Below are 54,841 nucleotides of genomic sequence, written 5' to 3' on the forward strand. Positions count from 1 at the left end.
ATCCAGGAAAGTTCTTGGGGCCGGACTATCAACATCAGCGACCCCGATGGCAACCGCGTAGGTGTCAGAGATGAAGTTGGCTTCGTCCACCAGATCAATGCTTAACAAGTCAATTAAGTTCGTTCCCGGCCTGACGGCCGTCCACCGGACGCCCTAGACGGGCGCCGCTTATTATTGGCGTTAGGCACTACGAGGATGAGCAACGCCTATGGTAGTTGCTTTAAAGGCTTTGGTAATTTGGGTTGGCATCCTAGCTTTAGCTACTGCCAATGGAGTACTGCGTGAATCGGTACTTGTACCCGCGTTCGGGACTCCGACAGCGCTCGTGCTTAGCGGCTTGTTGCTCTCAGTCTTAATCATTGGTGTGGCGTACTTGTCCCTGCCATGGCTTCATATTAGTAGGCCCTTTGCGTTCTGTATCGTTGGGGTGGGCTGGCTGGTTCTCACGCTCGTTTTTGAGTTTTCGTTCGGGCTTTGGCAAGGCAAGTCGTGGTTTGAATTGCTTGGGGCTTACACATTCAAGGGTGGGAACATCTGGCCTGTTGTTCTTGCAGCAACAGCCCTTGCACCATACATCGCTGCCAAGCTGAAAGGATGGGTGTAATGCGCCTAACCAGTGCATCAAATTCGTTCCGGCCCGAAGGGCCTCCACCGGACGCCCTAGTCGGGCGCCGTTTATGCAGGCGTTAGCAGGAGTTCCAATGGATCAGGATGAGCTGGAAAGCCAGTTAGAAAAACAGATCCAGTACTTGGTTCGTTCTGCGGAGGCATTTGATGCAGGGCACCAAGATGAGGCACCTCGGATCGCCACTACAATACGAATTTTGTTGCACGAGAGCCGTCGTTCCAGAAGTCTCTTAGGGCTACTTCGAGTTCGTGGAAAGATACAAATACTTTCAACGTCAACTTTTGATTTTAAGACTGACAAAACCTATGGAACATGCACGCTGACAGGTTTCGAGACCGACTCACAGGGAATGAGGGTTGTACCACAGTATGATCGAGTTGCCCGGTCACGTCCGATGCCTGCACACCAGTGGTGGAATGAGGTTATCTTTCGAATGCCTCAAATGGATAAATACACGCGTCGAGATTTCGTGCTGTTTTGCGCCAACAAAGATGGCGGAGCGCACGTCGACAGTCACCCAGAAAAGTTTAAAAGGATCAAGGATGGCAACATCAATTTCACAGGGAAGAAAGATGGCGAGGAATTCAAGTTTACGAATATCTTAGAATGCGCTGTGCGACAGATGGCTTATGAAATTCTCAATAGTCCGGACGTTCAAGCCTTGGTGCACAGCTAACCAGTCGCTGTTGTCGGACGCACCTGCGCTGGCGCTCCGGTACGCCGCAAAGCTTCGCGTTACACATTGCAGGAGGCATCGTGATAGTCATCTATGGAATCAAAGAACACCTTAATCCGATCAAGGCTCAGCTCTCTGAGGTCATTCACGGATGTATGCAGTCCGTACTGGGGATGCCAGAAGACAAACGGGCTCATCGTTTTATCCCTATGGAAGCCGAGGATTTTTATTACCCTGGTGGCAGAACACCCGCATACACGGCCATCGAGATCAATATGATGCAGGGTCGAACTCCCGAGACCCAAAAGGCCCTGATCAAGGAGCAACCGCCACACTGTTGGGGCTTTCGCGGCATGACTGGAGATGAGGCGCGTGATCTCAAGTATTCAGTCAATGTGTAACAAGGCAATCAAATTCGTTCCGGCCCGATGGGCCTCCACCGGACGGCTTTTTCTCCGCTTAGCTGCGTAAAAGCCGCGGTTATTGCGGGCGTTGTGCGGCAATGAAAAGATAATGAAGAAGACAATCCTGTATCGACTATTTGGAGTTGGCTCTGTTCCTAAAAAACTGCGTCCAGTGCTTGAGCGGGAGGGTATTGTTGCTCTCGATGAAGGTATTGGAGGATGGTTCGTAACGAAGCACGTTAATGGGCCTGGAAAGCGATATCGTCACCGCACCGAGGGGTTTTCTGGTTGCCTTGTGGTCACGAAGGCGAGGGTGCTCTGCTACACAAACAGGAAGCGTCAGATCAATATCTCTGTTGAAGACCCCAAGATAGCGAAACTGTATGTTGATACCCCAACAGAACAGATGTTGTGTCTTTCCTTCGAGTCTTCTGACTTTCGCGAAGAATGGCAGGGTGTAATTGTGTTCCGATTCGCAACAGACAAAGCTCTGTCATTTCGGGAGGCTTTGGTAGCTATAGGCGCCCAACAAGGCACTGCAGCGGACAAGCCGCGCCGCTGATTTCAGCGTTAAATGCCCGTGATAGCGAGATCCAGAGCCCCAACAACCTGATCCCTGAAATGTGAGAGGGAACCGATCGGGTTCTTGAGCTGTTTTTCAGGCACAGAAGAAATTTGCGGTGTTAGCAACAGCAATTCCTGGTCGGCAAAAGTGATTACCGGAGTGAGGCCTTGCATGGCTTGACCGTTAAAAGCCGCGCGCTTGCCCAGAGCGCGTGTCTTTTTCAGCAAGTCGCTGTTAACCGATAAATTTGCGGCTTTTTTGGGGCAGTTATGTTGTATAGATCGGCCATTGTAGCCTCCAGTTGCAGTAACACACTTAGCAACAGGGTATGCGCATGATTGTGCGCATGCAATTGCATTTAACCAAAGGCTGTTGTCGGACGCGCATACGCTGCAAAGCTCAGCGTTAGGTGCAGGGAGATTTACACATCATGAGTTGTATTTTCTGCGAGATTGTTCAAGGGGAATCCCCCTGCCACAAAGTATGGGAAGACGATAAGCATCTTGCCTTTTTATCCATTTTCCCTAATACGAAGGGCTTTACGGTGGTCATCCCGAAAACTCATATAGGCAGCTACGCTTTTGATCAAACTGATGAAATATTGTGTGAGTTGGTGTCAGCCACCAAGAAAGTTGCGTTGCTACTCGATAAGGCTCTGGATGGCGTTGGCCGAACTGGAATGATCTTTGAGGGGTATGGCGTTGACCACCTTCATAGCAAATTATTCCCGATGCACGGAACGGGCGACAACTCTCGTTTTCAGCTTAGAGAAGCGGGCTTGACCAAATTCTTTGAAAGATATGAGGGTTATCTTTCGTCCCACGATTGCCCCCGTGCAAACGATGAAGAATTGGCTGAGTTGGCACGGCACATAAGATTATGCGAAACGAAGCCGGGTTTATAAAGCCGAAAGTGTAAGGAGCCTTGCCCTGTAGGTTATAAGAGCATGGGCAAAGCGTCTTGCTGGTCAACGTGTTTCCAGGCTTAGGGTCAGAACGCCTGATTGCTGGGAGAAATTAAGCTGTCCAAGCACACTCATGCCCAGTAACACCATGTCACGGTCCATGGCGGGGTTGATGGTGCCGGGTACATTATTGAATGTGAGATCGCCCAGGCGGAGTTCTCGAATAGTAGTACTCCACACATTCACTGTGCCAGCGGCAGTGCGTGCATGGCCGGGCATCCCCCGGTTAAGACCGGCTTTATTCGCGATGCTCTCTGGCACAGACACAGTTGTGGCACCAGTATCCAGTATGAAGGTGACGTTTTGGTTGTTGATGGTGCCGTTTGCCAGATAGTGGCCCTGGCGGTTGGCCTGCAGTTTGATTTCGGTAGCGTTTCCGTGGGAGTGGCTAACCAGTTGCTGGTTTGGGTTGGTTTTACGGGAATCCCAACCTCCTAGTAAGTACGCCGCAGCCGCGAGGAACACAACCCAGAAAATAGCGAAGTAAAACAGGTATCGGTTTTCGGGCTTGATGAAGCCAGGTTTACTCATTCTGTTCCTTGTTATGGGGCGTCTGACAGGCTACCTGGATTCTAACCCATTCCGGGCACCAGAGCAGGACGCCGGTGCCACGCCGACTTCTCTGCTTGGGTTTTAGGGTCTTTTGGTGTAGATGAGTATGTGAGACCACAAACTGATAGGGTTGGAATATGAATGTAAGGCTTGCCGGGACTATTGGCACATTTTTTCTGGTTGTTCTGGGGCTAATGTATAACGTTGGGGAATTTAGCGTTGCCGATTTCTTTGTGTTTCTGGGCTTGGGGGCTATTGCCAGCTTAATTGCTTGGTTTAAGCTATTTAAGCCAAGCTCTCAACGATAAGGCAACTAAGAGAGCATTCAGCCTGGAGGCACACTATCACTGTTTCATTGCACCGCTTGTACTCCTTTCGTCGTTGCCCTTACGCCATGCGCGCCCGGCTCGGAATCCTGTTCGCCGAGATGAAGGTAGAGCTGCGCGAGATAGTGCTGAAAAACAAGCCGGCGCAGATGTTGGCTATCAGTCCTAAGGGTACGGTTCCCGTACTGGAGCTGGTTGAGAGTGGTAGCGCCAATAGCCTTGTGATCGAGGAAAGCCGGGAAATACTCGAATGGGCTCTGCAGAAGAATGATCCGCAAGGTTTGTTAAGCACCGATTTGGATAGTGCTAACGCCCTGATCGACCGCAACGATAACGAATTCAAACATTGGCTGGATCGCTATAAATACGCCGATCGCCATCCGGAACTGAGCCAGCTGGAATACCGGCAGCAGGGCGAGGTGTTTTTACAGGCGTTAGAGAATCTACTGGCCAGCAACACCTATTTGCTGGGGGATAGCATCAGCATCGCAGATGTGGGCATCATGCCCTTTGTACGCCAGTTCGCCCATGTAGACCGGGACGTTTTTTACAGCCTGTCTTATCCGAATCTTCAGCGATGGCTGAGAGAATGGCTGGAGCACCCGGTATTTCTGCAGGCCATGGTCAAGTTTCAGCCCTGGCAGGAAGGAGATGAATTGGTGATATTTCCCAGCGACACCCCCAAAGGAGAAAAAGCCTGAGATGAATGCAGTCCCTGAATCCTATCCCATCGGAACGCCCGGCACGCCTTGGGGCGAACGGGAACGCGCCGAATGGTTGTCCCGGCAGAGCCATCAACGCAGCTATGAAGCTGATGTGTTGAGTGTAATCAAAGGCCTGCGCTCGCGCTTCGATGTGGAAGAGTATGGCCGCCTGAACTATGGCTCTGAGAGCTATCCCCTGATGGCGATCCGAAGCCGCGACTGGCGTGAGGATTTGCCGGTTGTCCTGATTACCGGCGGGGTGCATGGCTATGAGACCAGTGGTGTGCATGGCGCGCTGCAGTTTGTGGATCAGCACGGGGAGGATTATGCGGGCCGTATCAACTTGCTGGTCGCCCCTTGTGTTAGCCCTTGGGCTTATGAGCGCATTCATCGCTGGAACGCAGATGCCATCGACCCGAATCGCTCCTTCCATCAAAACAGCGCAGCAGGGGAATCGGCGGCACTTATGCAACTGGTCGAGCCGATCCGCGATCGTGTGGTATTGCACATGGATCTACACGAGACTACCGATAGCGACGAAAGCGAGTTTCGGCCTGCGTTGGCAGCCCGGGATGGCGAGCCGTTCGAGCCGGGTGAGATTCCTGATGGCTTCTATCTGGTTGATGACAGCGAGAACCCGCAGCCCGAGTTCCAACAGGCGCTGATCAAGGCAGTGGAGCAGGTGACTCATATTGCGCCGGCTGATGACAAAGGCGAGATTTTCGGTTCACCAGTGGTTGCCCGGGGCGTTATTCAGTATCCCCTCGCGCCGCTGGGTTTGTGCGCCAGTATCACCCGTGCACCTTACAAAACCACCACCGAAGTCTATCCCGACAGTGCCAGTGTGACCCCCGAACAATGCAATGCTGCACAGGTTGCGGCGGTGTGTGCGGGGATTGATTACGCGCTGGTCTCCGGCAAGCCAGAGTAGTGAGTGCGCCATGAAGTTCATGATCGCTGCTGTATTTATTGCTGTTGCCGGCGTTCTGATTTGGCATACCAAGCAGAATCTGAATCCTGTGGAGCATGCCTGTGCAAAGGAGATAGGTGATCTGCTGGATGCCAGCCCGGATGCGGAACCGCAGTCTATTGCCAATATTTTCAAGAAGCACGGCATTCCACAATCGCGCACAGACAAAGTTGGCGCGATGGTTATGGCGCAGTTGAAGAAGCATGGTATGAAATCAGAGGACGCGAGGATTGTTATGGCACAGGTGAGGGCTGCTTACTCGCTGATTGAGTAACGAGGTGGAACCTTTTGGGGGAGAAATTAATGCATCACCCTTTTGCAGAATTGATCGGGATGGACGTTGAGTTTACCGAACCCGAAACCAGTGTTTGCTCGATGACGGTCGAGCAAAAGCACTTGAACCCTCATAAGGTAGTGCATGGTGCGGTTTTGTACGCGCTGGCAGATACGGGCATGGGCGCTGCAGTCTATCCGCTGCTTTCAGAAGGGGAGTTGTGTGCCACTGTGGAGATAAAAATTAACTACTATGCGCCGGTTTTTGAAGGCGAGGTGCACTGCAAAACGAAGGTTGTGAATCGGGGAAAGGCGATTGTAAACCTGGAGTCCGAGATATTCAGTGGTGACAGACTGGTGGCCAAGGCCAATGGAAACTACTCCATATTCAGGCCTGGTAAGCCGCGTTGATCTCTGGAGTTTCGCCATGAGTAAACGCGGGCTTCATCATCACCCAGCTTGGTGTTGCCAGAATTGACGGCTGAGCCAGTACTGAAAAACCAAATCGTTCATAAAACCCCACGTTGCTCAGCTTGTCGGTCTCCAGATAATGGGCGTCGCCAGAACCCGTCTTGAGCGCCAGTTCCATTAGTTGAGAGCCAATGCCCTGATGTTGCCATGCGGGTGCTGTCGCCAGTGGACCCAGGTGCCAGTGAGGTGTGGGCGGGTCCAGCCTGGCCCAGGTGCCTAACCAGATCGCTAAGCGCACAGTGCCTGCAGGGTTATTTGAGTTGAGTAGTGCGGGCATCATTTTTAAAAGGTCGGTAAGCGAGGGTTTGCAATGCTTGGGCGGCAGCATGCCCATTACGCCAACCAGTGTTCCTTCCACAAAAGCTCCGTGAAGCTGGCCTTTGCGGTGAACGTACCTGATCAGGCTCGGGAAAAAACGGCCAAGCCGGCGCAGTCGCAATTCTGGCGGTGCTCCAAATACTTTTATGTGAATCGGGTTGTCGTTCATGGCAGCAGCGCAGAGTTTTGCTGCCTCTCTCAGGTCACTCTTGCCCAGAGAGTGGATCGCAAAAGGTTTTCTATCCATTGAATCAGCTCCCTTTATGGCGCTATGACGCGCCTGCTGTCCCTGTACCGAAAGCCTTGCAGTTGCAGTGGTTCGCTTTGCTACATTGTTTAGTGCACCTTTGAGGACTATGATTCAATCAAACCGTGCCTTCAAGTGCAGTGGGGCAACGGGGCAGGGGAATGCCCATGGGCCTGTTAAAGAAGGTGCATAACGATGCTCATAACCTCGGGAAAATGGCGCTTTGCACTTGGGGCTATTTGCCTCGCATTTTTGGGTTCTAGCGACGCTGAATCAGCTAACTCTGCGGACACGGCCCAGTCTTCCGCTCCCGGCAATAGATTGGTGATGCGCGAACATGCCATACGCGATCCAGGTTTGAATAACATCGTGGCAAGCACGGTGTTAGTGCCTGAAGGATGGAAACTTGAAGGTGGCATCACCCGCACGCCGAGCCAGGTATTTAACCTGCCAATAATCAGAGACGTAAATATCACAGCACCAGATGGCAGGGGCGTTCGTTTCTATCCAAGCTTTTCTTTCGAATTCAGTTCCATGTCACCAGGCCAGATTATGCAGCCGACGCCGGGCGGGAGTCTTTATATGCCCCTTCCTGAATCGCCAGGCCGCTGGTTGATGGAGATGGTAGAGCGCAACCCGAACCCAACGGTCAGTGATCTCAGGCTTGTTTCTGAAGAAGTAGTACCCGAATTAACTCAAAAGCTTCGCCAGCAAAACGCGCAGATGTTCCAGTTAGTCGAGCAGGGCAATATGACGTCTGCACCTATGGGTTATGGCTCCAGATTTGATACCCAGGCCACCAAGATTCTGCTTGCCTACAAGCAGAATGGTAAAGCGCTTGAGGAAACGGTTCTCGTTACCTGGCAGTACCTGGTCATTATTAGCCAGGGGCAGATGACTGCCGGTAGCTGGAATATCAACCACATGCGCAGCTTCCGTGGGCCAGCGGGCACAAATTACCTGGGCGATGCCATGCTCTCGGCCATTGTTCAGTCGATTCGTCCAAACCCGGCATGGGAGGCAGAGATGCAGCGGTATTGGCAGAAGCTGTCTCGCATACAACAAAAAGGTGCCAGCGACCGCTTGGCCAACTTGCAGGATCATGGGCGCAAGATGGGCAAGATTAACAGCGATATAAACGACATTATCATGGGTGGATACAAGGAGCGTACCGCCAGCAGTGATCGTGCTCAGAAGCAGTACGTGGACGCCATAAGAGAGGAAACTGCTTACTCAACACCTTCAGGTGAGACCATCAAGCTGCCAAGTTTTTACGACCATGTTTATACCGACGGCCAGGGGACTTACATCCTTAATAACGATGCTTTCTACAACCCCAATAGGGATTCAACGGTAAATGGTGTCAGCTGGGATCGGATTGAAGCTCAGCAGTAACCTTGAGCAGTTTTTCCAAAGCTTGATTGTGGCTTTTATGCTCGCCTTGAATAACCACATCTGCGTAGCGGGTGTACAGCTCATACCGCTCTGCAAACAAGTCTTCCAATGATTGGTCCGGGCGCTTTGAAATGCCTCGCAGGCTGAAGTCGCCGATGCGCTGGCGTACCGTTGCGAGAGAAATATCCAGGAATACGACAAGGCTGTTTTGCTTGAGGTGCCGCATCGCGCGGTCGCTGTAGACTGCGCTGCCGCCAGTTGCAATAACCTGGCCCGTCACATCCAGGCTGCATAGAACCTGTTCTTCAATTCGCCGCAAAGCCTCGTAGCCTTCGCCATCCACAATGGCCTGTAATGTATGGCCAGAGTGCGACTGAATCAACAGGTCCGTATCTACGAACCCCAAGGCAGCCGCTTTAGCCAATAGAACGCCAAGGGTGCTTTTACCTGAACCAGGCATTCCAATCAGGACAACATTATTGAGTGGTGATGGCAAAGTGTAAGTGACCTGCATGTGGGCTAGAGGCTTGAAGACAAGTGCGTACTCAGGGTGACCCCAAGCCTGTTGCATTAACTTCCTAGTACATTCGTTTCATTCTTTTTGGACTTTTTGGCCGCTTTCTTTTCCTTTGCGGTTAAAAGCGGCTTTTTCTTGGTGTCTTTTTTTTTATCTTGCCCTTTACTCATGATTTTTACCTCGATAACCAATGCACTGAATAACAATGCAAGCTGCCATGCAGCCATGCCAGTATGGCCTCAATGATGAGCAACGGAAAGGCATTGTTATTCTTTGTGATCCTAACACGGAGGCTAAAGTGCAGTGGCATAGTGAATTTGCCCATCTGATGTTACGCCCTATAGTGGAGTTTTCTATTAATTCATAGTCTCACCTACACTGTTGGTTGAAACTGTGTCACGCTCTCTGGCCCCTTTTGCAGGCTAGGACGTATGCCCCTATCGAGTAACAAAAAAGCTCCGCACCTTTGGCATCCGCGACTTTGGCCTTCCTGGGCGCTGGTTTTCACATTGTATCTGTTGTCATTTTTGCCCATGGCTGCCAAGCAGAAGCTGGGAAAGCGGCTGGGTCGTTTGTTGAACACCAAGCTTAAATCCCGCGCGCGAGTTGCCGATCGTAATCTGGCCAAATGCTTTCCCGAGCTGGATGAGAAGGCCCGGAGCCAGCTGGTGGAAGATAATTTTGTTGCATGCAGCCGTGGGCTTCTCGAAAGTACCCACGCCTGGTGGCAGGATATGGCGCCCTATTGCGAGGCTGCTGAGGTGCAAGGCCTGGAATATCTGAGGGAAGCCCGGAGCAAGGGTAAGGGAGTGCTGCTGATTGGTGGGCACTACAGTATTTTTGACTTTGCTTTACCGCTGGTGGCCTGCCACTTGAGCAAACCTGGTTATGTTTACCGGCCCAATAATAATCCGGTCATTGATCGCATGATCGAAAATGGTCGTCGCCGTCATTTCGGCATCCGTCCGTTTGCCAAGCGCGAGCTAAGGCCGATGGTATCGTTTTTGAAAAAGGGTGGCGAAATCTGGTTCGCTTGCGATCAGGATTTTGGCGGCAAAACCGAGCTGTTTGTTCCGTTTTTTGGTGTGGAAACCGGATGTATTACCTCTCCAAGCTACATTGCAAAGGTTTCCGGCGCGTCGGTTATTTGCGTAAGCCATCTGCGTATGCCTGGTGGAAGCTACCAGGTGGCGTTTTCACCGGTACAGGTCGATTTTGGAGTCGATAAGCACAAGGATACCGAGATCTGGAACCGCTATATTGAGGACGCGATTCGTGAACAGCCTGATCAGTATTTATGGCTGCACAAGCGCTTTAAAACCCGCCCCGAGGGGGCAAGTAAAGTCTATTGAACAGCGACTTGCCTCCTGGGTCTGTATACGAATAACAAAAAACTGGCCAAGCTGTTAGCATGATAATAGATGCATTATTCTGGTTCAAATTTTGCCATGTCATTAAACACGCTGGAGAAGAATATGTCGCAATCAGGCAGGAATGTTTACACCGAAAGCCAACTTGCTTTGCTGCAGGGCGTTGTCGGGGACTTGAGCAAGCATTGGGGTTGGCTGCTGGCGTTGGGTATTCTTTTTATAGTTTTAGGAACGGTCGCTCTTGGTATGAGTGTCGCAGTCACGGTTGCAACCGTGCTGTTTTTTGGCGTTCTGTTGGCAATAGGTGGAGCGTTCCAGCTGGTTGAGGCCTTCAAATGCCGGGGCTGGAAAAGTATTCTGATGCACGTTCTGATTGCACTGCTGTACATAGTGGCTGGGGTTACAATGATAACCGAGCCGGTCTCCGGTTCTCTGGTGTTAACTGCCTTCCTGGGCGGCATTTTTGTTGCGACCGGTCTTTTGCGGATTGTGATGGGCTTCCAGTTAAAGAATGTTGGCCTGCGCTGGGGTTGGATGGTCTTTGCCGGCGTTGTTTCTCTGGTGCTTGGCGGTATGATCTTCTTTCAGTGGCCCATGTCAGCGCTCTGGGTGATTGGCCTGCTGGTTGCCATTGAAATGATTTTCCACGGCTGGGCTTATGTAATGATCGCTCTGGCACTGAAAACCGTTCGGTAGAGCTGATGCGATGTTAGCGTGGCCCCTGGGGCCGCGCTTTTCAGTGTGTTTCTGTCCTGAATGCAGAGGATGAGAAGATGTCACCGATTCTACTGAAAATAGCTGGCTTGCTCGCAATCGGTATGGCTGTCTTCGGGCTGCTTACGGGCAAGGTGCCCGCCGGGGCCCGAGGATTCAAAACCAATTACTATCACCGGAATGACGCCCCTTTTCTGTTCTACGGGTTCGTTTTCATTTATCTGTTCATCGGAGCGGTTGTACTCGCCAATTCCGGCTGATTATCAGGCACGCCAGGTGTATTTCAGTCGCCGTTCATGACTTCATGCTGGAAGCGGCCGAGCACCGCGATGATGATCAGCGCCATCAAGGTGATCATCCCGGCAAGGGCAAAGATACCCAGGCCGCAGGCCACGCCAATAGCGCCGGCCATCCATATCGAAGCCCCGGTAGTAATGCCCTGAACGTTGCCACGGCTCTGGATAATGCTGCCAGCACCCAGAAACCCGATGCCGCCGATGACCCCTTCCACAATCCGGGTCGGGTCTATGCTCGCTGAAGGATCGCCTTCTGCAGTAGCAAACAGAATGTGCATACCCATGATGATGAACGCCGAAGCCCCCATCGATACAAGCATGTGAGAGCGCAGGCCAGCGGCCTTGCCTCTTAACTCCCTCTCCAGCCCCAGAAGCAGTGCCAGGCCAGCGGCGGCAAGAAGCCGGATAAACATATCCAGTACAGGGATTTCAGTATCGAACATGGGGTGTCTCCCGTTTTTTGTTGTTCAGCAGTTTGTAACTTTGGTTTTACTTGCCCAGCAACTCACCCACGGGGCGCAGGTTTACCACGTGATCACACAGGGATTTTATGATCATTAATATAGGGGTGGCGATGATTAGCCCCACGGGGCCCCAAAGCCAACCCCAGAACAGCAGCCCGATAAAAATCACCACCGGGTTGAGGCTTGAAACCTGGCTGGTTAACCAGGGTGTGAGCAGGTAGCCCTGAATGCTGGTGATGGCCAACGAAATACCCGCTACAACGATGGCGGTATCCAGCTGGCCAAACTGGATAAAGGCGGCAATACCGGTGCCCAAAAACACCAGAAAAGGCCCCAGGTAGGGAACGGCACTGGCAACACCTGCAACCACGCCCCAAAGCATGGCCTGTTCCACCCCCAGGGCTATGAAGGCAAGCCAGGTCAGTAGGCCCACAAACAGCGCGCCAAGCAGCATCACGAAGAGAAACCGCCGAACCTGATGGTGGAAATCGTTCATGATTCGCGCCGCCTTGCGCATTCGTCCAAACGAGGGGCCGGAGATTTTGACGATCTTGCGCTTATAGAGGGGCCCCACCGCCAGAATGAAGTACACCAGTAACAGCACCGAGAACAACTGCGAAATCATAACCAGTGCCGCAGGGGAGTTTCGGAGCACGTAATCTTCAACATCCATGGGTTTATCCACCACCCGCACAGCGGTGATGCCCTGGTGTGCGGGGTGGTCGTCGCTTTGCCCCTTTGCCGCAGACTCTTCAATTTTCTTGGCGGCTGCCTGGGCTTTCTCAATAATGCCTTCCTCATGCTTTGGAGACTGGGCTTCATTACGTTGGAACTCGTTGATGGCCAGAGGGATTTTGTCCAGTATGGCCATGGCTTCACGTTGCAGCGGAATGCTTGCAGCGGCGACAGCGCTCAGCAGTAGAATCAGAATAATGGCGGCACTGAGTGGCCTGGGAATTCTGAGGCGGTCTAGAGTTGAAACGAGCGGGTCCAGCGCGTAGCTAATCAGCACGGCGACGATTAGTGGCAGTAGCACGGCCTGGGCCCAGCTAATAAAATAGAGTGAGGCGATGCTGGTGAGAACAACCAGCGACATGCTGCGAATGTTTACGGCTTCAATCAGTGCCTTTACGGGTTTTTGATTGTCGTCTGCATTGTTTGGGTTGAGCTTACCCTGTTCGTCGCGTGCCATGGTGTCCACTGAGGTTGTTGTCAGTTTTATATCCCATTAAGTGTAGACTGCACCAACGGCGTGCGAGCAAAAACATCAGCGTTGTAATAGTGCGCTTTTGTTTTGCGTCGCGACAACACCCCCTCTTATAATTCTCACTACCGTGATGTGCTCGGCATCTCACCTTGAGCTCTCCCTTGCAAATAAAAAAAGGAAAACAAAATGTTGAAACCTCGTTCTTTGATGGCTGTTGCTGCCGCGACTTTGCTGCTCAGCTCTGTGGTGAACGCGCAATACAAAGATGAATACACAGTGTCTACCGTTTTGCCGTCGGCGTTTCCCTGGGGACAGGCTGCCGACAAGTGGGTTGAGCTGGTAAAAGAGCGCTCGGAAGGGCGCATTAACATGAAGATTTACAGCAACTCCCAGTTGGTATCTGGTGACCAGACCAAAGAGTTCTCAGCCATGCGCTCGGGGCTAATTGATATGGCCGTTGGCTCAACCATTAACTGGTCGCCTCAGGTGCCAGAGCTGAACCTTTTCTCTCTTCCGTTCCTGATGCCGGATAACGCCGCCATTGATGCCATCACTCAGGGTGAGGCGGGCAAGGCTGTATTCAAAGCCATTGAAAAGCGTGGTGTAACGCCACTGGCCTGGGGTGAGAATGGCTTCCGGGAGCTGTCCAACTCCAAGCTTGCCATTAGTGAGCCCTCTGATCTGGAAGGCCTGAAAATTCGGGTTGTAGGCTCGCCTCTGTTCCAGGATACGTTCACAGCCTTGGGTGCCAACCCTACCCAAATGAGCTGGGCCGACGCCAAGCCAGCACTGACGACGGGTGCTGTCGATGGCCAGGAAAACCCTCTCTCCGTGTTCGATGTGGCGCGTATTGATCAGGTAGGGCAGGAGCACCTTACGCTGTGGCACTACATGGCCGACCCGCTGGTATTTGCAGTGAGCAACCGTGTTTGGGCTCAGTTCAGTTCAGAAGACCAGGCTCTGTTGAAGCAAGCTGCGGTGGACGCAGGTAAGTGGGAAATTGAAAAGTCCCGCGCTGAGCTGGCGGATACGCTGCAAGCCATCAAGGATCGTGGCGTGACGGTTACCGAGCTGACCCAGGAACAGCACGATGCGTTTGTGAACGCCACACTGTCTGTTTACAAGAAGTGGACACCACGTATAGGTGAAGACCTGGTAAAACAGGCTCAAGCAGCCGTAGCCAACCGGAATCAGTAACAGCCCGTGGTATCAGCACCCGTTTATGCGTAACGGGTGCTGATACCAGAACCCGGAGTATTCATGCCCTCGCGACCCCCCAAGTTCCGCCCGGAAGCCTGGCTGGCATCCGTTGCCCTGATTACCATTTGCCTGATCAGTCTTGGCAATGTGATTGTCCGTTACACCACAGATGCTTCCTTTGCGTTCACCGAGGAGTTTTCGGTGTTTCTGTTGGTGTTGCTTACCTTTGGTGGAGCTGCGGTTGCGGCTCGCAACAATCAGCACATTCGCATTGAATTGATTGAACACCATTTGCCGCCTGCCGCGTTAAAAGGGCTTTTTGTTCTGCAGTGGCTTGCCGGTGTTGCCGTTATGGGTGTCACTACTTGGTACGGAAGTATTTTTGCGATGCAGGAATACGATTGGGAGTCCTTGTCGCCGGGATTGGGCCTGCCAAACTGGATTTATGTTATCTGGTTGCCGGTGTTATCGGGTGCAATCATTATTCGGATGACCCAAAACCTCATTGATCGTCTTCGCGGAAATAAAGACCCGGAGGTGATTCATGAGTCCTGATATTCTGATGATCGGCAGCTTTCTGCTGGCACTGATTCTGGGTGTCCCGGTTGCTATAGCTTTGGGATTGGGCGGATTGGTGGGCATAGTATCCGGGTTGTCGCCGGATATGCTTGCCACCTTTGGCACCAATACCTATAACAGCGTGTCCAAATACCCGCTGATCGCGATTCCCCTGTTTATTCTTACCGGCCTCATTTTTGAGCGTGCGGGTGTGGCTGCCAGCCTGGTGCGCTTTGCCCAGGCAATAATAGGGCCGCGGCATGGCAGCCTTACGGTTGTGGCAGTGCTGGTGTGCCTGATTATGGGTGGCATGAGCGGTTCGGGGCCTGCAGATGCGGCGGCGGTGGCTATGGTTATGCTGCCCAGCATGCGTAAAGCGGGTTATCCACAGCCGTTTTCGGCTGCGCTTATTGCGGCCTCGTCGTCTACGGCGATACTGATTCCACCGTCCATCGCCCTGATTCTGTACTCCATTGTGGTGCCCGGTGTGGATCTGCGAGCCTTGTTTGCAGCCGGTTTGTTCCCGGGCATTCTGGCGGGCTTGTCTCTGCTGGTGCCAGCCCTTTACCTTGCCCGTAAATACGGTTGGGAAAACCCCGAGGAATCTGAGCGGCCGCCTTTTTGGCCCAGCTTCAAAGCGGCTCTGCCGGCGCTTTTTGCTCCTGTTATTATTCTGGGTGGCTTGCGCTCCGGCTTGTTCACGCCCACCGAAGCCGCTGTGGTAGCGGTAACCTATGGCGTAATTGTAGGCACCCTTGTTTACCGGAACCTTAGCTTCCGTAATCTGTTTGATTTGATGACCGACGCTGCGGTGACCTCCGGCGTGGTTATGCTGATCATTGCGCTGGCGGGTATTTTCGCCTGGGCAGGAACAACTCTCGGTACCTTCCAGCATCTTGCCGATGCGCTTCTATCACTCTCTGAAAACGGCTGGGTATTGCTGGGGCTGGTTATGGTGCTGGTGTTAATTGCCGGTATGTTGCTGGATGCCATATCGATTTATCTGATTCTTATCCCTATCGTACTGCCTTTGATGAATCACTTTGGCTGGAACCCGGTATGGTTTGGCATCCTGTTGGCCATGAACATTGCCATTGGCCAGTTTACGCCGCCGGTAGCGGTTAACCTGATGGTTACAACACGTATTGCTAATATTCGCCTGGAACATACCATTGGGTGGGCGTTGGTGTTTATCGCCGCCATGAGCGTAAGCCTTTTGTTGGTAATGCTTATGCCTGGCATAGCGCTTTGGCTTCCTGAGCAGCTTGGCTATGTAGTCGGGCCTTGGTAAATAAGACTGCAAAAAAGAGATATAGTTAAATGCTATCGAGCAGTTGAATTTAATCAATTTCACTTAATGTGGTGCTTTGGCTAATATTAACACCGTAGATTCATCAACCCGCAAACGAACCAATAGGAGATTCATCCATGGGCGTGATTAACAGCGAAATCAAACCGTTTAACGCAACCGCCTTCAAACAGGGCGAGTTTGTTGAAATTTCTGAAGCAGACGTTAAAGGCAAGTGGGCGATCTTTTTCTTCTACCCAGCCGACTTCACCTTTGTGTGCCCCACTGAGCTGGGCGACGTAGCAGACCACTACGAAGAACTGCAGAAGCGTGGCGTTGAAGTATTCTCTGTGTCTACCGACACGCACTTTACCCACAAAGCATGGCACGACAGCTCTGAGACTATCGGTAAGATCCAGTACTACATGGTTGGCGACCAGACTGGCACTATCACCAACAACTTTGGTGTAATGCGTGAAGGTCAGGGCCTTGCAGACCGCGCTACTTTCCTGATCGATCCGGATGGAATCATCCAGGCGATGGAAATCACTGCTGAAGGTATTGGCCGTGATGCAGACGACCTGATGCGTAAAGTTAAAGCCGCTCAGTACGTTCGCAACAACCCAGGCGAAGTTTGCCCGGCTGCGTGGAAGGAAGGTGAAGAGACTCTGTCTCCTTCACTGGATCTGGTTGGTAAGATCTAAGCAGCCCTTTAACCGGGAAGCGAAAAGTACAGGCCCTTTATGGGCCTGCTACTAACAGAAAACCCCGGGCTTCCGGGGTTTTCTGTATTTGGGTTTGCGAACTCTGTTCAGCTTTCGATTTAATTCTCGATTCAACTTTCGGCGGCACTGACGCCATAAGCAGAACCGCGAGCTTTGAGCCGATAGAATTCCTCAATGACACCCGCCATGGCATCCGGGCAATAGGCGCGAAGGCCGCCGAGAACAAGGCGTTTGGATACTTCACCTACAGGCTTGCCATCAGAGTTCAGCCGATATTCAAGGGTGACATTGCCACGCTTGCCGCTGTCTTCGAGGTCTGCGTTGTGCAGTTCCAGTTCAGGTGATGATGCATCCAGGCTTTCCAGAGCAATGCTCATGCTTTCGTACATCACCATGGGGCGATCCGGGTTGAACATTACACCCTTCGATTCCATCAATGGTTTGAGCGTGTGAGGAAAGTTTTTACCGGAGGCTGCCACGTAGCAGCGGATAAATTCCTCTATAACCTGCTCATCCCGGGTTGTTTCGCCACCCCGAGTGACTTCCATGTAGACCTTGCCGTTCTGGTCGCACACTTCGATGGTTTCATCACCAATTTCGTGAAACTCCAGCGGTATACCGTCACCTAGCAGGGCGCGGAACTGAAAGGTCATGTGCTTGGACAGGCCGAAGCGTGAAACCACCACCGCAAACAGCAGATCTCCGGGAACGCAGAACCGGCGTGCATCGGGATCGTGGATCGGGTTGAAGTCTCCGGCCACCTCTTTGGCAAACTGGCTGGCCTGGGATGCGGAGATGTGTACGCGTCCGTCCTGAATTGTATAAAAGCGGTCTGGAAACATGTGCTCTTGATCCTGCGTGCAATGGGTAACGCCTCAACGTCTTGCACTATGGTACCGGTGTCGGGCGTGTAAGGGTATGCGCTATTTGTCCATTCGCCTTGGCAGAAACGTTTTCAGAAGGCTAATGATGTCCGGTCGATACCTCTCAATAGTATTAGGCTATCAAACAGTTTGAATCAATTGATTTGAGCATTTTGTTGCTAGTCCGTATTGTTTAGATATACCCCAAACAAAGATCATGTCGGGTTTGAGACTCGAGCGATCAGTTTAAAGAGTTCAAAAGGAGAATTCCTATATGTTGGATGCAAATATCAAACAGCAGCTTCAGGCTTACATGGAAAAACTGCAGCAGCCGATTGAGCTGGTCGCAGCCTATGACGATGGCGCTAAATCCCGGGAATTGCGTGAGCTACTGGAAGAAATCGCGACCATGTCTGACAAGATCAGCCTGCGCACAGAAGAATCCAATGATGTGCGTCGCCCGTCTTTTGCCATTAACCGGGTAGGTAGCGACATCGGTGTCAGTTTTGCTGGTATCCCCATGGGGCATGAGTTCAGCTCGCTGGTTCTGGCGCTGTTGCAGGTGGGTGGTCACCCCTCGAAAGCTGCTCAGGATTTGATCGAACAGATTCAGCAGCTGGAAGGCAGCTTTGAGTTTGAAACCTACTTCTCACTGTCGTGCCAGAACTGTCCGGATGTGGTTCAGGCTCTGAACCTGATGAGCGTGCTGAATCCGAACATTCGCCACACCTCTATTGATGGAGCACTGTTCCAGGACGAAGTAGAAAAGCGCGAAATTATGTCTGTGCCCAGCGTATTCCTGAATGGCGAGTCCTGGGGCCAGGGGCGTATGACTCTGGAAGAGATTGTCGCCAAGTTGGACACCAAATCTGACGAGAAAGAAGCCGAGAAAATTAATCAGAAAGACGCCTTTGATGTACTGGTAATTGGTGGTGGCCCGGCCGGTTCTGCTGCTGCGATTTATGCGGCTCGTAAAGGTATTTCAACGGGGATTGCCGCCGAGCGCTTTGGTGGTCAGGTGGCAGACACCATGAGTATCGAGAACCTTATTTCTGTGCCCTATACCGAAGGCCCGAAACTGGTTGCCGCCATGGAGACGCACGTTAAGGACTACGACGTGGATATCATGAACATGCAGGTGGCAGAGAAGTTGATTCCTGCGGCCAAACGCGGCGAGCTCCATGAGGTTCGTCTGGCCAATGGTGCATCGCTTAAGGCTCGCACTGTGGTGCTGTCTACCGGTGCTCGCTGGCGCCAGTTGGGTGTTCCGGGAGAAGACGAATACCGCAACAAGGGCGTGGCCTACTGCCCACACTGTGATGGCCCGTTGTTTAAAGGCAAGCATGTTGCGGTTATAGGTGGCGGTAACTCCGGTGTAGAAGCCGCTATCGACCTGGCCGGTATTGTTGGCCATGTCACACTGATTGAGTTTGGCGATGAAATGCGTGCCGACGAAGTGTTGCAGAAGAAGCTACGCAGCCTGAAGAACGTGGACATCATTACCTCTGGCCAGACCACCGAAGTGGTTGGTGAGAATGGCAGGGTAAGTGGCCTGAACTACACAGACCGCAAAACCGGTGAAAATCACCATGTCGCCCTGGAAGGTGTGTTCGTTCAGATTGGTTTGGTGCCCAACACTGAGTGGCTGAAAGGCGATATCGAGTTGAGCCAGCACGGTGAGCTCATCATCAACGACCGCAACGAAACCTCGATTCCGGGTGTGTTTGCGGCGGGGGATGCCACCACAGTGCCTTACAAGCAGATTGTGATCTCCATGGGTGAAGGATCGAAAGCTGCCTTGAGCGCCTTTGACTTCCTGATTCGCAACTCTGTGGAATAAGAGGGAGCGACGGGGTATGCAATAGCTGGGGCCTATGCCTCGGCCACACCCTGAAGTACTCTGAAACGGCATTCGCTTTGATAAGCGAGTGCCGTTTTGTGTTTCAGCGCCCGGAAATATCCTGTTCCAGGCTGCCCTCAATGGCGTCCGGAGCTTCGCCGTTCGGGAACAAATGCCCGTAAGCGGCTTTGATTCCAGACAGAATGAATTCGTGGGGAACGTCGTCGAACACGCCGTGATCGTTCACGTATTCCATGTGGGCTTCTCCCGCTTCGGTATACTCCTGAAAAATGGAGTCAGTAACGCCATCAAACTCTAACGGCTCCACCTTCATCAGCTCACACAATTGCTTGTTAAAAGCAGGCGTGGCCTTTACCCACTTACCGTTCAGGTGCAGCTCAATAAACCCGTGCATGCGGAAAATATCCGAGCGCAGCCATTCAATCAGCTTGGGGCTTGAGAGGTGGTTGCGCACATCGGCCAGGCCCAGGCGGCTGGGAATGCCAATCGAGCGTGCGGCAGCGCCAAACAGCACCGCTTTAGGAATGCAGTAGCTCTCGCCGGTTTTCAAGGCATGGCTGGCGCTGAAGGTTTCCGGTTCTGGCCGGAAAACATAGGGGTTGTAGCCCACACTGTCCCGAACGGCCAGATACAGGGCTTTAGCCTGCTCTACCTTATTATCGGGCACGCCTTCTAGTTGGGTAGCAATCCAGGCCTTCAGCTCGGGCTGGTTATAGTTGAAATACTCTGTGGGCTGGAGGTAGCGTTCCATTGTTGTTGTCTATCCGGTTGGGAACAGGCCTCCGATCATCTCTGATTAGCTTGCTACACGCAATAACCGGAAGCATCACAGTGACTACCCAAATGAACCATCTGCGAGATTTTCCCTGCGCTGGTGAGACGCCGCTTACAAGCCGCGCTTCAACTCATAGGCACACATATTCACCGCAGAGGCCAGGTTGAGGGATTCGATCTCCCCATTGCCCGGGATGGTATAGGGCGTTGCGGCCAGTTGCGTCAGAGCGTCTTGTGGTACCCCTCGGGCTTCATTGCCGAACAGATAGCAATCGTGCTGGCGGAATGCTTGCGACGTGAGTTCTCCACCGTTCAGGTCGAGGCAGGCGATAGAGCTATAGCGGCTGGTCAAGCTTGCCAGCGGCACGTCGGTTTCCAGCGGTAAGTGGAAGATGGCACCCATACTGGCGCGCACAACTTTCGGGTTGAAAGGGTCAACACTGCCGGGGCTTAACAGGCAACGGAAGCCGCCAAACCATGCCAGTGTGCGCATAATCGTCCCGAGGTTGCCTGGGTCCTGTACTTCGTGCAGGTATACCGCTTTTTCACCGGCTGTTGTTTCAGAGGCACTGGATTTTGGCATGGGGACAACGGCCAGAATGCCCTGAGGGGTGCTAGTGTCTGCAAGCCTCGCCATTTGGCGATCGTTAACGAGGTGGGTTCGAAACTGGCTTTGCCAGTGCTCGTAGGCTTCGGTTACATACAGCTCTGCGGATTGCAGTTGCGGTTGGTTGGCGGCTGCTTTTTGCAGCTCCAGAATCAGATGCTCCCCCTCCACAAGGTAATGCCCCAGCGCCTGGCGGTATTTTTTTTGGTGCAGTTTTTTAATGTCATCCAGTTTCATGGAAGGGTCCGCGTTTGGCTGAGAGGGGATGATGAGCAATTGTACGTGCGCTCTATGCGGTTGTCAGGGTTTTGCCGAGGGAAGGCGCGGCACGTACAATGGCGCTTTCCCAAGCCGTATGTTATCAACCTCCATTAAACCGTTTGTGAAGAGTTTCTATGGCACGTTCCAAAAGCAGTGGCCGCTGGCTTGATGAGCACGTTAACGATCCCTTCGTGAAACAGGCGCAGGTAGATGGCTATCGCTCCAGGGCCAGCTACAAGCTGCTTGAAATCAACAAGAAGGACAGGCTGATTCACCCCAACATGGTGGTGATGGATCTGGGCTCTGCTCCTGGAGGCTGGTCGCAGGTAGCGGCCAAGCTGGTAGGCCATAAGGGCAGGGTGCTGGCTTCTGATATTCTGCCAATGGATAACATTGCGGGTGTTGAGTTTGTGCAGGGCGACTTCACCGAAGACTCAGTCTTTGACGCCATTATGGAGGCGCTCGGTGACAGCCCCGTAGATGTGGTGATTTCCGACATGGCCCCGAACATCAGTGGGGTTACTGTGGCTGATCAGGCGTCGTCCATGTATCTGGTGGAGCTGGCACTGGATATGGCCAGCCAGGTGTTAAAGCCCAAAGGCAGTTTTGTGGCCAAGGTGTTTCAGGGTGAAGGCTACGATGAGTATCTGAAAGCCGTAAGAGAAGTCTTCGACAAGGTGGTGGTGCGTAAACCGGATTCTTCCCGCGCCCGCTCTCGCGAGGTTTATATTGTTGGGAAGGGGTTCAAGGGCTAAGCTTTCCTATTGTGGGCTATATTGATATAGCGTGCCAATATGTTGGAAATACCCCACTAATTGAACGATGAAAGGAGCTTCTTATGGCGAACGAAAGCTACCATGAACCGGTCGGCGAACTGAGCGATCAAACCCGCGAGATGCACCGTGCCGTTAGCTCCCTGATGGAGGAGTTTGAGGCAGTAGACTGGTACAACCAGCGAGTGGATGCCTGCAAGGATCCTGAGCTGAAAGCGATTCTTGAACACAATCGCGATGAGGAAAAGGAACACGCTGCCATGGTGCTGGAGTGGATTCGCCGCAAGGACCCAGTGATGGACAAGCACCTGCGGGAGTTCCTGTTTACGGAAGGTCCGATTGGCCACCACGACTGACCGGATGTAAACACTATGTTGTACCCTTTGTCGACGCTTGCGCTGGCACCGGTTTTAATCGGTCAGGGGCGCTACGTGCGCCGGGTAACGCCACGCTTGCCAGAGCCTGAGGGCGAACGCCGGGGCGCCGTTGGCAAAGGGCCGGAACTCCGGCTGCTGATCCTTGGAGATTCTGCCGCCGCTGGTGTGGGCGTAAGCAACCAGCAAGATGCGCTGGCGGGGCAGTTGGTCAGGGAGCTTGCCCGAGATCACCGTGTAACCTGGAATTTGCTGGCGGAAACAGGCCGCACGGCAGCCGATGTTCTGGAGGCAATCAACTCAGCGCCAGACGAACACTACGATGTAGTGCTTGTTTCCGTTGGCGTTAACGATGTTACCGGCCGCACCAGCACGCAGCAGTGGCTTTCGGCCCTGAATGCGTTGTCAGACCGCTTGATAAAAGGCATGGGCGCCACCCGCATTCTCTTTACCGCCATTCCGCCTATGCATGTTTTTCCCGCCTTGCCTCAGCCTTTGCGCTGGTATCTGGGCATGCGGGCGAGGCAGCTGAATGAGTTGATGAAAAACGTCTGCAAAAGCCGGGCTTCCGGGGAAGGCCACCTTGAATATCTTTGCGTATCCTTCCCCCTTGAGCCGGGCTTTATGGCTGCGGATGGCTTCCATCCCGGCCTGGATGCTTACCGGCTATGGGCCGAGCATTCTGCCAGCGCTATTCGCAAACTGGCCCAAACAACCGCACTCTGAGAACTGTCCTGTTCGGGGCATGACAATTATGAGCCGAACCAATCATGCCGCCGCTACCGAGTCGGCGGCTCTGCAACTGCGACCCATGGGATTTAAAGGCATGAGGAGGCTGCGGTATCGCCATAATTGCGGATACCCGAGAGAGACCTGAGCCCCTAGGATCTTCGGCTTTGTCGCTCAGGAAGTGCACCCTTGCAACCAATTCGTTCCGCTCTTGCCTATGTTGCCCTCATAGCCGCCATCCTGGCGCTGTTTCCCGGCATGGCTGGTCTTGGCGCCGGGGCGGTAAGCCTGGCAGTGATTCTGGGGTGGCGGGATATGCGCCGGGTGCCCAGAGCGGTTTTTCTGGTGGCCGGGTTGGCGCTGGTGTTTGCGTTGGGCCGCGACCCCGGCCTGATCGGTACAGCAGCAGGCAACATGAGCCGTCTGGCGGGGCTGATACTGGCGGTGATGCTCTTGTCCTCTGTGCTCAGTCGCACCCGTGATTTGCAGCAGATTTCTGCCAGCCTGTTTGGAGGTAATCCATCAGCTCGATACCTCAGCCTTGCCTTTGGTACCTCGCTCGTTTCCATACCTCTGAACTTTGGCTCTGTGGCTGTTGTAGGCAGTCTGGTCGGTGAGCGTGTTCGCAGCAGCGGCGACTCACCGGCGACTCGTAATGCAACCCGTGCGGTTTTGAGAGGCTTTGGTGTATCGCCTACGTTTTCTCCACTATCGATTTCAGTGGTGCTGACACTCACGCTCTTGCCGGGGCTTGGCAGCCTTGATTTGTTGTTATTCACTGTGCCGTTCTCCGCCGCGCTTGTTCTATGCGGACTGATTTGGCGCGAATCCGAAACCGATCAGCAAATGGAGACACCGGAGAGCAAAGCCGGCCTGGCGCCCTGGTTACGATTTGGCGCCCTCATTCTGGCTATCTGCGCGGGCGTGTTCGTTTTCAGCCAGTGGTATCAGCTCAGTTATGCTCATGCGGTAACGCTCAGTTGTATGGCTGCAGTTCTTGGCGCAAGACTCCTGGCCTGGAGCCGTAAAACGAACCCGCCCCTGGTGAACATGTCCAACGTCAGCAATGAACTGGCGATTGTGGGCGGATCTGCGTTTATTGGTTCGGTAATCAGCGGTGCGGTGCTGGGCCAGATCAGCGGTGATCCGGCTGTGCCTACATGGCTCTGGCCAGTGATTGCAGCCTGCATTCCCTGGATTTTCTTTGCGGCCGGTCTGGCCGGCATTAATCCTATTGTGGTTGGCACCCTCGCCGGCGGGATTCTCGGAGTTATCTGGCCCGACAATGCGCTGATTGGTCTGGGTGTTGGCATGGTAACGGGATGGGGGATTACTGCCTTCGGCACGCCCTTTGCCGCCAACGCACTTATTATGGAGCGCCTGACCGGCTATGCAGCCATGGATGCTTCCTTCCGCTGGAACCTCCGGCTGTCTCTTGTCGGGCTGATTTCTGCCAGTCTGCTTGCCGCAGCTGTCACGGCTCTGAGAGTGTAAAGCTATAATCCCCTATGGCTAATTTACCAAGCCTCTGTTAAGGTTCGTCGCATCCTGCCTCTAGGGATTCCGCAGTTTCGGGCTTTAAGCCTTCTTGTTGCGAACCATCCATACGACCTGTCAGAGGACGTCACCCCGATTACCGGCGCGTGACCGTAGTCGTCTTTTATTCCATGAATCATCATGGTATCTGCCCGCATTCGCCGAGAACGGTGCTCGTGGAGGCAGAACAATCAAGAGTTAATTTTATATGAGTTTTTCTTCACTCGGTCTTTCCGAGCAGCTGGTCCGTGCAACTACCGACCAGGGCTATGAAACCCCATCCCCCATTCAGCTTCAGGCTATTCCTGCTGTACTTTCTGGCAAGGATATAATGGCGGCCGCCCAAACGGGCACGGGAAAAACAGCCGGTTTTACACTGCCATTGCTGCAGCGGTTGGCTGCGAACCCCCGCACAGGTAAAGGCCCCCGCGCGCTGATTCTGGCGCCTACACGGGAGTTGGCGGCGCAGGTTCACGACAGCGTTAACCTGTACAGCAAATACGTTCCCACCAAAGCCGCTGTGGTTTTTGGTGGCGTTAAAATCAATCCGCAGATGATGAAGCTGCGCAAAGGCCTGGACGTACTGGTAGCAACACCGGGGCGCCTGATGGACCTGTACCAGCAAAATGCGGTGCGCTTTAACGAGGTGGAAATCCTCGTGCTGGACGAAGCCGACCGCATGTTGGACATGGGCTTTATTCGCGATATTAAAAAAATTCTCGCGCTGCTGCCAGCCAAACGCCAGAACCTGCTGTTCTCGGCCACCTTCTCCGGTGAGATCCGGACGTTGGCTAAAGGCCTTCTCGACAATCCGGTACAGATCGATGTTGCAGTCAGAAATACCACAGCCGAAAGTGTAAAGCAGTCGGTGTATGCCGTTGATCAGAACCAGAAAACCGCTCTTCTGAGCAAGCTGGTGCGTGATAACAGCTGGGAGCAGGTGCTGGTGTTTACCCGCACCAAACACGGTGCTAACCGCCTGACCCAGAAGCTGGAAAGAGACGGCATCACAGCCGCAGCCATACACGGCAACAAGTCTCAGGGTGCCCGCACCCGTGCGCTGGCGGATTTTAAGCAAGGCGAGGTTCGGGTTCTGGTTGCTACAGATATTGCTGCACGTGGTCTGGATATCAAACAGCTACCGCAGGTGGTTAACTTTGAGCTGCCTAACGTACCGGAAGACTACGTGCACCGCATCGGCCGAACCGGTCGGGCGGGTGAGAGTGGCCATGCGCTGTCATTGGTGAGTGCCGATGAGCTCAAGATGCTGGTTGGCATCGAAAAGCTGATCAAAAAGCAGCTGCCGCGCAAGGAAATGGAAGGTTTCGAGCCCAAGAACCACGTGGCCATGAAGCCCAAGGCAAAAGCGGACCCAAGCCGCGCTCGAAATCGCAGCGGCGGTAACGGACGCCCGGGTGGCAAGCCTCGCAGCTTCGGCGACAAGCCAGGTGGGCGCAGTGGTGGTCGTAGCCAGAATGGCGGTGGTCAGCGCGGACGTTCTTCGGGACAGCGCCAAAGCCAGAGCTAAAGCGCAAAAAGCATCTACCCGTGCGTGGGTGCTTTATAGCAACTTGTATAACCAAAAACGGAGCCTGTGAGGCTCCGTTTTTGGTTATGGATTACAGAGTCGGGATCAGAATTTGTAAGTGAAGCCAACCATGTAGACCATTGGGTCGATTTCGACGTCGAAATCGTCCAGTGTTTCAACTTTGGCTGTGGTGTCGATATCTGCCCACCAAACAGCAGCGTTCAGACCAAAATTCTCGCTGAGCATGTAATCCAAGCCGATCTCAGCGGCAACGCCTACGCTGTCATCCAACTCGATATCCAGGCCAGAGAGCGCGCCTGTGGTTTTTTCTTCAAAGAACGTAGTGTAGTTAACCCCTACCCCAACATATGGCTGCAGGGCGGAACCGCTGTGCATGGGGAAATACTGCAGTGTCAGCGTAGGAGGCAAATGCTTGGTCTCAGCAATCTTGCCAAGGCTTTCAATATCGCCTGCACCACTAATGTTGTGCTTGAATGGGGTAGCCCCCAAGATGCCTACGCCAAGATTGCTGGTAAACATGTAGGTTGCGCGAATACCGAGTTGCGAATTGGCGTCTACTGCAACGCGGGCGTCACTGCCTAAAACGGCAACGCCATTTGCCGTGATCACATCGCTGGAATCATCCGGCGCCACATGCACAACACCGGCACGCAGAATAAAATCACCAGCTTCGAAAGCCTGGGCTGCGGGCGCAACAGCCATAACAGCGGCGGCCATAACACTGAGTTTGAACGTACGGGACATAAACATCTCCTGATAACCTGAATCGTTGATGCGTTCAGATTAAAGATCATGGAGATAGAGAACTTGATATAGCGCAATTATTGCGAGCGGGTGAACCGCGTTACAACGGCAAATTGACGCAACTCAAGAAATGGGCCGGGAACGTATATTTTCTGGTTGTCAGGCAGAGTCTTTTTTGCTGCCGGGGATGCGTGCGTCAGGTACAAAAACGTCGCGTACGGTGATAGGTTCACCCATGGCATTCTGTACCTGTATTGTCTGGACAGGTTGTCCGGTTGCGCGGTCCCGTAAATCCAGTGGCGCTTCATCGGGCGCGGGATTCCACTTGTCGCCCCACTGGCGCAGAGCAATAACAACAGGGAACAGATCCCGACCTTTTTCGGTAAGCCGGTACTCGAAGCGGGAGCCGTGCTCGCCTGCTTCCACTTTTTTCAGCACCTCATTGTCCACGAGTCGGGCAAGGCGGTCGCACAGAATATTCTTGGCAATACCCAACTCCTGCTGAAAATCCACAAAGCGCCGGGTACCGTACATGGCGTGCAGCACAATAAGCAGGGACCACCAATCGCCTACCTGGTTCAGGGCGCGGGCGACGGAGCAATTGGAATCATCAAAACGTTTTCTGGCCATGACAACAAGTGTACATAATAAGGTTGCATCTTAAAACCAGATTAAATAAAGTTGCTTTAAGAGACCAAATTAGTGAGGTAGCTATCTGGCTGCCATGTCACTGCAACCAAAATCCATAGCGAAACCGACGTTTCCAGGAGTAGTTACTGATGACCGTAAATCTGGGCCCCATGTTTCAACCTTTCGATATCCACAATCTCACGCTGCGCAATCGCGTTGCTATGGCGCCAATGACCCGCAACTTCTCGCCCAAAGGCGTGCCCGGTGAAAACGTGGTGGCCTATTACCAGCGCCGTGCCGAGGCGGGTGTTGGCCTTATTATCACCGAAGGTACAACGGTGAATCATCCCGCTGCAAACGGTTACCCCAATGTTCCCCAGTTTCATGGCGATGAAGCGCTTGCGGGCTGGAAAAATGTGGTGGATGCAGTACATGAGGCGGGTGGTGCTATCTTCCCGCAGCTTTGGCACGTGGGTGCGGTGCGTAAGGAAGGCACAGATCCGGATCCGACAGTGCCAGGTTATAGCCCGTCTGGCTTGTTTGCGCCGGGCAAGCCAAACGGCAAGGCAATGAGTAAAGAAGATATTGACGATGTGATCGCCGCCTTTGCTGATGCCGCACAGGATGCCAAAGCACTGGGGTTTGACGGCGTTGAGATTCACGGCGCTCACGGCTACTTGCTTGACCAGTTTCTGTGGGAAGGCACCAACCAGCGGGATGATGAGTACGGCGGCAGCATGGAAAATCGCCTGCGCTTTGTGGTGGAAATTGTAGAAGCCGTTCGCCACCGTGTAGGCCCGGAATTCCCCATCATGCTGCGTTTCTCTCAGTGGAAACAGCAGGATTACGAAGCGAAGCTGGTGAGCAGCCCGGAAGAGCTGGAGCAGTTCCTGAAACCACTGGTTGAAGCCGGTGTGGATATCTTCCACGCATCAACCCGCCGTTTCTGGGAGCCGGAATTTGAAGGCTCCAGCCTCAACCTGGCAGGTTGGACGCAGAAGCTGTCTGGTAAGCCCACCATGTCGGTTGGCAGCGTTGGCCTGACGGAAGATTTCATCAGTGGCACCATGGCCAGTAAGCAAGAGTCAGTTGAGCAGTCTGGCATTGATGAGCTGGTAGAGCGCATGAATAACCATGAATTCGAACTGATTGCTGTGGGCCGCGCACTGCTGCAGGACCCTGAATGGCTGACCAAAGTGCAGGAAGGGCGGCTTGGCGAAGTGGACGATTTCGCCCGCAAATCCCTTACCAAACTGTACTGAGTTTATTGCAGGTGAATTGGTATCCGGGTGCCCCGGATACCGCATCTATCAAGCTTATTCAGTTTAGTCCCTCAGCCCGTTAACCAGCTTATCGATGCTGTCTTTGGCATCCCCAAACAGCATACGGGCGTTGTCTTTGAAGAACAGCGGGTTTTCCACCCCGGAATAACCCGTTGCCATACCTCGTTTTAAAATCACCACCTGCCGTGCCTTCCAAACCTCCAGCACTGGCATGCCGGCAATGGGGCTGCCCGGGTCTTCTGCGGCAGCCGGGTTTACCGTATCGTTGGCGCCGATCACCAGCACTACATCCGTTGTCGGGAAATCGGCGTTGATTTCGTCCATCTCCAGCACAATGTCATAGGGCACATGAGCTTCTGCCAGCAGTACGTTCATGTGGCCGGGCAGGCGACCAGCGACCGGGTGAATACCAAAGCGTACATTTACCCCACGTTCCCTCAGCATCTTGGTCATATCGCTGACCCCGCTCTGAGCTTGCGCCACCGCCATGCCGTAACCCGGGACGATAATGACTGAATCGGCGTTGCGCATTTCCTCGCACACCTCATCTGCACTGATCTCTACCGCCACCTGATCCTCAGAGCCCGCTGTGGCAGAACTGCTGCTGGTCTGGCCAAAGCCGCCGAGGATCACGCTGATGAACGAACGGTTCATGGCCTTGCACATGATGTAACTGAGTATGGCACCGCTGCTTCCTACCAGTGCGCCGGTCACAATCAGCAGGTCGTTGCCCAGCATGAAGCCAATAGAAGCCGCAGCCCAGCCGGAGTAGCTGTTAAGCATGGACACCACCACCGGCATGTCGGCACCGCCAATGGCCATGATCAGGTGTATACCCAAAACAGAGGCAATGACGGTCATCAGAATCAGGGCGAGTATGCCCAGTGCCATGCTTTCGGTGCCCAGGAACCAGGCTCCCAGCAGCACAGAGACGGCAATCGCCGCCAGATTCATCAAGTGCCGACCGGGCAGAGTCAGGGCTTTGCTGTCGATGCGGCCATCCAGCTTGCCGCAGGCCACCAGCGAGCCGGTGAAGGTAACTGCACCGATAAAGATGCCCACAAACACTTCCACCAGTTTGATGGTGTGCTCGGCACCCGTGCTGTGAATCAGCGGATCTATATAACCGGTAAAGCCTACCAATACTGCCGCCAGGCCGACAAAACTGTGCAGCAATGCCACCAGTTGTGGCATCTGGGTCATTTCTACCTTGTTGGCGATCATAATGCCGATACTGGCACCCACCAGTACCGCAATCACAATGGCGGCGAGCCCGCTGTCGCTGACACTGGCCATGGTGGCCACTAATGCAATGAGAATGCCGGCAACCCCGTAAAGATTGCCGCGGCGGGCGGATTCCTGATGGCTCAGGCCACCCAGGCTGAGAATAAACAATACGCTGGCGACCACGTAGGCCACACTAACGAGTCCTGTACTCATGGTGGTGACCCCTTATTTGCGGAACATGTTTAGCATGCGATGGGTGACCCGGAAGCCGCCCCCTACGTTGATGCTGGCAATCAGCACCGCCACAAACGCCATAATTCCGACAGCGACGTTATTCGCCTGAGCCAGATGCAGTATGGCGCCAATCACGATAATGCCGCTGATGGCGTTGGTAACGCTCATCAGGGGCGTATGCAGGGAAGCGGTCACGTTCCACACCACCTGCCAGCCAATAAAGCAGGCCAGCACAAACACCGTGAAGTGGCGCAGGAAGCTCTCCGGCGCATAAGCACCCACGCCATAGAGTGCCGCAAGGGTGACAATTAACACGGCACCTTTGCCAATCAGGCTGCGGCGTTGGGATTCCTTGTGCGCGGCAGCCTTCTGTTCTGCTGAGGGCTCTTCTGTGCCCGGTGCAGGTTTGGGGCTGGTGGGTGTTTGTGGTTGCGGTGGCGGCCAGGTGACGTCCTGGTCGAGCACAACCGTGAGACCACGAATCACGTCGTCATCCATGTTCACCTTTGGCTGGCCGTCTTTTTCCGGGGTCAGTTCAGTCATCAGGTGAAACAGGTTGGTGGCGTAGAGGTCACTGGCAACCTTGGCCATACGGCTGGGCAGATCTGTGTAGCCGATCAGCGTAACGTCGTGTTGTTCGACTATTTTGCCGGGCTCGGTGAGTTCGCAGTTGCCGCCCCGCTCTGACGCCAGATCCACAATCACACTGCCGGGTTTCATGGATTTTACCATGTCTTCTGTGATCAGTTTCGGTGCCGGCTTACCGGGAATCAGAGCGGTGGTGATGATGATATCCACCTCTTTGGCCTGCTCTGCGAACAGCGCCATTTCCGCCTTGATGAATTCGTCGCTCATCTGCTTGGCGTAACCACCGGTACCGCTGCCTTCTTCCTCGCCGAAATCCAGCTGCAGAAATTCCGCGCCCATACTTTCAATCTGCTCTTTCACTTCCAGCCGGGTATCAAACGCCCGGACAATAGCCCCCAGGCTGTTGGCAGCACCCACAGCCGCTAGCCCGGCCACCCCCGCACCAATAACCATTACCTTGGCCGGTGGCACCTTGCCCGCTGCGGTTATCTGGCCTGTGAAAAAGCGTCCGAAGTGATTGGCCGCTTCCACCACCGCACGATACCCGGCGATGTTGGCCATGGCGCTCAGGGCATCCATTTTCTGGGCGCGGCTGATTCGGGGCAAACTGTCGATGGCAAAGGTGGTGATTTTCCGGCCAGCTAACTGGTTCAGCAGGTCGGAGTTCTGGGCCGGCCAGATATAGCTGACAAGAAAGGCACCTTCCTTCATCAGATCGGCTTCATGCTTGCCCAGCGCAGGATTCAGCATAGGGGCGCGAACCTTCAGAATGAAATCCGCCTCGCCCCATAATGACGTTGTGTCTTCGGCAATGGTGGCGCCAACAGCCTCATAGGCTTCATCGCGATAATGCGCTGACTCGCCGGCGCCGGATTCGACCACAACCTCGTATCCCAGGCCGATCAGTTTGTGTACGGAAGGTGGTGTCGCTGCAACCCTTCGCTCGTCTGTAAATATTTCTTTGGGTATGCCGATCCTCATGATGCAAAAGCCCTTTGTTTGAACCGATGAAATGAAGTAAAACTATCTACAGCCTAGTGCAACCTCAGGACTTTGCTTGTCATACGTTCTGTTGCGTACGGCAAAAAACCGGATAAAACGCTATGCTTGGCGTCTTTGCATAGACCGGAATACTTCGATGTTTGAGACGTTTTTCAGCACTTATATCAGCAGCACCATCCGCTTCGTGTTCCTGTTGGCGCCGTTTTTTGCGGTGTCCATGTTCATTGCCCTGACCCGTGGGCTACCCGCTGCTGAAAAGGCCTCAATCATCCGCCGGGCGTGTATTGCCGCATCTGTTATGGGTGTCTTGTTGTTCTTTGGCGGCCCGGTACTGTTCAGTGCTATTGGCATTACCCTGAACTCCTTCCGTATTGGCGCAGGCACCTTGCTGTTCCTCACCGCTATCAGCCTGGTCACCAGCGGCACCCGCAACCACGCCACCGGCCTGCCGGAAGAAGACCGTGACGATGTGGCAGTGGTGCCCTTGGCGGTGCCCATCATGATTGGCCCGGCTACCATCGGTGCTATTCTGGTCTACGGTGCTGAACTCAAGAATGCCCCGGAAGTTGCCGGAGGGCTGTTAGGTCTGCTTTCCGGCCTGTTGATTCTGGGTATTTTGCTGCATTTGTCTGGCTACTTGGAAAAAGCCCTGGGTAAGACCGGCCTTAACATCCTCTCCAAAATCAGCGGTCTGGTACTCTCGGCTATGGCGGCTGAAATTATTCTGACAGGCATCACCGGCTTTATTGCCAGTTCGGGATTAATGGGAGCTTAAGAAAGTACAATGTCTGCAGACACCACAGAGCACAATCGCAACCGGCAGGATTTCTCTGGTATCGACTCCATCTGGTTGTTTGGTTACGGCTCGCTGATTTACAAAGTGGATTTTCCATACTTGGAAAAGCGCCCCGCATCCATTCAGGGCTGGGCGCGCCGGTTCTGGCAGGGTTCTCACGATCATCGCGGTACGCCAGAAGCACCGGGCAGGGTGGTGACCTTGATCGAGAAGCCGGGAGCTACCTGCAAAGGTATGGCGTTCCGGGTATCACCGAAGGTATTTGAGCATTTGGATGTGCGGGAGAAGAATGGCTACCTGCGATTCACCACAACGTTGACGTTCGGTGATGGCAGCCATGGCGAGGGGTTGGTTTACATTGCAACTGAGGACAATGCAGCCTTTCTTGGCGATGCGCCGGACGCGGATATAGCTCGTCAGATTGCTTCTGCGGTTGGGCCTAGCGGTCCCAACTCCGAATATCTGCTTCGGCTCGCTGAATCGTTGCGTGCGCTGGGTGACGAGTGTACTCATACTTTCGCAATTGAGTCCCATCTCAAGAAAGACTCCTGAGCAAGAGCTTTGGCTTCGGGGAGGCAACCAGGGGCGGGGCACCTTCCAAAACACGCTGTGAATACGTCCGTGTACGCTTGGCTCCGCCATCCCTGGCTCCGCACAGTTTTGGAAGGTGCCCCGCCCCCGGTTGCATCAGGCTTCGGCGGTGGCCGTCTGTTGCTCATCTCGGGTAGCAGGATTAAAGCCCCTGGGAGGTGATTTACGGCGCTGGTTCAGGCCGATCATCACCAGCGGCACAACAACCATCAAGCTGCCCACCAGGAACCACCAGTCCGGTACTTCGTTAAACCAGATCCAGCCAATACCTACCGCCCAGATCAGCCCAGTGTATTCAGCACTGGTCACCTGATTGGCATCCACCTGCCGGTAGGCCAATAAAACGGTGATGTTATAACCCAGAATAAAAAATGCCGACGCCGTGGCAGTAAACAGAATCTCCGGATGCCAGGACGCACCCTGCTGCCACTCCCATAAAGCGAGCAGGCCAGCAGCGGGTATCACCAACAAGTAGTTGAGAAACAACTTGTGCACCGTGGTCTGGCCCTTGGGCAGCTTGCGCACCATCACCGCATTGATCGCCAATGTAATCGCCGAACCCAGTGCCCCGGCAACCGCCCAGTTGAACTCAACCGGGCGCAGGATAACGATGATGCCCGCGAATCCACTGAATACTGCAAGTACACTTAAAGGCGACAGCGACTCCCGGAAGATAACCACCGAAAACACCATCACCAGAATCGGAGCTGCATAAAACACGGCGTTGGCGGTGGCCAGTGGCAGGTTGCTCAGGGCTACGATCATGCACAGCAGGCCCACCAGATGAACGTGCGCTCTTATGGCGTGCACCTTGATACCGGCAAACAGGTTGGTGCGGTCGACCTTGCGGGCCAGGGGTAGCAAAAACACGAGGGTGATCAGGCAGCGTAGAAATGCAAACTGCAGAATGGGTGCGCCGGGCTCCATCAGTTTGATAAACACGTCAGAGATGAGCGCCATGGCGTTGCCAAGCACAAGCAAAAGAATTGCGCTGTTTACAGTTTTACCTGACATCGTTTTCTTACCTGAGACACGGGGGGGATGAATAAAGCGCACACATAGAAAGTGGCAGTTACAGTCTACTTGGGTTTTAATATCCGATAAAATGATGTTTCTTACTGGTCTATTAGATAAATAGATAATGAAGCTGCCACCTCTCAGAGCCCTACCCGTATTCGAAGCGGTTGCCCGCCTCAACAGTTTTTCATTGGCTGCCGAGGAGTTGGCAGTAAGCCAGAGTGCGGTGAGCCATCAGATCAAACAACTCGAAACCTATCTTGGAGAGCAGCTGTTTTTACGCGGCGGGCGCACACTCGCGTTAACCGATGAGGGACGGCAGTATCTTGATGCCGTCAGCACGGCTTTGCTGCAAATAGAGCGGGCCAGTGAAAAGCTGTTAGGGCATGAAGAATCGCGGTTGCGGCTTGCGTTGTTCAGTTCCTTTGCTGTTCGCTGGTTGGTACCGAGGCTGCCCGACCTGCAGCGGCAGCACCCCCAAGTAGAGCTGGCGCTGGAAATGACCAGCGAAAATCCGGTGCTGTCTGATCGTGTGGCGGACTGCTTTATTACCATTAATCAGGACTCACCAGCATACAGCTACGAACTGTTATACGTGGAACAACTGTTTCCCGTATGCAGTCAGGATTATTGGCAGCGGATTTGTAGAGAGCTGGGGCGAGAGGCCGCCGCAACAGGACGTGATGAGTCGGCCATGACCACCGCTGAGGTGGCGCAGTATCCTTTGCTATCTACCCACAGTATTTATGATAAGGCCGCTGGAGATTGGGAGGCCTGGTATCAGACGGTGGGCGAAACACTACCAACAAGCGCTCGCGTTCAGCACTTCAGTCACATGCTGCTGGCCTTGGAAGCGGCGCGTCACCACCAAGGCATTGCCCTGACCAACGATTACATGCTGAGTACCCGAAAGGATTCTGAGGAATTTGTGCGCTTGCCATGCCACCCTCTGATCACCGGCGACCGGTTTTATTTTGCCTGGAAAACCAGCCGAAGAAGGGAGCGGAGCATACAGCTTCTGAGGGGCTGGCTGGTGGATGAAGCCATCAGAGGGGGACTCAGATCACAATGATGGGAAATTGACCCTTTGTATCTGCTTTTGCGTCGCTAGTGCTATCGGAGAATAATCTTGCAGCGGGTATCCTTGTTTCAACAGTAACAAAACTGCGCGTAGTCACCAACGCAGTGAACAAGGAACCACCATGTCGTTAAATCGTCGCCAGTTTCTCCAATACGCCGGCGCCCTTGGAGCTTTGGGTGCGCTTGGTAGCCAGGCCGCACTTGCACAAGTTCTCAACCCTCAACGTATGCAACCCTGGCGCAACTGGTCGGGCGTGCAAACCTGCTTGCCTGCAGAGCAGGTAGCTCCCAAAACACTGGACGAGCTGGTTGATGTGATTGCCCGAAGCACCGGCACCATTCGCCCGGTGGGGGCAGGGCACTCGTTCAGCCCGCTGGTGCCCACGGATGACACCCTGCTTTCCCTGGGCTATTTCGGCGGCATGCTCAGCCACGATCCGGAAACCCATCAGGCAGAGTTTGGTGGCGGTACCTCCATGGCGCTTATGGGGATGGCGTTGAACGAGGTGGGCCAGGGTTTCATCAATATGGCGGATATTGATCACCAGACCCTGGGCGGCGCTGTTGCCACATCCACCCACGGTACAGGCATCAAATACGGGTCTTACTCCAGTTACATCAAAGGCGTGCAGTTAGTGACTGCCAGCGGGGAGGTGCTGGATTGCGATGCCACCCGACATCCGGACGTATTCAATGCAGCCCGGGTATCCATGGGTGCACTGGGGGTTATCACTGGCCTGACCATGCAGAACCGGCCAAGCTATCGCCTGCGGGAAACCATGTGGGTTGCCAAAACAGAAGACTTGCTGGCGGATATTGATAAGCATGTTTCCGAGAACCAGCACTGGGAAATGTTGGTAATTACCCATTCAGACTACGCCCTGGCGATTGCCTTGAACGAAACTGAAGAGGCGGCTACACCACCGGTAAACAAGGCTGAAAGCGGTGGCAATGAGTTCGTGACTCTGTTGGAGAAGCTGGATAAATATGGCAGTGACTTCCCCTCTGCCCGCCGGTTTCTGCTGAACAACCTGCGGCACTTTGCCACCTTTGATGAGCGTATTGACGAGTCTTACGAAATCTATTCAAACATACGTTCGGTGCGTTTTAACGAAATGGAATACTCAGTGCCCGCGGAGCATGGCCCTGCCTGCCTGCGTGAGATTCTGCAGTTGATAGAGCGCAATGATTTACCCACTTGGTTCCCGCTGGAATACCGCTATGTGCAGGCTGACGATATACCTTTGAGTATGTTCCAGGGGCGCGACAGTTGTGCGATTTCCGTGCACCAGCACTACAGCATGGATTACCACAATCTGTTTGCGGCCATAGAGCCGATTTTCTGGAAATACGATGGCAGGCCTCACTGGGGTAAGCTGCATACGCTGAATGCCCGCCATCTTGAAAAGCTATATCCTCAGTGGCGTGAGTTTACGGGGGTACGCGAGAGCCTCGACCCCCGGGGCAAGTTCCTGAATGCCCACCTGCGCTCAATACTGGGCGCTTAAAGGAGACAGCATTGTGAATCGTCGTGGTTTTCTGTTCACAGGCCTGCTGGGAAGTGCGGCCATACTGACTGGCGCCGCCTTGCTGCGTCCTGCTGACAAGGGCAAACCTTATACGGCTTACTTTGAAGCTTTGAACGCGGAGCTGAAACGCGCCGGGCCCATGCGGCCTGTATTGGTGGTGGATCTGGACCGCCTGGATCACAATATTGATGTGGTTAAAGCTTCCCTGCAACGCAGCGGCAAGTCGTTGCGCCTGGTTGAAAAGTCGCTGCCCGCGCGCGGATTGCTGGAATACATTGCCAACCGTACCGGCACAGAAAAGCTGATGTCGTTTCACCAACCCTTCCTGAATCAGACCGCTGAGTACTTTCCACAAGCCGATATATTGCTGGGCAAACCGCTGCCAGCCCGATCCGTTGAGGTGTTCTATCAGCAGCATCAAGGGCAAGCTGATCCCACAGCGAGAATCCAGTGGCTGATTGATGCACCTGAGCGATTGCAGGAGTACCTGCAGATAGCACGAGCGCGTAACAGCAAGTTCCGTATCAACATTGAGCTGGACGTTGGCTTGCATCGCGGTGGTGTGACCGATAACGATACGTTGAATGCGTTGCTTGGCTTGATTGCCAATAACCCGGAGCATCTCGAGTTCTCCGGGTTTATGGGTTACGACCCGTTTGTGGGTATGGAGTTGCCCTCGGTTCTTGGCTCTCCGGAAACGCTGCTAGGCAAGGTGATGACCCGCTATCAGGGCTTTGCTGATTTCACGAAAAATCACTACCCGGCATTATGGCGGGATAGCCTGGCGCTGAATACAGCTGGCAGCCCCAGCTATCGATTGCATGAAACCGAAACCCTGAGTACGGAGCTGGCGGTGGGCTCTGCCATGGTAATGCCCACTCACTTTGATTTGCCTTCATTGAGTGATCATATTCCCGCAGCTTTTATTGCCAGCCCGGTACTGAAATCCACAGGACCGGTGAATATCCCGGCGCTTGATGGGAAATCCAGAATCTTCTCATGGTGGGATGTGAACCAACGTGCCAGCTACTTTATGTATGGCGGTAATTGGCTGGCGGACTTTGTTGCACCAGAAGGGCTCCAGAGCAATAGCCTGTATGGCAGGAGTTCCAACCAGGAGTTAGTGACAGCCTCGCCGGGAGTGGGGCTTGAAGTGAACGACCAGGTATTTTTGCGCCCGCAACAAAGTGAGGCCGTATTGCTGCAGTTTGGCGACATACTGGCGGTGCGCGATGGAAAGATTGTGGATCACTGGCCTGTATATCACGAAGGTTCCCGGGCATAGCCGCTAAGCCATAAGGACAGTGGCCAGCGTTTTCAAATGCTGGCCACTGCCCTTGAGATTACTTGACTCCAGGGCGCTCGACTACTTTTCGCTTGCCCTTGGCGCACCGAGACAGCGCCTTGAGACCTTCCTCATCAAATGCATCTACCCGTATAACGTCGTACAGGGCGGTCAGTGCTTCTTCAAGTTTTTCACACTCCTCAGCCTTCACGGAACCTTCTGAGCAGGCCCAGTCCACCAGTTTCTTGCGTTCGTGGCCCATCAGTAGCGTAATTTCGTCCAGATCATCTTTATCACGATTACGAATGGCTTCGTGAAGGCGACCGCGTACATCGGCGGTTTCGTTTGCCAGCTTGTAGGCATTCAGAACCCGGCCAAGGGGATCCTTCGGATCCATTGTGGTGTAAGTGCCGCGGCTGATGCGCTGGCGCAGCGGTGTGTCCTTGACAATGCTGGCAGCCACTTTGGCACCTAGCTTGTCATCCGGCCCGTTCAGGCCGGTCGCACCCAGCGGGAACACCAGCAGGCGCATCGGCCAACGTAGAGCGGGTACAGGGAATTTGGTGATGGCTTCACGCATGGAGTGCTGTAAGTCCTGCAGGCAGGTTTGCAGGCACCATTCCACCAGTGGGCGCTGGTCGGCAGGGTAGCCTTCCTCGTGCCACTGCTTGATCACGGCCGTCGCGTAATACAGCTGCACCAGGCAGTCCGCCATGCGCCCGGAGAGGCGCTGCCGGGCTTTTAGCCCTCCGCCCACGGAGAGCAGAGTTACATCGGTCATCAGTGCAAACGCCGCCGAGAAGCGGGCAAGCTGGCGGTAATATGAGCGGATGTTTCCTTGCCGTGGCACGGTTTCAAACAACCCGCCGGAGAGGGCAAGAACAAAAGCCCTCAAAGCGTTCCGTGTGGTGTGAGCCAGGTGTTTGTAGAAGATGCCGTCGAACTTCTTCGCCGCCTGGTCTTCGTCTTCCATGTCAGCCGCTGCGATTTCATCAACAATAAACGGGTGGCAGCGAATCGCGCCCTGACCAAACACCATCAGGCTGCGGGTCAGGATGTTTGCGCCTTCCACCGTAATGCCAATGGGGACAGCGTTGTAAGCGCGAGCCATGAAGTTGCGGGGGCCGGTTATTACGCCGCGCCCCGCTACTACGTCCATGGCGTGGTTGATCACTATCCGCATCAGGTCTGTGTTGCGGTATTTCAGCAGGGCAGAAGGCACCGCGGGCCGCACGCCTCTGTCCAGCATGCCGGAGGTCAGCAAGCGGGCGGCATCCATCATGTAGGTGTAACCGGCGATGGGTTCCAGAGCCTCCTGAACACCTTCAAACTGGCTGATGGAACGACCGAACTGCTCGCGGGTATAGGCGTAGGAACCGGTCGCCAGGCTGGCAACCTTGCCAGCACCTGTGCCCAGTGCAGGTAGGGAAATAGAGCGCCCGATAGACAGACATTCCAGCAGCATGGTCCAGCCCTTGCCGAGCATGTCCTGGCCGCCGATGACCTGATCCATGGGAATAAATACGTCGGTGCCCCACGTAGGCCCGTTCATGAACACGGTATTCATGGGCAGGTGTCGGGTGCCTGCGTGTACGCCTTCGGTTTCCCGCGGAACCAGCACACAGGTCACGCCAATGTCTTCGTTTTCACCCAGCAGGTTTTCCGGGTCGTAAACTTTAATGGCCAGGCCAATCAGCGTGGCAACAGGGGCGAGAGTGATATAGCGTTTGTTCCAGGTAACTTTCAGCCCCAGAACTTCTTCGCCGTTCCATTGGCCTTTGCACACAATGCCTTTGTCGGGAATGGCGCCTGCATCGGAACCCGCAATGGGCGATGTGAGGGCAAAGCAGGGGATCTCTTCACCACCAGAGAGCCTTGGCAGGTAATACTTTTTCTGTTCGTCGGTGCCGTAGTGCATTAGCAACTCACCCGGGCCGAGGGAGTTGGGTACCATCACGGTGACCGCAGCCGATACGCTGCGGGTAGAGATCTTCATAACGATTTCTGAGTGGGCGGTGTTGGAGAAGCCCATGCCCCCGTCTTCTTTCGGAATCACCAGGCCGAAAAAGCCGTTCTCACGAATAAACTTCCATACTTTGTTCGGCAGGTCGTACTCTTCGTGGGTGATCTTCCAGTCATCGAGCATGCCACAGAGTTTTTCCACCGGGCCATCGAGAAAGGCTTGTTCTTCACTGGTCAGGTGTGCGGGTTTTGCTTCCAGCAGTTTCGACCATTCAGGCTTGCCGGAGAACAGTTCACCATCCCAGTCTACAGAGCCGGATTTGAGAGCTTCCTCTTCCGTTGAAGATAGTTTGGGTAGACGACTGCGAACCCAGCCCAGCAGTGGGCGACTGAATTTATCGAGACGCATCTCGCTGGGAATAACCAGAATCAGGGCAAGCGCCAGAAAAAGACCGCCAAACAGAATGCTGGCTATGTGCCACTCGTCCTGAAACAGGCCAATCAGGGTTGCGACAGACATCACCACAGCAGCTGTGGTGCCGCCAATTCCCACATAGATAAGAACCAGGGCACTGATGAGCAGTAACAGTACACTCACGGGCAGACCTCCATATCGTGGATAAAATTCGCCGAATTTCAGATTAACCTTCGGCCAAAGTTTCCCCACATGCAAGGGCAGCACGTGAGCAGGTGCCTCTGGCTATAGGCTCAGACCGACAATGAGCAGGGCCAGGGTGGCCAGAAGAATGGCTACGTTGGTACCCAGCAAGGTGTTGAGTGCGTCTGGCTGACCAAGGGCGCCCGGCAGCTTCCGGGCAAGCCAGAGTGCGAAGGGAGCCGTTGCTAGTGACAGTATAGACGGCAATGGCAACCAGCCAGCGAGTATGGCCACTACCAAAACGACATAACCCGCCAGAAATAATGCGGATACCAACCGGGCAGCGTTACGGGTGCCAAGGGTAATCACCAGGTGGCGACGCCCTATTTTGCGATCGGCGTCGGCATCGGGGATCTGGTTGATCAGCAGTAATTCGCTCACCAGTAGCAGTGTGATCGCCGATACGGCAATGGCGGTGGCATCAAGTCTGGCGCCAAGTGCCACTAAGGTGCCCAGAACCATTACCGGTCCGAAGCCGATGCCCGGTGCAAGCAGGCACAGTATGGGGGAGCGGGTAATCCAGCGGGTATAGGTGAGCACGAGCACAACACCGGCCGTGCCCAGAACCAACATGGGCAGCCCGCGCTGCCAAAGAAAGTACAGGCCAATGAGGATTACCAGAACCAGGGTTCCAAGGCCGGCAAGCAGCACGCGCTTTGCTGCGCCTGGTTGCTCAGGCAGGGCACCGCTACCTCCTGAAAAGGGTGTACGAGTGGTTATAAAATCCAGCCCGGACACAAAATCCTCGTATTCATTGAGCAGATTCACGGCCGCGTGAGCCAAAAGTGCGCCAATAAACACCAGCAGTGTATCCAGAAGCGCCGGCGGCTCGCCTTGATGCCAGGCCACAGCAACGCCTAGCCCAACACACAGAGGGGCAAGAATCAGGAAGTTAGGGCGGGAGGCGCGCACTACCGCAACGGTTTCAGACATTTATTCGTTCCTCAGATATAACCGGCGGCAAAAACCAACCCAAGCACGATCGGCATAACAATCAGACTACCAAGGTTACTTAATAATACGAGAGAGGCCACTTTGTGGGGTTCCTGCTGATATTGCTCAGCCACCATGTAATTCAGCACCGCAGGAGGCAGGGCTGCGAAAACCCAGAGTGACGCAACCTGAAGGCCGGGTAAATCCATCAGTGCAATCATCGGCCATGCCAGGAGTAAGCCACTTACAGGGCAGGCGATGGCGCCAAGCATGCCCAGCTTCCAGTCGCTGAAATCGATATCCAGCATGCGCACCCCGAGGGTAAACAGCATAAGCGGTATGCAGATTTCCCCAAGCATGTTCAGGGAGTGGAGCAGCCAGTCGGGAAGGCTGACGCCCGACAGGTTTACAGCAAGCCCGGCAATACTGGCGAACACAATGGGTAGTCTCAGGCGTTGCAATAGGGAGGTGTGTGGGTCGAGCATGTACAGCCCTACGGAAAAGTGCAGCAGCATTTCCACAATGAACAGCACGATAGCGGCAGGCAGTGCCGCTTCCCCAAAAGCCAGAACCAGTAGCGGAATACCCATGTTGCCTGAGTTGTTGAACATCATGGGCGGCAAAAAAGTTTTCAGGTTCAGATTGAGAATCCGGGCCAGCGGATACAGAACAATGCCTGAACCCAGAACCACCACCGTCGCAGCCAAGGCAAGGCCGGCATAATCCTGCAGAGGTGCCTGCTGGTCGGCCAGCACGGCAAATACCAGCAAGGGCACAAACAGTTCCATGTTCAGAACGTTCAGCCCGCGAATATCCGGGGTGCGAAACCGACCGTAAAGGGCGCCACAGCCTGCAATAAGAAATACGGGCAGCAGGGTCGAAAGAATCTGGGCAATCATCAAAAGCTCCAATAGGCGCCGCAGGTTGGTTGCGGTGCTGATGCTACGCGACCACAATAACCCGGATACCAGGATTGCTAATCGGTTATGGAGTTTACCAGTGACAAGTCCGTTTGATCAGCCCCTTAATCGCGAACATACCTGTTCGGTTAAGCTTGATGTCCGCAAGACAGTGTTTGGCCGCGAGGATGTGATTCCAGTCTGGGTGGCAGATATGGATTTCGCCGCACCAGAGGCCGTTACTCATGCGCTTTCAGAGCGTGCCGCGCATCCGGTTTATGGCTATACCCTGTTTCCGGATAGCCTGTACCAATCCATCATTGACTGGTTTCGTGAGCGGCACGGCTGGGAAATCAAACGGCACTGGATACTGATGGCGCCGGGCGTTGTGCCGTCTTTGCATGCCGCCTGTATGGCTTATGTGGCCCCGGGTGAAGGTGTGATTGTTCAGCCCCCGGTGTACCCGCCGTTTTTCAGTTCCGTTCGCCAGAGCGGGCGGGAAATTATCGAAAATCCGTTGGCTTGCGATGATGAAACCGGTTACTACCGGATGGATCTCGAGCATCTGGAAGCGTGTGCTGCCCGCCCGGATGCCCGCCTGCTGATGTTGTGCTCACCCCACAACCCGGTTGGGCGAATCTGGTCTGAGCAAGAACTGAAAGCGGTTCTGGATATCGCCCGGCGTCATGATCTGGTTGTTATTTCAGATGAAATTCACTGCGATCTTACCTTTGCCGATATGCCCCGGCACCGGATGCTGGCAACACTTGCGCGACCCGGCGATGCGCTGATTACGGCTATTGCACCCAGCAAGAGCTTCAACATACCCGGGCTTGGGTTGTCTGCTCTTGTCATTCCCGATAAGGAACAGCGCAATGCCATGCAAGCGGTATTCGATTCCATGCACCTACCCCAGTGCAACCCGTTCAGCATTGCAGGGTTTGAAGCCGGCTACCGTTCCGGTGGGCCTTGGTTGAACGAGCTGATGGTGTACTTGCAGAAGAACCGGGACTTTGTAGTCGACAGGGTTAATGCCCGTTTGCCCGGTATCAAAACCCGCGCGCCAGAAGGGACTTATCTGGTGTGGCTGGATTGCCGGGAGATGGGGCTGGATGATGCGGCCTTGAAGCGGTTTTTCGTGCAAGACGCCGGAGTGGGCATGAACCCCGGCATCTCGTTTGGCGAGCAAGGCAGTGGTTTTATGCGGCTTAATATCGGCTGCCCCGAAGCTGTGCTGGCCGATGTGCTGCAGCGCATTGAGTCGGCTTTGAAGGGCGGCGAGCTGTAAGCCTTCAGGGCTATTCTCCCGGAACCTTTGCCTCTGTACCTATGTGGTAGGCGGCAAAGCCGGCCATGACCACCTGATCCACAGCCATGCCAATGATGCGGCCATCGCTGCTGGAATGGATAGGGTATTGCGCGTTGGTGATCGGATCAGCGATATAGCCAAGCACCTGGCCCTTGGACACTTTCGCGCCCAACTTGACCTTGCTGAACAGAATGCCGCCATCGTTTGCTCGTACCCAGGCAGAGTTGTAATACACGGGCTGTGGGTCGCCCCATACGAACATTCGCGAGATCATCCCCTGTTTTTCCATCAGGCTGGTGAGGCTGTTTACGCCGGCACTAATCTGATGCTCCTGAATGCGATGGGATTCGCCGGCTTCAAGCGTTACCGCACGGATGCCTGCATTAACCGCTGCGGTGCGAAGCATTCCGCGTGAGCCGCTACTATGCACCACTGCCATGCGGTCAAACCCTCGGGTAAATTCGGCCACAGTGGGGTTGTTCATATCGGCACGAAGTTGCGGCAGGTTGGTTCGCTTCAGTGAGCCGGTATGTATGTCTACCAGCATGTCGCAATGCTGGATAATATTTTCGAAAAGCGAATAGGCGATCCGGTCTGCCAGACTGCCGTCGGGACGGCCAGGGAAGTGCCGGTTCAGGTCGCGTCGATCCGGCAGGTAGCGGCTACCCTGTTGGAAACCGGGCAGGTTCACAATGGGAATGCCTACCACGCTACCGCTGAGTTTTTCCGGGTCAAGGTCGTACATCGTCTGGCGGATAATTTCGATACCGTTCAGCTCGTCGCCGTGGATGGTGCCTGTCAGGCACAGGGTGGGGCCGGCATTGACGCCGTTAACCACCAATACCGGTGTCGGCTGCGACAAGCCGGCAATCTGGATGCCGGACGACCATGCCAGGCGTGTAGATGTACCTGGCAACACTTCGCTGTCTAACAAAACCAGATTGTTAGCAGGCTCCGGGTCTTTGGTTTCCATTTCGGGGGCCGTGTCTTCCCGGGGTTCGATTATGGCTTGCTCTTCGGTGGCCGGGTGGTCCTGAATGGAGGGGTCCTTCGGTGGCTCAGGAGTAGGTGCGGGTGCAACTTCTTTCAGGTCAATGTTGGGCGCTACTTTTTTCGGCTTGGGTGAACGCTTTGGCCTGGGTGTTGGTGCCGCTGTTTCAGCCGCCGGGGCCACCTCGGGTGCTGGGGCCGTAAGGGGAATTCGCCGTGGCTCTGAGCGCTCTACATCCTCAACGTTTTCGTCTTCTGCCAATTCTGCCAGCAGAACCTTCTGGGTTGCCGGTTTCTGTTTGCTGCTTGCAGGCGGCTCTTCCTGCGACATCACGGGCATGGCCAGCATGAGCAAGCAAAGGGGCGTTGTAATAGCGGTCAGCATTTTCAGCCTGTAAAACAGCATGGTTCCTCACGGGTGGTTCATAAAGGGCTAAGGATAAAGCTTCGCCAAGGGTCATGAATATGGCAATAACAAAGGTTTAATGCCATTTTCATGGTGTGGCCATGAACATTGTTGCCAATAGTAGTTATGGTCGCGAAGTAGATGCGAGCTTGAACTATCCGTTATATCTGACAGAGGAAGTGAACTATATGGACTTTTTGCGAATTATTATTGCCATTCTGTTACCGCCGTTGGGTGTTTTTTTGCAGGTGGGTATCGGAAAACACTTCTGGATCAACATACTGCTGACGATTCTGGGTTATATCCCCGGCATAGTGCACGCGGTGTATATAATTGCCAAAAAATAGACATAGGCAGGCGCCTTGAACGCCTGCCTATGGGAAGGGGTCAGATGGACTTTGTGGCTTGCCAGAGCCCATCTTCCTGCAAGGCCCGGCCATCGGCCTCCAGCTTCAACAAATGGGCCAGCGCTGAACGGGCTGCAACGCCATGGATGGCGGTTGGCACATCACCATAGGCTTTGCTGGTGAGGTCTTTCAGGTTCACTGGTGAAAGCATTTCGAGTGCACGCGCAATCTTGTGCTCCCTGGCCATTCGATGGGTGATCAGGTAGTCGATGATGGCTTGTGGTTGTCCCATCACGAAACCGTGGGCCGGTGCGATGAAACGGATTTGTTCGGCCAACAGGTCGTAAAGAGATTCCAGGTAGGCCTTCATGTCTCCGTCCGGCGGGTTTATTACCACCGTTGAGCCCTGCATGATGTGGTCCCCCGAGAACAACAGCTGCTGATCCTCTAACAGGAAGCAAAGGTGATTAGAGGCGTGCCCCGGCGTGTGCAATACCTTGAGAGTGCCCGCATCAGTTTTGATCAGATCACCGTGTTCAGGTTGTTGGTCAGGCGCGAATTTCTGGTCCTGGCCCGGGCCTTCCGGCGCAGATCGGCCATAAACCCGGCAGCCTGTTTTCTCCTTCAGCGCCTGAGTGCCCGGAGAGTGGTCCAGGTGCGTATGGGTGACCACAACCGAATCGATTTTGCCTTCCGTCACCTCAAGAATACGCTCTATGTGCGCGGCATGGTTTGGGCCGGGGTCGAGTACTGTAAAGCGTTCGTGGCCCAGAATGTAGGTGTTGGTGCCCGGGCCGGTCATAACGCCGGGGTTGGGTGCGGTAAGGCGGATGACACCTGATGCAACTTCAACAACGTCACCAGGCACTATCTCTGCTTTCGTGCTGCCTTCTCCCTCTGGGTCCAGCTTGACGGCTTCTGCGTAAGCGGGGGAATCCGGCTCCAAAAACACCGGCTTGCCACGACGAATCGCGGGCCAGGGCTGGTTCGGGAAGGGTTCGGGAGGATTTGCCCAAGCATAACGCATGAGGTTTTCGACAGAATCAAAGTCGCGCAGAACCCTGAGAGTTCCAAGGGTCGGTAGCGTCATCAGGCGCGTGCCATCACGCTGTTCCTTAAGCGCCTGTTCGGGGCGGATCCATACGTGATCTATGGTTTCCTCTCCATCATGGCTCACGTACTGGTTATCTGGCGCTTCGGTCACGAAAAACCGGGTGTCAAAGCGCCGGGGAGGGCCGGGAGGGGTAATCCAGTGGCTCAGGTAAGCCAGTCTGTCGAGGGGGATTGTAAGTTGGTGGCGCTGGCACAGTTCGGCCAGGGACAGCTCGCCTCTGAACACAGCCTCACGATCATCGTGGGCGGGGTGGTCTTCGCCGATGACCTGCCGCTCGGAATCGATAGCCACCAACACACCGGCTTCTTCAAAGCATTCGCGGACGGCCGCCAGCATATAATCTGCGCCGCCCTCACTCAGGCTCATGGTATGGCTGATTTCTGTGTCTTTCAGGCCAGCGGCATGCTGACGCCCACGAGATTCCTGTTGATCTACCGCCCCGCCGGGGAAAACGTAAAAGCCGGGCAGAAAAACGGCGCTCCAGGTACGTTGTAACAGCAGTACCTCAATACCTTCGGAGGTATCTCTTACCAGTGCCAGAGTGGCCGCAGGGCGAATATCCATAGACTTTCCATTATTCACAACGGTAACCTCAACTTGCCTTTACATGCAGCACGCAAAGGCTGAATTCAGCGCTAAAAAGAACAGCAATGACAATAACCGATTTTTGCAACAAGATCATTGAGATGAACACCGCTGCACAAGAGAGTATCATTCAGAGTCGTAGATGACTCTTTGCCATATTGGCTATATAGGTACCTGAAGTGGCCCGAATCAAGCTTTCTTTCCCCGATGATGTGTTCTGCTTTGAAACCCTTCTGCAGGTTCGAACAACGGATATCAACGGTGCTAATCACCTGGGTAACGATGCGCTGGTTTCGATGCTGTCGGAAGCAAGGGCCCAGTTTTTGATCAATTACGGCATTTCCGAGGGTGACAGCAGCGGCCAAGGCATTATTGTGACGGATCTGGCGACCATGTATCAGTCAGAATCCTTCTTTCCGGAAATGTTGCGTTTTGAAGTGGGTGTTATGGATTTTAATAAATACGGCGGGGATTTTGTGTTCCGGGTAACCAAAGTCGAGAACGATCAGGCAGTTGCACTGGCAAAGTACGGGTTTGTATTCTTTGATTACCTCCAGAAGAAAGTGACTCCCGTACCAGAAAGCTTCCGGTCACGCTTTGCCTGAGGCACCTTGGCGGAGCTGTTTCATTCCGGTGCGATAGAAGCTGTAGGCCATCGCACCAGCAAGCAGATTGCCTACCAGCGCACCGCTCATCAAGCCATGAATGCCGTTGATTTGGCTGCCGAGCCACAGCAATGGCAGGAAGCACACAAACAACCGCAGCATTGAAACCAGCAACGCCCGCACGGCAAGGCCAAGGGCGTTGCAGATAGACACCATCAGCATGCATATGCCCAAGCCGCTGTAGCTGAGTGGCACCCGCACCAGATAGGCGGCAAGAACTTCCTGAACTTGCTGATCACTGCTGAACAGTTCAGATACCAGGCCAGAGGCGATCAGCCAGAGCAGGCCAATGGCCAGTTGCCAGCCCACCACAAAGCGCACCGCAATTCGTACCAGTTTACGGATCTGTTCTATTTCACCAGCACCCAACATGCGGCCGATCATGGGTGGCATGGACATGGTGAGTGCGAGTACGACAACGATAGAAAAGAATTCCAGGCGCGTGCCCAAGCCCCAGGCTGCAACCGCAGCGGATCCGAAGCCGGCCACCAAGGCCGTTGCCAACATGGCGGAAACGGGTGGCATCAGCTGGCTGACCATGGCAGGTGCCATGATGCTGTTGAGTTGGTTCAGGGCGCGGCCCAAGGCGAGCTCACGAAGGTCGAATCTGGCCCAGCCGCGCTTCAGCAGCTTGGGATAAATAAACAGGCAGCCGATTCCAAAGGAGGTGACGGTGGCCCAGGCGGCACCGGGCAGGCCCCAGCCAAATACAAAAATATAGAGCGGGTCCAGGGCAATGTTGGTGAGGCTGGTAGCCACCATCATGTAGCCGGGTAGTTTGGTGTCGCCATGGGAGCGGCAAATGCTGTAGCCAAAGTATAAAAAGGCGCCGATCCAGGCGGAGAATAGCCAGGGTACCCAGTAAGTGCGCACCATGGGGAGCAGGGTGTCGTCTGCGCCGAGGGCGGTCATGATGGGGGTTTGGAACAGCCATAAGGCGACACAGAGCACGAAGACCAGTGCGCTGCCAACGGTTATTACAAGCCCGCCCAGGCGAAACGCCCGGAGTTCGTCGCCTAGCCCGAGTGTGCGTGAAATGATGGCGGTGGTGGCAATGCCCAAGCCTACCTGTAACCCGATGATGAGCTGGTGCATGGGGAGGGTGAAGCCCAGTGCCGCCAGGGGGTCGCGGCCAAGCTGGCCGATGAAGGCGCTGTCGGCGAGCTGGAAGGTCATCAGTGAGAGCGCGCCAAACAGCATGGGCCAAGTCATAGTGTAGAGCTGGCGGGGCAGGCTGGCGGTTTGGGTTGTGTTGCTCACGGGTTTTTGGGTTGCCTTGGTGTTGGGCTGGGGTACTGAGTCTAGCAGGTTTATCTTTGGATTCGGGGGGTGATCTGGCGGACGGCACGGCCTCCCCAGACACGCCGTGAACCCGTCCGTGGGGGCTTGGCATTGCCATCCATGGCAATGCACAGTCTGGGGAGGCCGTGCCGTCCGCCAGACTCCGTACTCTGCTGTAGCCTGCAGAGCACTATTCTCTAACGTGCTTAGGCCAGATTCAGGCTGACTGAATGTTCGCGGTTATAGAGCCTTCAGTGCGGCGTCGTAGTCTGGCTCGTCGTGGATTTCGCTCACTAGCTGGCTGTGGATAACTTTGTTGTTCTCATCAAGAACCACCACTGCGCGAGCACAGAGTCCGGCCAGCGGGCCGCCCTGCAGGGCTACTCCGTAATCCTGCTGGAAGCTGTAGTTCCGGAAGGTGGAGAGGGTTTCTACATTTTTCAGGCCTTCGGCACCGCAAAAGCGTGAAGCAGCGAAAGGCAGGTCGGCCGAGACTACCAGTACCACGGTGTTGTCGAGGGAACCTGCTTTTTCGTTGAATTTACGGGTAGATGTGGCGCACACGCCTGTGTCGATACTGGGGATGATGTTCAGGATTTTGCGTTTGCCTGCCCAGTTGTCGAGGGTTACTTCTTCCAGGCCGCTGCTGGTGAGTGTGAAGGCGGGTGCTGTGTCGCCGGCCTTTGGAAATTCACCGCTCAGTTCAATGGGGTTGCCGTCAAAAGTGACTGTGCTCATGGAGTGCTCCTTTGGTGATACAGAAGGTGATGCGAAAATAGCGAAACAGAAATAATTTGAAACCGCTTACCCTGTTTAGTCCATTTTCAATGAGATTGCATCCCTTCGGGGTGTTTGAGCAGGGTTATCGGCTGGATGCTGCCTGTGGTTCAAAGCCGGGAGCGGGGTGGCGCTGAACCAGTAGCAGGTAGCTGGCCAGTGCAGCGATGGCGCTGATGGCGATGGCGGTTGCCATAACCAGTGAGGTGCCATCGTGCAGAATGCCTACGAGCATGCCCGCAAAGGCGGCGACGGCCATTTGCGCAAAACCGAACAGCGCAGACGCAGATCCGGCCATGCGGGGGAAGTTGGCCATGGCGCCTGCCATGGTTTGGGGCATAACCATTCCAGTGCCTGCCATAAACACGGCTTGGGGCAGGATAATCGACCATACACTGAACACTTCTGCCAGCGCCAAGGCCACCATTAAGCTGCCACCCGCAACGGCAACGATCAGCCCGCGAACCAGAATCTGATCCGGCACCAGGCGGCTGCCAAGACGGATTGCGGACAGGTTGCCGGTGACATAGCCGGCGACAATTCCGGCGAAATACAGGCCGAATTGTTGAGGTGGTACTTTGAGAAAATCGATGAGTACGAAGGAGGAGCCGGAGAGGAATGCAAACAATCCGGAGAACAAGAGCGCGTTGGTCAGGGTGTAGCCCAAGAAGCTGATGTCTGTGCCTATGACACGATAGTTCCGCAGCAGGCTGCAGAGCTTCAGGGGCTGGCGGTATTCTGGTCGCATGGGCTCGGGGATGCCGAAGGCGACAACGAAGGCCATGATCAGGGCATAGCCCCCCAGAGCGATGAAGATGGAGTGCCAGCCTAAAGCGGCTACCATGATGCCGCCGAGTGTAGGTGCGACAGCAGGTGCAAGAGCCATGATGCTGGCCAGAAGTGCCATGATTTTCGCGGCTTCGCGAGGGGTGTAAATGTCCCGGATGGCGGCACGGCCCAGAACCGGGCCCGTCGACCCGCCCAAGGCTTGTAAAAAGCGGCACAGGATCAGGGTTTCGATGTTGCTGGCCAGCGCACAGCCAATGCTGGCGAGCGCAAATACTACAAAGCCACCAATCATGATGGGTTTGCGGCCAAAGCGGTCAGCCAAAGGGCCACACACCAGTTGTGCTATGGCGAAGCCAGCCATGTAGAGGCTCAGGGTTAGCTGTACCTGGCTGGTGCCTGTGCCGAAGTCGCTGCCGATTTGCGGCAATGCCGGCAAATACATGTCGGTGGCCAGCGGGCCTAGGGCTACGGCGGCGGCGAGCAGTATGGTGGTCCATATACTGGTGAGTGCTAGCATTTATTGTTCATACCTTGGGGGAGGCGAGCGTGCGGGCGAGCTTTCCAAAACACGCCGTGAATACGTCCTTGTAGGCTCCGCTCCGCCATCCATGGCTCCGCAGGGTTTTGGAAAGCTCGCCCGCACGCTCGCGGCAAACTTTGGAGTGAATTCTAGGGGTTGTTCGGCTAAAAAATAACGGCAGTGCGGCTCATAAGATATATGAACAAAACAGATGAGTTAGTCGTTCAGGCCATTCATGGTGGCGGCTACCGCATTCACCTGGTTTCTCAGCCAGCGGTGCGCCGGGTCGTTTTGGTTGCGGCGGTGCCACACCATCAGCAGGGTGAAAGGCTTGAAAGTGAAGGGCAGGGGCACCCAGGAAAAATCCCGAAGTAAGTGTTTGCTCATGCGCTCAGGCGCGGTAACCAGCATGTCAGTGCCCCGGAGGAATTCCGGCAGGCCGGAGAAGTTGGAGACGGTAATGACGTTTCGGCGGGTCAGGCCGCGGGCGGATAATCCGGCTTCGAGGGCGGGTTTTTCTCCGGTGCCGAATACCAGGGCGATGTGGTCGGCTTTCAGGTAGTCGGTGACTGTCTCCGGGGCTTCGCGCTGGCTGGGGTCGTAAAAGACCACCATGCGATCCCCCATCAACCCTCGTTGCATTATGTCGGTGGCTTCGGGGGCGTGGGGTGAGATGATCAGGTCGCAGATGTTCTTGCGCAGCATGTCTGCCGTGGGAATGCCGGAAGCAATGACCTGCAGCGTAACACCAGGCGCTTGCAGACGTAGGCGTTGCATCAGTTGCGGCAGCAGCAAATCCCGCTCGTAATCGTTGGCTGCAATGGTGAAGGATATTTCGGTGGTTTCTGGCGTGAAGGGTGGGCCGGAGGCCAGAGAGTGCAGGTCGTCCAGGATCTGGCGAATGTGGGAGCCAGCCTGAACCGCATAGCGCGTGGGGGTAATGCCTCGCCCGGATTTGACGAACAGGGGGTCGCCGAGGGCTTTACGCAGGCGGTCGAGCGTGTGGCTTACGGCGGATTGGCTGACGCCAAGCTTGATAGCCGCGCGGGAAACGCTGCCTTCGTCGAGAACAGCCACGAAGGTGTGGAGTGCGCGGATATCAAGATTGAATGTATCAATAAGGTTCATGGGTAGCAGTGTAATCCACAACCGCCGTTGTCGGAACCGGGGGCGCCATCAATCTGAACGCTGGGCTAACCACTCTGCGATTTCCAGCCAGCTTTCCCGGGGCGCTTTGCTTCCGGCCAGAATGCCCATGTGACCACCCGGAGCAACACGGAATGTTTTGTCTACTGAACTGACATGATCCATCAGGCTCTTGGCAGCATCCGGAGTTACCATGGTGTCTTCGCTGCCCGCTACAGCAAACAGGTTGGCATTGATGTTGGCCAGTTGGGCTTCGTCGTCACCAATTTGCACGGTGCCCCGGGACAGTTGGTTGTCTATCCAGATACGAACCACTGTGTCCTGAACAACACCGCCGGGGTAAGCCACCATGCGGTCCAGAAAGGCAGAGGTTGTGGCATGGCTGCTCACAAACTCCCGGTCGCCCAAGCGGACAAGTAGCTCCCAGTAACCCATGAAACTACCAACGGGATTGGTCAGCTTGAAGCCGATGGTGTTGGCCCAGCCCGGGCTGTGGAACCAGTGTGGGCGAAGGTCGTGAATCTGGAGGCCAGTGCGCCTGTAAATGGCTCCGGCAACGTCGGCCATGCGCTGGTTCAACAGTCCCAGAATGCCAGATGCGTGGCTGTCGATGGGTGAGCCCAGAATAATCGCATTGCGGATGTGCTGGTCTTTGCTCAAGGCTGAATAAAACAGGGTGAACATGCCACCCATGCTCCAACCGTGGAGCGACAATTCCTGTTCGCCACTGTGTTGGCGAACTCTTTCCAGGGAAGCGGGCAGGAGCTCTGCCACATAGGTATGCAAGTTGTAATGGCTATGTGCCCGGGTTGGCATGCCCCAATCTATGAGATACACCTCAAAGCCTTTCGCCCGCAAAAATCTCACAAGGCTGCGTTGGGGGAAAAGATCGTAGATCAGCATGTTTACGGCCAGCGGTGGAACAATCACCACCGGTGTTCGATGCCGGTTTGCCTCAACGGGAATGGTTATGCCATCTAGATCGATGAAATCGTCTTGCAGTGGCGGGTAGTAGCGCAAACTGACCAGGCCATCGGTGTGCAGCGTTTCAAAAGGAGTTTGCCCCGCTTGCACCAGGCTTGCCGCGCGGAATACGCGGTCGAAGGCATTGCCGGCATAACGAGATGTTTGTCGTGCGAACCCAGCAGCTTTTTCGGTTGCGGCGTTGATAATATTGGGCATCGGGAAGATCCGTGATAAAAGAGGTGAGGCTAATACCAAACACTTGGTAGCGCCATGGCAATGCTGTCACTTCTGGTTGGCAAAGCGGTCACTATCAGCCACTGCCCATAGCAGGTGCTGATTGGTATGATTGCTCACCACTGGCTAAATAATCACAACAGGAACCGTATGCTCAGTTTCCTACCTGCTCCCGTTATTGGTGTGCTCAACTCCATTTTGTTAGCAATTAACACGCTTTTTTGGTGTTTGTTGCTTTATATTCCAGCCCTGCTGAAGCTCATTATCCCACATAAGGGCTTTCGGGTACTTTGTACCAAGATCATTATCTGGGTTTCAGAGTCTTGGGTAGCCTGCAACACGGGCTGGATGAAACTGACCCATGGCACGAAATGGCAGGTTGTGGGTGCAGAGAACCTGCAGCGTGAAAGCTGGTACCTGGTACTCAGCAACCACCAGAGTTGGGTGGATATTTTTGCGATGCAGCGGGTGTTCAATCGCCGGGCACCTTTTTTGAAGTTCTTTTTGAAACAACAGCTGATATGGGTGCCGGTTATCGGGCTCGCTTGGTGGGGATTGGATTTCCCGTTCATGAAGCGGTACACCCGGGAATATCTGATCAAGCACCCGGAGAAGCGCGGGGAGGATCTTAAAGCCACTCGCCGTGCCTGCGAGAAGTTCCGTTATACGCCGGTGAGCGTGATGAACTTTGTAGAAGGCACCCGATTTACTCCGGCTAAGCACGCGAAACAAAAATCACGCTACAAGCATCTGCTCACACCCAAAGCGGGGGGTGCCGCTTTCGTGCTGGACACTATGGGTGATTCAATACAGACGCTGGTTGATGTCACCATTGCCTATCCTGGCGGCGCGCCATCCTTCTGGGACTTCATTTGTGGCCGGGTCAAGGAAGTGAAAATGGAAATTCATACTGTGACGATTCCCGAACACCTGAAAGGCCGGGATTACGCGACAGACGCCGAGCACAGGCGCAATGTGAAGAACTGGCTGGGCGAGCAGTGGCAGGCCAAGGATGCCCGCCTTGAGGAAATGCTCGCCCCCTAGTATGTACTAGCGACGTCAGCCTTTGCGGGCGTCGCTCTCTTTTACGCTCTC

58 protein-coding genes (1 of these 58 cut by a window edge) are annotated in these 54,841 nt (G+C 54.5%); 32 read left to right on the top strand and 26 right to left on the bottom strand.

Annotated features, from left to right (window positions below; all coding sequences use genetic code 11):
- Positions 1–701: 701 nt before the first annotated feature.
- The 3 genes from CDH47_RS00015 (at position 702) to CDH47_RS00025 (ending at position 2,270) form a co-directional block, all read left to right on the top strand.
- Positions 702–1,304: a hypothetical protein gene (locus CDH47_RS00015; RefSeq protein WP_100637764.1), complete on the top strand. Its 603-nt coding sequence runs from the start codon at positions 702–704 to the stop codon at positions 1,302–1,304.
- Positions 1,305–1,384: 80 nt separating this feature from the next.
- Positions 1,385–1,705: a tautomerase family protein gene (locus tag CDH47_RS00020; RefSeq protein WP_100637765.1), complete on the top strand. Its 321-nt coding sequence runs from the start codon at positions 1,385–1,387 to the stop codon at positions 1,703–1,705.
- Positions 1,706–1,817: 112 nt separating this feature from the next.
- Entirely contained in the window at positions 1,818–2,270 is a 453-nt protein-coding gene (locus CDH47_RS00025; RefSeq protein WP_100637766.1) for a hypothetical protein, read from the top strand.
- A gap of 8 nt (positions 2,271–2,278) precedes the next feature.
- Here CDH47_RS00025 and CDH47_RS00030 read toward each other — a convergent pair whose 3' ends face one another.
- A complete protein-coding gene (locus CDH47_RS00030; RefSeq protein ID WP_239985533.1) occupies positions 2,279–2,500 on the bottom strand; it encodes a CcdB family protein in 222 nt (73 codons plus the stop codon).
- A gap of 203 nt (positions 2,501–2,703) precedes the next feature.
- Here CDH47_RS00030 and CDH47_RS00035 point away from each other — a divergent pair, with 203 nt between their 5' ends.
- Positions 2,704–3,177: an HIT family protein gene (locus CDH47_RS00035; protein WP_100637779.1), complete on the top strand. Its 474-nt coding sequence runs from the start codon at positions 2,704–2,706 to the stop codon at positions 3,175–3,177.
- Between the two features lie 63 nt (positions 3,178–3,240).
- Here the strand turns inward: CDH47_RS00035 and CDH47_RS00040 are convergent, their stop codons facing one another.
- Positions 3,241–3,768 carry a retropepsin-like aspartic protease family protein gene (locus CDH47_RS00040; RefSeq protein WP_100637780.1) on the bottom strand — a complete coding sequence of 176 codons (528 nt, stop codon included), beginning with the start codon at positions 3,766–3,768 and terminating at the stop codon, positions 3,241–3,243.
- 376 nt (positions 3,769–4,144) lie between these two features.
- On the opposite strand from CDH47_RS00040, the gene CDH47_RS00045 reads away from it, so the two are divergent.
- The 4 genes from CDH47_RS00045 to CDH47_RS00060 are packed head-to-tail and all read left to right on the top strand — an operon-like array spanning position 4,145 to position 6,473.
- Complete coding sequence (locus tag CDH47_RS00045) at positions 4,145–4,816, top strand: glutathione S-transferase (RefSeq protein ID WP_275667838.1); 672 nt, start codon at positions 4,145–4,147, stop codon at positions 4,814–4,816.
- 1 nt (position 4,817) lies between these two features.
- Positions 4,818–5,750, top strand: a complete 933-nt coding sequence (locus CDH47_RS00050; protein WP_100637784.1) for a M14 family metallopeptidase — start codon at positions 4,818–4,820, stop codon at positions 5,748–5,750.
- 10 nt (positions 5,751–5,760) lie between these two features.
- The gene (locus CDH47_RS00055; protein WP_100637785.1) at positions 5,761–6,063 is read left to right on the top strand and encodes a hypothetical protein; all 303 of its coding nucleotides are present in this window, start codon (positions 5,761–5,763) and stop codon (positions 6,061–6,063) included.
- A 29-nt stretch (positions 6,064–6,092) separates the two neighbouring features.
- Complete coding sequence (locus CDH47_RS00060) at positions 6,093–6,473, top strand: PaaI family thioesterase (protein ID WP_100637786.1); 381 nt, start codon at positions 6,093–6,095, stop codon at positions 6,471–6,473.
- Here the strand turns inward: CDH47_RS00060 and CDH47_RS00065 are convergent.
- Complete coding sequence (locus CDH47_RS00065; RefSeq protein WP_100637787.1) at positions 6,451–7,098, bottom strand: GNAT family N-acetyltransferase; 648 nt, start codon at positions 7,096–7,098, stop codon at positions 6,451–6,453. The genes CDH47_RS00060 and CDH47_RS00065 overlap by 23 nt on opposite strands.
- Before the next feature lie 195 nt (positions 7,099–7,293).
- On the opposite strand from CDH47_RS00065, the gene CDH47_RS00070 reads away from it, so the two are divergent.
- On the top strand, positions 7,294–8,493 hold the full coding sequence (locus CDH47_RS00070) for a hypothetical protein (protein ID WP_100637788.1): 1,200 nt from the start codon (positions 7,294–7,296) through the stop codon (positions 8,491–8,493).
- Here the strand turns inward: CDH47_RS00070 and CDH47_RS00075 are convergent.
- Positions 8,462–9,007: a shikimate kinase gene (locus tag CDH47_RS00075; protein WP_100638696.1), complete on the bottom strand. Its 546-nt coding sequence runs from the start codon at positions 9,005–9,007 to the stop codon at positions 8,462–8,464. The two genes, CDH47_RS00070 and CDH47_RS00075, sit on opposite strands and share 32 nt — an antisense overlap.
- A 56-nt stretch (positions 9,008–9,063) precedes the next feature.
- On the bottom strand, positions 9,064–9,237 hold the full coding sequence (locus tag CDH47_RS17505; protein ID WP_161494465.1) for a hypothetical protein: 174 nt from the start codon (positions 9,235–9,237) through the stop codon (positions 9,064–9,066).
- 204 nt (positions 9,238–9,441) lie between these two features.
- Here CDH47_RS17505 and CDH47_RS00080 point away from each other — a divergent pair, with 204 nt between their 5' ends.
- The 3 genes from CDH47_RS00080 (at position 9,442) to CDH47_RS00090 (ending at position 11,354) form a co-directional block, all read left to right on the top strand.
- Positions 9,442–10,362, top strand: a complete 921-nt coding sequence (locus tag CDH47_RS00080) for a lysophospholipid acyltransferase family protein (RefSeq protein WP_100637790.1) — start codon at positions 9,442–9,444, stop codon at positions 10,360–10,362.
- Positions 10,363–10,485: 123 nt separating this feature from the next.
- The gene (locus CDH47_RS00085) at positions 10,486–11,076 is read left to right on the top strand and encodes an HdeD family acid-resistance protein (protein ID WP_100637792.1); all 591 of its coding nucleotides are present in this window, start codon (positions 10,486–10,488) and stop codon (positions 11,074–11,076) included.
- A gap of 77 nt (positions 11,077–11,153) precedes the next feature.
- Complete coding sequence (locus CDH47_RS00090) at positions 11,154–11,354, top strand: hypothetical protein (RefSeq protein WP_100637793.1); 201 nt, start codon at positions 11,154–11,156, stop codon at positions 11,352–11,354.
- A gap of 23 nt (positions 11,355–11,377) precedes the next feature.
- Here the strand turns inward: CDH47_RS00090 and CDH47_RS00095 are convergent, their stop codons facing one another.
- Both CDH47_RS00095 and CDH47_RS00100 read right to left on the bottom strand, forming a co-directional pair.
- Positions 11,378–11,833: an MgtC/SapB family protein gene (locus CDH47_RS00095; protein WP_100637796.1), complete on the bottom strand. Its 456-nt coding sequence runs from the start codon at positions 11,831–11,833 to the stop codon at positions 11,378–11,380.
- 46 nt (positions 11,834–11,879) lie between these two features.
- Complete coding sequence (locus CDH47_RS00100) at positions 11,880–13,046, bottom strand: AI-2E family transporter (RefSeq protein ID WP_100637798.1); 1,167 nt, start codon at positions 13,044–13,046, stop codon at positions 11,880–11,882.
- A 201-nt stretch (positions 13,047–13,247) separates the two neighbouring features.
- On the opposite strand from CDH47_RS00100, the gene CDH47_RS00105 reads away from it, so the two are divergent.
- The 4 genes from CDH47_RS00105 to ahpC all read left to right on the top strand — a co-directional run bounded on the left by CDH47_RS00105 (position 13,248) and on the right by ahpC (position 16,811).
- Positions 13,248–14,258, top strand: a complete 1,011-nt coding sequence (locus tag CDH47_RS00105) for a DctP family TRAP transporter solute-binding subunit (protein ID WP_100637800.1) — start codon at positions 13,248–13,250, stop codon at positions 14,256–14,258.
- A 63-nt stretch (positions 14,259–14,321) separates the two neighbouring features.
- Positions 14,322–14,816, top strand: a complete 495-nt coding sequence (locus CDH47_RS00110) for a TRAP transporter small permease (protein ID WP_100637802.1) — start codon at positions 14,322–14,324, stop codon at positions 14,814–14,816.
- Positions 14,806–16,110: a TRAP transporter large permease gene (locus CDH47_RS00115; protein ID WP_100637804.1), complete on the top strand. Its 1,305-nt coding sequence runs from the start codon at positions 14,806–14,808 to the stop codon at positions 16,108–16,110. Before CDH47_RS00110 ends, CDH47_RS00115 begins: the two co-directional genes overlap by 11 nt.
- Before the next feature lie 137 nt (positions 16,111–16,247).
- Entirely contained in the window at positions 16,248–16,811 is a 564-nt protein-coding gene (gene ahpC, locus CDH47_RS00120) for an alkyl hydroperoxide reductase subunit C (RefSeq protein WP_100637806.1), read from the top strand.
- A 131-nt stretch (positions 16,812–16,942) separates the two neighbouring features.
- Here the strand turns inward: ahpC and CDH47_RS00125 are convergent, their stop codons facing one another.
- On the bottom strand, positions 16,943–17,674 hold the full coding sequence (locus tag CDH47_RS00125) for a DUF3581 domain-containing protein (RefSeq protein ID WP_100637814.1): 732 nt from the start codon (positions 17,672–17,674) through the stop codon (positions 16,943–16,945).
- A 295-nt stretch (positions 17,675–17,969) separates the two neighbouring features.
- Here CDH47_RS00125 and ahpF point away from each other — a divergent pair, with 295 nt between their 5' ends.
- Positions 17,970–19,535, top strand: a complete 1,566-nt coding sequence (gene ahpF / locus CDH47_RS00130; RefSeq protein ID WP_100637815.1) for an alkyl hydroperoxide reductase subunit F — start codon at positions 17,970–17,972, stop codon at positions 19,533–19,535.
- A gap of 103 nt (positions 19,536–19,638) precedes the next feature.
- On the opposite strand, the gene CDH47_RS00135 is transcribed toward ahpF, so the two are convergent.
- Together CDH47_RS00135 and CDH47_RS00140 are read right to left on the bottom strand one after the other, a co-directional pair.
- Complete coding sequence (locus tag CDH47_RS00135; protein ID WP_100637816.1) at positions 19,639–20,307, bottom strand: transglutaminase-like domain-containing protein; 669 nt, start codon at positions 20,305–20,307, stop codon at positions 19,639–19,641.
- A 135-nt stretch (positions 20,308–20,442) separates the two neighbouring features.
- Positions 20,443–21,174, bottom strand: a complete 732-nt coding sequence (locus CDH47_RS00140) for a TrmH family RNA methyltransferase (RefSeq protein ID WP_100637817.1) — start codon at positions 21,172–21,174, stop codon at positions 20,443–20,445.
- 158 nt (positions 21,175–21,332) lie between these two features.
- Between CDH47_RS00140 and rlmE the strand changes: the two genes are divergently transcribed.
- From rlmE to CDH47_RS00165, 5 genes are all read left to right on the top strand, one after another.
- The gene (rlmE, locus tag CDH47_RS00145) at positions 21,333–21,953 is read left to right on the top strand and encodes a 23S rRNA (uridine(2552)-2'-O)-methyltransferase RlmE (RefSeq protein ID WP_100637818.1); all 621 of its coding nucleotides are present in this window, start codon (positions 21,333–21,335) and stop codon (positions 21,951–21,953) included.
- An 83-nt stretch (positions 21,954–22,036) separates the two neighbouring features.
- Complete coding sequence (locus CDH47_RS00150) at positions 22,037–22,327, top strand: encapsulin-associated ferritin-like protein (RefSeq protein WP_100637819.1); 291 nt, start codon at positions 22,037–22,039, stop codon at positions 22,325–22,327.
- Between the two features lie 15 nt (positions 22,328–22,342).
- Complete coding sequence (locus tag CDH47_RS00155) at positions 22,343–23,071, top strand: SGNH/GDSL hydrolase family protein (protein WP_100637820.1); 729 nt, start codon at positions 22,343–22,345, stop codon at positions 23,069–23,071.
- Positions 23,072–23,263: 192 nt separating this feature from the next.
- Complete coding sequence (locus CDH47_RS00160; RefSeq protein WP_100637821.1) at positions 23,264–24,568, top strand: hypothetical protein; 1,305 nt, start codon at positions 23,264–23,266, stop codon at positions 24,566–24,568.
- Positions 24,569–24,818: 250 nt separating this feature from the next.
- The gene (locus tag CDH47_RS00165) at positions 24,819–26,138 is read left to right on the top strand and encodes a DEAD/DEAH box helicase (protein WP_100637822.1); all 1,320 of its coding nucleotides are present in this window, start codon (positions 24,819–24,821) and stop codon (positions 26,136–26,138) included.
- Positions 26,139–26,243: 105 nt separating this feature from the next.
- Here the strand turns inward: CDH47_RS00165 and CDH47_RS00170 are convergent, their stop codons facing one another.
- Together CDH47_RS00170 and CDH47_RS00175 are read right to left on the bottom strand one after the other, a co-directional pair.
- A complete protein-coding gene (locus CDH47_RS00170) occupies positions 26,244–26,903 on the bottom strand; it encodes an OmpW/AlkL family protein (protein ID WP_100637823.1) in 660 nt (219 codons plus the stop codon).
- 159 nt (positions 26,904–27,062) lie between these two features.
- Entirely contained in the window at positions 27,063–27,533 is a 471-nt protein-coding gene (locus tag CDH47_RS00175) for a winged helix-turn-helix transcriptional regulator (protein WP_100637824.1), read from the bottom strand.
- A gap of 149 nt (positions 27,534–27,682) precedes the next feature.
- Here CDH47_RS00175 and CDH47_RS00180 point away from each other — a divergent pair, with 149 nt between their 5' ends.
- Positions 27,683–28,795 (top strand): NADH:flavin oxidoreductase, encoded by a 1,113-nt coding sequence (locus CDH47_RS00180; RefSeq protein ID WP_100637825.1) that lies wholly within the window; start codon positions 27,683–27,685, stop codon positions 28,793–28,795.
- Between the two features lie 63 nt (positions 28,796–28,858).
- Here CDH47_RS00180 and pntB read toward each other — a convergent pair whose 3' ends face one another.
- Both pntB and CDH47_RS00190 read right to left on the bottom strand, forming a co-directional pair.
- Positions 28,859–30,256 (bottom strand): Re/Si-specific NAD(P)(+) transhydrogenase subunit beta, encoded by a 1,398-nt coding sequence (pntB, locus tag CDH47_RS00185; protein ID WP_100637826.1) that lies wholly within the window; start codon positions 30,254–30,256, stop codon positions 28,859–28,861.
- 12 nt (positions 30,257–30,268) lie between these two features.
- Entirely contained in the window at positions 30,269–31,846 is a 1,578-nt protein-coding gene (locus CDH47_RS00190) for a Re/Si-specific NAD(P)(+) transhydrogenase subunit alpha (protein ID WP_100637827.1), read from the bottom strand.
- 157 nt (positions 31,847–32,003) lie between these two features.
- On the opposite strand from CDH47_RS00190, the gene CDH47_RS00195 reads away from it, so the two are divergent.
- A complete protein-coding gene (locus CDH47_RS00195; protein WP_100637828.1) occupies positions 32,004–32,642 on the top strand; it encodes a MarC family protein in 639 nt (212 codons plus the stop codon).
- Between the two features lie 9 nt (positions 32,643–32,651).
- Complete coding sequence (locus CDH47_RS00200; RefSeq protein ID WP_100637829.1) at positions 32,652–33,215, top strand: gamma-glutamylcyclotransferase; 564 nt, start codon at positions 32,652–32,654, stop codon at positions 33,213–33,215.
- Between the two features lie 135 nt (positions 33,216–33,350).
- Here CDH47_RS00200 and CDH47_RS00205 read toward each other — a convergent pair whose 3' ends face one another.
- Complete coding sequence (locus CDH47_RS00205) at positions 33,351–34,268, bottom strand: DMT family transporter (protein ID WP_100637830.1); 918 nt, start codon at positions 34,266–34,268, stop codon at positions 33,351–33,353.
- 127 nt (positions 34,269–34,395) lie between these two features.
- On the opposite strand from CDH47_RS00205, the gene CDH47_RS00210 reads away from it, so the two are divergent.
- The 3 genes from CDH47_RS00210 (at position 34,396) to CDH47_RS00220 (ending at position 38,165) form a co-directional block, all read left to right on the top strand.
- Positions 34,396–35,343, top strand: coding sequence for a LysR substrate-binding domain-containing protein (locus tag CDH47_RS00210; protein ID WP_100637831.1), 948 nt, complete (start codon positions 34,396–34,398; stop codon positions 35,341–35,343).
- 130 nt (positions 35,344–35,473) lie between these two features.
- Complete coding sequence (locus CDH47_RS00215; protein ID WP_100637832.1) at positions 35,474–36,859, top strand: D-arabinono-1,4-lactone oxidase; 1,386 nt, start codon at positions 35,474–35,476, stop codon at positions 36,857–36,859.
- A gap of 13 nt (positions 36,860–36,872) precedes the next feature.
- A complete protein-coding gene (locus CDH47_RS00220; protein WP_100637833.1) occupies positions 36,873–38,165 on the top strand; it encodes a DSD1 family PLP-dependent enzyme in 1,293 nt (430 codons plus the stop codon).
- Positions 38,166–38,223: 58 nt separating this feature from the next.
- Here CDH47_RS00220 and CDH47_RS00225 read toward each other — a convergent pair whose 3' ends face one another.
- The 3 genes from CDH47_RS00225 to CDH47_RS00235 all read right to left on the bottom strand — a co-directional run bounded on the left by CDH47_RS00225 (position 38,224) and on the right by CDH47_RS00235 (position 42,617).
- Positions 38,224–40,725: an acyl-CoA dehydrogenase gene (locus CDH47_RS00225; RefSeq protein WP_100637834.1), complete on the bottom strand. Its 2,502-nt coding sequence runs from the start codon at positions 40,723–40,725 to the stop codon at positions 38,224–38,226.
- A gap of 102 nt (positions 40,726–40,827) precedes the next feature.
- Entirely contained in the window at positions 40,828–41,718 is an 891-nt protein-coding gene (locus CDH47_RS00230) for a prenyltransferase (protein WP_100637835.1), read from the bottom strand.
- Positions 41,719–41,729: 11 nt separating this feature from the next.
- The gene (locus tag CDH47_RS00235) at positions 41,730–42,617 is read right to left on the bottom strand and encodes an AEC family transporter (RefSeq protein WP_100637836.1); all 888 of its coding nucleotides are present in this window, start codon (positions 42,615–42,617) and stop codon (positions 41,730–41,732) included.
- 100 nt (positions 42,618–42,717) lie between these two features.
- On the opposite strand from CDH47_RS00235, the gene CDH47_RS00240 reads away from it, so the two are divergent.
- Entirely contained in the window at positions 42,718–43,905 is a 1,188-nt protein-coding gene (locus CDH47_RS00240) for a MalY/PatB family protein (RefSeq protein WP_239985534.1), read from the top strand.
- Between the two features lie 10 nt (positions 43,906–43,915).
- On the opposite strand, the gene CDH47_RS00245 is transcribed toward CDH47_RS00240, so the two are convergent.
- Entirely contained in the window at positions 43,916–45,322 is a 1,407-nt protein-coding gene (locus CDH47_RS00245) for a succinylglutamate desuccinylase/aspartoacylase family protein (protein ID WP_100637837.1), read from the bottom strand.
- A 188-nt stretch (positions 45,323–45,510) separates the two neighbouring features.
- Between CDH47_RS00245 and CDH47_RS00250 the strand changes: the two genes are divergently transcribed.
- Positions 45,511–45,669: a YqaE/Pmp3 family membrane protein gene (locus CDH47_RS00250; RefSeq protein WP_100638698.1), complete on the top strand. Its 159-nt coding sequence runs from the start codon at positions 45,511–45,513 to the stop codon at positions 45,667–45,669.
- Between the two features lie 40 nt (positions 45,670–45,709).
- Here CDH47_RS00250 and CDH47_RS00255 read toward each other — a convergent pair whose 3' ends face one another.
- Positions 45,710–47,347 (bottom strand): MBL fold metallo-hydrolase, encoded by a 1,638-nt coding sequence (locus CDH47_RS00255; protein ID WP_100637838.1) that lies wholly within the window; start codon positions 47,345–47,347, stop codon positions 45,710–45,712.
- Positions 47,348–47,547: 200 nt separating this feature from the next.
- Between CDH47_RS00255 and CDH47_RS00260 the strand changes: the two genes are divergently transcribed.
- Positions 47,548–47,973 carry a thioesterase family protein gene (locus tag CDH47_RS00260; protein WP_100637839.1) on the top strand — a complete coding sequence of 142 codons (426 nt, stop codon included), beginning with the start codon at positions 47,548–47,550 and terminating at the stop codon, positions 47,971–47,973.
- On the opposite strand, the gene CDH47_RS00265 is transcribed toward CDH47_RS00260, so the two are convergent.
- From CDH47_RS00265 to CDH47_RS00285, 5 genes are all read right to left on the bottom strand, one after another.
- Positions 47,959–49,245 carry an MATE family efflux transporter gene (locus CDH47_RS00265; protein WP_100638699.1) on the bottom strand — a complete coding sequence of 429 codons (1,287 nt, stop codon included), beginning with the start codon at positions 49,243–49,245 and terminating at the stop codon, positions 47,959–47,961. The genes CDH47_RS00260 and CDH47_RS00265 overlap by 15 nt on opposite strands.
- A gap of 309 nt (positions 49,246–49,554) precedes the next feature.
- On the bottom strand, positions 49,555–50,052 hold the full coding sequence (gene tpx, locus CDH47_RS00270; protein WP_100637840.1) for a thiol peroxidase: 498 nt from the start codon (positions 50,050–50,052) through the stop codon (positions 49,555–49,557).
- A 124-nt stretch (positions 50,053–50,176) separates the two neighbouring features.
- On the bottom strand, positions 50,177–51,397 hold the full coding sequence (locus tag CDH47_RS00275; RefSeq protein ID WP_100637841.1) for a multidrug effflux MFS transporter: 1,221 nt from the start codon (positions 51,395–51,397) through the stop codon (positions 50,177–50,179).
- Positions 51,398–51,616: 219 nt separating this feature from the next.
- Positions 51,617–52,528, bottom strand: a complete 912-nt coding sequence (locus CDH47_RS00280) for a LysR family transcriptional regulator (protein ID WP_100637842.1) — start codon at positions 52,526–52,528, stop codon at positions 51,617–51,619.
- A 48-nt stretch (positions 52,529–52,576) separates the two neighbouring features.
- Positions 52,577–53,728 (bottom strand): alpha/beta fold hydrolase, encoded by a 1,152-nt coding sequence (locus CDH47_RS00285; RefSeq protein ID WP_100637843.1) that lies wholly within the window; start codon positions 53,726–53,728, stop codon positions 52,577–52,579.
- 168 nt (positions 53,729–53,896) lie between these two features.
- Here CDH47_RS00285 and CDH47_RS00290 point away from each other — a divergent pair, with 168 nt between their 5' ends.
- Positions 53,897–54,790, top strand: a complete 894-nt coding sequence (locus CDH47_RS00290) for an acyltransferase (RefSeq protein ID WP_100637844.1) — start codon at positions 53,897–53,899, stop codon at positions 54,788–54,790.
- A 15-nt stretch (positions 54,791–54,805) separates the two neighbouring features.
- Here the strand turns inward: CDH47_RS00290 and CDH47_RS00295 are convergent, their stop codons facing one another.
- Positions 54,806–54,841, bottom strand: the final stretch of a protein-coding gene (locus tag CDH47_RS00295; protein ID WP_100637845.1) for a VacB/RNase II family 3'-5' exoribonuclease. It continues 1,986 nt past the right edge of the window; the window shows 36 of its 2,022 coding nt (coding positions 1,987–2,022); its start codon lies off the right edge, out of view; its stop codon occupies positions 54,806–54,808.

It is taken from the genome of Marinobacter salexigens (genome assembly GCF_002806945.1).
GTDB classification, from domain to species: domain Bacteria; phylum Pseudomonadota; class Gammaproteobacteria; order Pseudomonadales; family Oleiphilaceae; genus Marinobacter; species Marinobacter salexigens.

What these genes read in the sequence shown, in the direction of transcription:
- CDH47_RS00095 (WP_100637796.1), bottom strand. Translation starts at nt 11,833, where the DNA reads ATGTTCGATACTGAAATCCCTGTACTGGATATGTTTATCCGGCTTCTT.
- CDH47_RS00050 (WP_100637784.1), top strand. Translation starts at nt 4,818, where the DNA reads ATGAATGCAGTCCCTGAATCCTATCCCATCGGAACGCCCGGCACGCCT.
- CDH47_RS00135 (WP_100637816.1), bottom strand. Translation starts at nt 20,307, where the DNA reads ATGGAACGCTACCTCCAGCCCACAGAGTATTTCAACTATAACCAGCCC.
- CDH47_RS00080 (WP_100637790.1), top strand. Translation starts at nt 9,442, where the DNA reads ATGCCCCTATCGAGTAACAAAAAAGCTCCGCACCTTTGGCATCCGCGA.
- CDH47_RS00180 (WP_100637825.1), top strand. Translation starts at nt 27,683, where the DNA reads ATGACCGTAAATCTGGGCCCCATGTTTCAACCTTTCGATATCCACAAT.
- ahpC (WP_100637806.1), top strand. Translation starts at nt 16,248, where the DNA reads ATGGGCGTGATTAACAGCGAAATCAAACCGTTTAACGCAACCGCCTTC.
- CDH47_RS00230 (WP_100637835.1), bottom strand. Translation starts at nt 41,718, where the DNA reads ATGTCTGAAACCGTTGCGGTAGTGCGCGCCTCCCGCCCTAACTTCCTG.
- CDH47_RS00175 (WP_100637824.1), bottom strand. Translation starts at nt 27,533, where the DNA reads ATGGCCAGAAAACGTTTTGATGATTCCAATTGCTCCGTCGCCCGCGCC.
- tpx (WP_100637840.1), bottom strand. Translation starts at nt 50,052, where the DNA reads ATGAGCACAGTCACTTTTGACGGCAACCCCATTGAACTGAGCGGTGAA.
- CDH47_RS00015 (WP_100637764.1), top strand. Translation starts at nt 702, where the DNA reads ATGGATCAGGATGAGCTGGAAAGCCAGTTAGAAAAACAGATCCAGTAC.
- CDH47_RS00025 (WP_100637766.1), top strand. Translation starts at nt 1,818, where the DNA reads ATGAAGAAGACAATCCTGTATCGACTATTTGGAGTTGGCTCTGTTCCT.
- CDH47_RS00090 (WP_100637793.1), top strand. Translation starts at nt 11,154, where the DNA reads ATGTCACCGATTCTACTGAAAATAGCTGGCTTGCTCGCAATCGGTATG.
- CDH47_RS17505 (WP_161494465.1), bottom strand. Translation starts at nt 9,237, where the DNA reads ATGGCTGCATGGCAGCTTGCATTGTTATTCAGTGCATTGGTTATCGAG.
- CDH47_RS00035 (WP_100637779.1), top strand. Translation starts at nt 2,704, where the DNA reads ATGAGTTGTATTTTCTGCGAGATTGTTCAAGGGGAATCCCCCTGCCAC.
- CDH47_RS00170 (WP_100637823.1), bottom strand. Translation starts at nt 26,903, where the DNA reads ATGTCCCGTACGTTCAAACTCAGTGTTATGGCCGCCGCTGTTATGGCT.
- CDH47_RS00115 (WP_100637804.1), top strand. Translation starts at nt 14,806, where the DNA reads ATGAGTCCTGATATTCTGATGATCGGCAGCTTTCTGCTGGCACTGATT.
- CDH47_RS00285 (WP_100637843.1), bottom strand. Translation starts at nt 53,728, where the DNA reads ATGCCCAATATTATCAACGCCGCAACCGAAAAAGCTGCTGGGTTCGCA.
- CDH47_RS00150 (WP_100637819.1), top strand. Translation starts at nt 22,037, where the DNA reads ATGGCGAACGAAAGCTACCATGAACCGGTCGGCGAACTGAGCGATCAA.
- CDH47_RS00100 (WP_100637798.1), bottom strand. Translation starts at nt 13,046, where the DNA reads ATGGCACGCGACGAACAGGGTAAGCTCAACCCAAACAATGCAGACGAC.
- CDH47_RS00245 (WP_100637837.1), bottom strand. Translation starts at nt 45,322, where the DNA reads ATGCTGTTTTACAGGCTGAAAATGCTGACCGCTATTACAACGCCCCTT.
- CDH47_RS00265 (WP_100638699.1), bottom strand. Translation starts at nt 49,245, where the DNA reads ATGACTTGGCCCATGCTGTTTGGCGCGCTCTCACTGATGACCTTCCAG.
- CDH47_RS00085 (WP_100637792.1), top strand. Translation starts at nt 10,486, where the DNA reads ATGTCGCAATCAGGCAGGAATGTTTACACCGAAAGCCAACTTGCTTTG.
- CDH47_RS00275 (WP_100637841.1), bottom strand. Translation starts at nt 51,397, where the DNA reads ATGCTAGCACTCACCAGTATATGGACCACCATACTGCTCGCCGCCGCC.
- CDH47_RS00210 (WP_100637831.1), top strand. Translation starts at nt 34,396, where the DNA reads ATGAAGCTGCCACCTCTCAGAGCCCTACCCGTATTCGAAGCGGTTGCC.
- CDH47_RS00235 (WP_100637836.1), bottom strand. Translation starts at nt 42,617, where the DNA reads ATGATTGCCCAGATTCTTTCGACCCTGCTGCCCGTATTTCTTATTGCA.
- CDH47_RS00280 (WP_100637842.1), bottom strand. Translation starts at nt 52,528, where the DNA reads ATGAACCTTATTGATACATTCAATCTTGATATCCGCGCACTCCACACC.
- CDH47_RS00190 (WP_100637827.1), bottom strand. Translation starts at nt 31,846, where the DNA reads ATGAGGATCGGCATACCCAAAGAAATATTTACAGACGAGCGAAGGGTT.
- CDH47_RS00065 (WP_100637787.1), bottom strand. Translation starts at nt 7,098, where the DNA reads ATGGATAGAAAACCTTTTGCGATCCACTCTCTGGGCAAGAGTGACCTG.
- CDH47_RS00290 (WP_100637844.1), top strand. Translation starts at nt 53,897, where the DNA reads ATGCTCAGTTTCCTACCTGCTCCCGTTATTGGTGTGCTCAACTCCATT.
- CDH47_RS00105 (WP_100637800.1), top strand. Translation starts at nt 13,248, where the DNA reads ATGTTGAAACCTCGTTCTTTGATGGCTGTTGCTGCCGCGACTTTGCTG.
- CDH47_RS00075 (WP_100638696.1), bottom strand. Translation starts at nt 9,007, where the DNA reads ATGCAGGTCACTTACACTTTGCCATCACCACTCAATAATGTTGTCCTG.
- CDH47_RS00070 (WP_100637788.1), top strand. Translation starts at nt 7,294, where the DNA reads ATGCTCATAACCTCGGGAAAATGGCGCTTTGCACTTGGGGCTATTTGC.
- CDH47_RS00140 (WP_100637817.1), bottom strand. Translation starts at nt 21,174, where the DNA reads ATGAAACTGGATGACATTAAAAAACTGCACCAAAAAAAATACCGCCAG.
- CDH47_RS00155 (WP_100637820.1), top strand. Translation starts at nt 22,343, where the DNA reads ATGTTGTACCCTTTGTCGACGCTTGCGCTGGCACCGGTTTTAATCGGT.
- CDH47_RS00165 (WP_100637822.1), top strand. Translation starts at nt 24,819, where the DNA reads ATGAGTTTTTCTTCACTCGGTCTTTCCGAGCAGCTGGTCCGTGCAACT.
- CDH47_RS00195 (WP_100637828.1), top strand. Translation starts at nt 32,004, where the DNA reads ATGTTTGAGACGTTTTTCAGCACTTATATCAGCAGCACCATCCGCTTC.
- CDH47_RS00255 (WP_100637838.1), bottom strand. Translation starts at nt 47,347, where the DNA reads ATGGATATTCGCCCTGCGGCCACTCTGGCACTGGTAAGAGATACCTCC.
- pntB (WP_100637826.1), bottom strand. Translation starts at nt 30,256, where the DNA reads ATGAGTACAGGACTCGTTAGTGTGGCCTACGTGGTCGCCAGCGTATTG.
- CDH47_RS00060 (WP_100637786.1), top strand. Translation starts at nt 6,093, where the DNA reads ATGCATCACCCTTTTGCAGAATTGATCGGGATGGACGTTGAGTTTACC.
- CDH47_RS00250 (WP_100638698.1), top strand. Translation starts at nt 45,511, where the DNA reads ATGGACTTTTTGCGAATTATTATTGCCATTCTGTTACCGCCGTTGGGT.
- CDH47_RS00200 (WP_100637829.1), top strand. Translation starts at nt 32,652, where the DNA reads ATGTCTGCAGACACCACAGAGCACAATCGCAACCGGCAGGATTTCTCT.
- CDH47_RS00125 (WP_100637814.1), bottom strand. Translation starts at nt 17,674, where the DNA reads ATGTTTCCAGACCGCTTTTATACAATTCAGGACGGACGCGTACACATC.
- CDH47_RS00215 (WP_100637832.1), top strand. Translation starts at nt 35,474, where the DNA reads ATGTCGTTAAATCGTCGCCAGTTTCTCCAATACGCCGGCGCCCTTGGA.
- ahpF (WP_100637815.1), top strand. Translation starts at nt 17,970, where the DNA reads ATGTTGGATGCAAATATCAAACAGCAGCTTCAGGCTTACATGGAAAAA.
- CDH47_RS00205 (WP_100637830.1), bottom strand. Translation starts at nt 34,268, where the DNA reads ATGTCAGGTAAAACTGTAAACAGCGCAATTCTTTTGCTTGTGCTTGGC.
- CDH47_RS00040 (WP_100637780.1), bottom strand. Translation starts at nt 3,768, where the DNA reads ATGAGTAAACCTGGCTTCATCAAGCCCGAAAACCGATACCTGTTTTAC.
- CDH47_RS00110 (WP_100637802.1), top strand. Translation starts at nt 14,322, where the DNA reads ATGCCCTCGCGACCCCCCAAGTTCCGCCCGGAAGCCTGGCTGGCATCC.
- rlmE (WP_100637818.1), top strand. Translation starts at nt 21,333, where the DNA reads ATGGCACGTTCCAAAAGCAGTGGCCGCTGGCTTGATGAGCACGTTAAC.
- CDH47_RS00055 (WP_100637785.1), top strand. Translation starts at nt 5,761, where the DNA reads ATGAAGTTCATGATCGCTGCTGTATTTATTGCTGTTGCCGGCGTTCTG.